The sequence below is a fragment of the Paenibacillus intestini genome, assembly GCF_030803945.1.
In the GTDB taxonomy this organism is placed as follows: Bacteria; Bacillota; Bacilli; order Paenibacillales; family Paenibacillaceae; genus Paenibacillus; species Paenibacillus polysaccharolyticus.
The window spans coordinates 1-55,770 of sequence record NZ_JAURUN010000018.1 but is presented as its reverse complement, the minus strand read 5'-3'; the positions used below and the strand labels follow the sequence as shown (position 1 = coordinate 55,770).

General features: G+C 45.7%; 72 protein-coding genes, 1 rRNA gene and 1 other annotated feature (1 of these 74 only partly in view). Of the genes, 70 read left to right on the top strand and 3 right to left on the bottom strand.

Annotated features, from left to right (window positions below):
* The 3 genes in view from radA to pssA are tightly spaced (at most 41 nt apart) and all read left to right on the top strand, a layout consistent with a single transcriptional unit that may run on beyond the window.
* Window positions 1-189, top strand: the 3' end of a protein-coding gene (gene radA, locus J2T16_RS27540) for a DNA repair protein RadA (RefSeq protein WP_090924698.1). 1,179 nt of this gene lie to the left of the window's left edge; only the last 189 of its 1,368 coding nucleotides appear in the window; its start codon lies off the left edge, out of view; it ends in the stop codon at window positions 187-189.
* A 13-nt stretch (window positions 190-202) separates the two neighbouring features.
* Entirely contained in the window at window positions 203-1,279 is a 1,077-nt protein-coding gene (gene disA / locus J2T16_RS27535; protein ID WP_251512077.1) for a DNA integrity scanning diadenylate cyclase DisA, read from the top strand.
* A gap of 41 nt (window positions 1,280-1,320) precedes the next feature.
* Window positions 1,321-2,052: a CDP-diacylglycerol--serine O-phosphatidyltransferase gene (gene pssA, locus J2T16_RS27530; protein WP_090924696.1), complete on the top strand. Its 732-nt coding sequence runs from the start codon at window positions 1,321-1,323 to the stop codon at window positions 2,050-2,052.
* 146 nt (window positions 2,053-2,198) lie between these two features.
* Here pssA and J2T16_RS27525 read toward each other — a convergent pair whose 3' ends face one another.
* Entirely contained in the window at window positions 2,199-2,594 is a 396-nt protein-coding gene (locus J2T16_RS27525; RefSeq protein WP_090924695.1) for a nucleoside triphosphate pyrophosphohydrolase family protein, read from the bottom strand.
* Window positions 2,595-2,767: 173 nt separating this feature from the next.
* On the opposite strand from J2T16_RS27525, the gene J2T16_RS27520 reads away from it, so the two are divergent.
* From J2T16_RS27520 to salA, 63 genes are all read left to right on the top strand, one after another.
* Window positions 2,768-3,853: a PIN/TRAM domain-containing protein gene (locus J2T16_RS27520; RefSeq protein ID WP_090924694.1), complete on the top strand. Its 1,086-nt coding sequence runs from the start codon at window positions 2,768-2,770 to the stop codon at window positions 3,851-3,853.
* A 102-nt stretch (window positions 3,854-3,955) separates the two neighbouring features.
* On the top strand, window positions 3,956-4,648 hold the full coding sequence (gene ispD, locus J2T16_RS27515; protein WP_253491033.1) for a 2-C-methyl-D-erythritol 4-phosphate cytidylyltransferase: 693 nt from the start codon (window positions 3,956-3,958) through the stop codon (window positions 4,646-4,648).
* Window positions 4,645-5,121 (top strand): 2-C-methyl-D-erythritol 2,4-cyclodiphosphate synthase, encoded by a 477-nt coding sequence (gene ispF, locus J2T16_RS27510; RefSeq protein WP_154892117.1) that lies wholly within the window; start codon window positions 4,645-4,647, stop codon window positions 5,119-5,121. The genes ispD and ispF overlap by 4 nt, the downstream gene beginning before the upstream one ends.
* A gap of 33 nt (window positions 5,122-5,154) precedes the next feature.
* The gene (gltX, locus tag J2T16_RS27505) at window positions 5,155-6,609 is read left to right on the top strand and encodes a glutamate--tRNA ligase (RefSeq protein WP_499019993.1); all 1,455 of its coding nucleotides are present in this window, start codon (window positions 5,155-5,157) and stop codon (window positions 6,607-6,609) included.
* A 521-nt stretch (window positions 6,610-7,130) separates the two neighbouring features.
* Window positions 7,131-7,784, top strand: coding sequence for a serine O-acetyltransferase (gene cysE / locus J2T16_RS27500; RefSeq protein WP_090924690.1), 654 nt, complete (start codon window positions 7,131-7,133; stop codon window positions 7,782-7,784).
* Between the two features lie 65 nt (window positions 7,785-7,849).
* Window positions 7,850-9,250 carry a cysteine--tRNA ligase gene (gene cysS, locus J2T16_RS27495; protein WP_499019991.1) on the top strand — a complete coding sequence of 467 codons (1,401 nt, stop codon included), beginning with the start codon at window positions 7,850-7,852 and terminating at the stop codon, window positions 9,248-9,250.
* A complete protein-coding gene (locus J2T16_RS27490) occupies window positions 9,235-9,768 on the top strand; it encodes a Mini-ribonuclease 3 (protein ID WP_499019988.1) in 534 nt (177 codons plus the stop codon). The genes cysS and J2T16_RS27490 overlap by 16 nt, the downstream gene beginning before the upstream one ends.
* Before the next feature lie 49 nt (window positions 9,769-9,817).
* Window positions 9,818-10,564: a 23S rRNA (guanosine(2251)-2'-O)-methyltransferase RlmB gene (gene rlmB / locus J2T16_RS27485; protein ID WP_090924688.1), complete on the top strand. Its 747-nt coding sequence runs from the start codon at window positions 9,818-9,820 to the stop codon at window positions 10,562-10,564.
* Window positions 10,565-10,569: 5 nt separating this feature from the next.
* Complete coding sequence (locus tag J2T16_RS27480) at window positions 10,570-11,091, top strand: NYN domain-containing protein (RefSeq protein WP_090924687.1); 522 nt, start codon at window positions 10,570-10,572, stop codon at window positions 11,089-11,091.
* A 172-nt stretch (window positions 11,092-11,263) separates the two neighbouring features.
* Window positions 11,264-11,908 (top strand): RNA polymerase sporulation sigma factor SigH, encoded by a 645-nt coding sequence (gene sigH / locus J2T16_RS27475; protein WP_024633601.1) that lies wholly within the window; start codon window positions 11,264-11,266, stop codon window positions 11,906-11,908.
* A 310-nt stretch (window positions 11,909-12,218) separates the two neighbouring features.
* Window positions 12,219-12,368, top strand: a complete 150-nt coding sequence (gene rpmG / locus J2T16_RS27470; protein WP_072735843.1) for a 50S ribosomal protein L33 — start codon at window positions 12,219-12,221, stop codon at window positions 12,366-12,368.
* A gap of 21 nt (window positions 12,369-12,389) precedes the next feature.
* A complete protein-coding gene (gene secE, locus J2T16_RS27465) occupies window positions 12,390-12,581 on the top strand; it encodes a preprotein translocase subunit SecE (RefSeq protein ID WP_024633600.1) in 192 nt (63 codons plus the stop codon).
* Between the two features lie 22 nt (window positions 12,582-12,603).
* Window positions 12,604-13,137, top strand: a complete 534-nt coding sequence (gene nusG, locus J2T16_RS27460; protein WP_024633599.1) for a transcription termination/antitermination protein NusG — start codon at window positions 12,604-12,606, stop codon at window positions 13,135-13,137.
* Between the two features lie 68 nt (window positions 13,138-13,205).
* The gene (rplK, locus tag J2T16_RS27455) at window positions 13,206-13,631 is read left to right on the top strand and encodes a 50S ribosomal protein L11 (protein WP_017692062.1); all 426 of its coding nucleotides are present in this window, start codon (window positions 13,206-13,208) and stop codon (window positions 13,629-13,631) included.
* Window positions 13,632-13,725: 94 nt separating this feature from the next.
* Window positions 13,726-14,418, top strand: coding sequence for a 50S ribosomal protein L1 (gene rplA, locus J2T16_RS27450; protein ID WP_090924686.1), 693 nt, complete (start codon window positions 13,726-13,728; stop codon window positions 14,416-14,418).
* Window positions 14,419-14,486: 68 nt separating this feature from the next.
* Window positions 14,487-14,633 (top strand) — a sequence feature (ribosomal protein L10 leader region).
* A gap of 23 nt (window positions 14,634-14,656) precedes the next feature.
* A complete protein-coding gene (gene rplJ, locus J2T16_RS27445) occupies window positions 14,657-15,160 on the top strand; it encodes a 50S ribosomal protein L10 (protein WP_123067246.1) in 504 nt (167 codons plus the stop codon).
* A 71-nt stretch (window positions 15,161-15,231) separates the two neighbouring features.
* Window positions 15,232-15,594 carry a 50S ribosomal protein L7/L12 gene (gene rplL, locus J2T16_RS27440; RefSeq protein WP_090924684.1) on the top strand — a complete coding sequence of 121 codons (363 nt, stop codon included), beginning with the start codon at window positions 15,232-15,234 and terminating at the stop codon, window positions 15,592-15,594.
* A gap of 98 nt (window positions 15,595-15,692) precedes the next feature.
* Window positions 15,693-16,295: a class I SAM-dependent methyltransferase gene (locus tag J2T16_RS27435; RefSeq protein WP_154892122.1), complete on the top strand. Its 603-nt coding sequence runs from the start codon at window positions 15,693-15,695 to the stop codon at window positions 16,293-16,295.
* Window positions 16,296-16,708: 413 nt separating this feature from the next.
* Window positions 16,709-20,254, top strand: a complete 3,546-nt coding sequence (gene rpoB, locus J2T16_RS27430) for a DNA-directed RNA polymerase subunit beta (RefSeq protein WP_090924682.1) — start codon at window positions 16,709-16,711, stop codon at window positions 20,252-20,254.
* 112 nt (window positions 20,255-20,366) lie between these two features.
* Window positions 20,367-23,981, top strand: coding sequence for a DNA-directed RNA polymerase subunit beta' (gene rpoC / locus J2T16_RS27425; protein ID WP_154892114.1), 3,615 nt, complete (start codon window positions 20,367-20,369; stop codon window positions 23,979-23,981).
* A 201-nt stretch (window positions 23,982-24,182) separates the two neighbouring features.
* Window positions 24,183-24,431, top strand: coding sequence for a ribosomal L7Ae/L30e/S12e/Gadd45 family protein (locus J2T16_RS27420; protein WP_090924680.1), 249 nt, complete (start codon window positions 24,183-24,185; stop codon window positions 24,429-24,431).
* A 150-nt stretch (window positions 24,432-24,581) separates the two neighbouring features.
* Window positions 24,582-25,004 (top strand): 30S ribosomal protein S12, encoded by a 423-nt coding sequence (rpsL, locus tag J2T16_RS27415; RefSeq protein ID WP_017692070.1) that lies wholly within the window; start codon window positions 24,582-24,584, stop codon window positions 25,002-25,004.
* Between the two features lie 87 nt (window positions 25,005-25,091).
* Window positions 25,092-25,562 (top strand): 30S ribosomal protein S7, encoded by a 471-nt coding sequence (gene rpsG / locus J2T16_RS27410; protein ID WP_056697679.1) that lies wholly within the window; start codon window positions 25,092-25,094, stop codon window positions 25,560-25,562.
* 48 nt (window positions 25,563-25,610) lie between these two features.
* The gene (gene fusA, locus J2T16_RS27405; RefSeq protein WP_336121818.1) at window positions 25,611-27,689 is read left to right on the top strand and encodes an elongation factor G; all 2,079 of its coding nucleotides are present in this window, start codon (window positions 25,611-25,613) and stop codon (window positions 27,687-27,689) included.
* 93 nt (window positions 27,690-27,782) lie between these two features.
* A complete protein-coding gene (gene tuf / locus J2T16_RS27400) occupies window positions 27,783-28,973 on the top strand; it encodes an elongation factor Tu (RefSeq protein WP_123067252.1) in 1,191 nt (396 codons plus the stop codon).
* Between the two features lie 431 nt (window positions 28,974-29,404).
* Window positions 29,405-29,713: a 30S ribosomal protein S10 gene (rpsJ, locus tag J2T16_RS27395; RefSeq protein ID WP_017692074.1), complete on the top strand. Its 309-nt coding sequence runs from the start codon at window positions 29,405-29,407 to the stop codon at window positions 29,711-29,713.
* 47 nt (window positions 29,714-29,760) lie between these two features.
* Window positions 29,761-30,384, top strand: a complete 624-nt coding sequence (gene rplC, locus J2T16_RS27390) for a 50S ribosomal protein L3 (RefSeq protein WP_090924677.1) — start codon at window positions 29,761-29,763, stop codon at window positions 30,382-30,384.
* A 25-nt stretch (window positions 30,385-30,409) separates the two neighbouring features.
* A complete protein-coding gene (gene rplD / locus J2T16_RS27385; RefSeq protein ID WP_090924676.1) occupies window positions 30,410-31,033 on the top strand; it encodes a 50S ribosomal protein L4 in 624 nt (207 codons plus the stop codon).
* The gene (rplW, locus tag J2T16_RS27380) at window positions 31,033-31,323 is read left to right on the top strand and encodes a 50S ribosomal protein L23 (RefSeq protein WP_090924675.1); all 291 of its coding nucleotides are present in this window, start codon (window positions 31,033-31,035) and stop codon (window positions 31,321-31,323) included. Before rplD ends, rplW begins: the two co-directional genes overlap by 1 nt.
* A gap of 31 nt (window positions 31,324-31,354) precedes the next feature.
* Entirely contained in the window at window positions 31,355-32,185 is an 831-nt protein-coding gene (gene rplB, locus J2T16_RS27375; RefSeq protein WP_076292169.1) for a 50S ribosomal protein L2, read from the top strand.
* 71 nt (window positions 32,186-32,256) lie between these two features.
* Window positions 32,257-32,535: a 30S ribosomal protein S19 gene (rpsS, locus tag J2T16_RS27370; protein ID WP_056697694.1), complete on the top strand. Its 279-nt coding sequence runs from the start codon at window positions 32,257-32,259 to the stop codon at window positions 32,533-32,535.
* 35 nt (window positions 32,536-32,570) lie between these two features.
* Window positions 32,571-32,903 (top strand): 50S ribosomal protein L22, encoded by a 333-nt coding sequence (gene rplV / locus J2T16_RS27365; RefSeq protein ID WP_090924674.1) that lies wholly within the window; start codon window positions 32,571-32,573, stop codon window positions 32,901-32,903.
* 15 nt (window positions 32,904-32,918) lie between these two features.
* Entirely contained in the window at window positions 32,919-33,584 is a 666-nt protein-coding gene (rpsC, locus tag J2T16_RS27360; RefSeq protein WP_090924673.1) for a 30S ribosomal protein S3, read from the top strand.
* Between the two features lie 2 nt (window positions 33,585-33,586).
* Window positions 33,587-34,021 (top strand): 50S ribosomal protein L16, encoded by a 435-nt coding sequence (gene rplP, locus J2T16_RS27355; protein ID WP_076292170.1) that lies wholly within the window; start codon window positions 33,587-33,589, stop codon window positions 34,019-34,021.
* On the top strand, window positions 34,011-34,208 hold the full coding sequence (gene rpmC / locus J2T16_RS27350; protein ID WP_017692083.1) for a 50S ribosomal protein L29: 198 nt from the start codon (window positions 34,011-34,013) through the stop codon (window positions 34,206-34,208). Before rplP ends, rpmC begins: the two co-directional genes overlap by 11 nt.
* A 48-nt stretch (window positions 34,209-34,256) precedes the next feature.
* Window positions 34,257-34,523: a 30S ribosomal protein S17 gene (gene rpsQ / locus J2T16_RS27345; protein ID WP_056697701.1), complete on the top strand. Its 267-nt coding sequence runs from the start codon at window positions 34,257-34,259 to the stop codon at window positions 34,521-34,523.
* A 36-nt stretch (window positions 34,524-34,559) separates the two neighbouring features.
* On the top strand, window positions 34,560-34,928 hold the full coding sequence (rplN, locus tag J2T16_RS27340; RefSeq protein ID WP_024633579.1) for a 50S ribosomal protein L14: 369 nt from the start codon (window positions 34,560-34,562) through the stop codon (window positions 34,926-34,928).
* Between the two features lie 41 nt (window positions 34,929-34,969).
* Window positions 34,970-35,323, top strand: a complete 354-nt coding sequence (rplX, locus tag J2T16_RS27335; protein WP_090924672.1) for a 50S ribosomal protein L24 — start codon at window positions 34,970-34,972, stop codon at window positions 35,321-35,323.
* 32 nt (window positions 35,324-35,355) lie between these two features.
* Window positions 35,356-35,898: a 50S ribosomal protein L5 gene (gene rplE, locus J2T16_RS27330; protein ID WP_090924671.1), complete on the top strand. Its 543-nt coding sequence runs from the start codon at window positions 35,356-35,358 to the stop codon at window positions 35,896-35,898.
* A gap of 74 nt (window positions 35,899-35,972) precedes the next feature.
* Window positions 35,973-36,158, top strand: coding sequence for a type Z 30S ribosomal protein S14 (locus J2T16_RS27325; RefSeq protein ID WP_013312154.1), 186 nt, complete (start codon window positions 35,973-35,975; stop codon window positions 36,156-36,158).
* A gap of 32 nt (window positions 36,159-36,190) precedes the next feature.
* Window positions 36,191-36,589: a 30S ribosomal protein S8 gene (rpsH, locus tag J2T16_RS27320; RefSeq protein WP_090924670.1), complete on the top strand. Its 399-nt coding sequence runs from the start codon at window positions 36,191-36,193 to the stop codon at window positions 36,587-36,589.
* A gap of 30 nt (window positions 36,590-36,619) precedes the next feature.
* Complete coding sequence (gene rplF / locus J2T16_RS27315; protein ID WP_090924669.1) at window positions 36,620-37,162, top strand: 50S ribosomal protein L6; 543 nt, start codon at window positions 36,620-36,622, stop codon at window positions 37,160-37,162.
* Window positions 37,163-37,279: 117 nt separating this feature from the next.
* The gene (rplR, locus tag J2T16_RS27310; RefSeq protein ID WP_017692090.1) at window positions 37,280-37,648 is read left to right on the top strand and encodes a 50S ribosomal protein L18; all 369 of its coding nucleotides are present in this window, start codon (window positions 37,280-37,282) and stop codon (window positions 37,646-37,648) included.
* Between the two features lie 27 nt (window positions 37,649-37,675).
* On the top strand, window positions 37,676-38,173 hold the full coding sequence (gene rpsE, locus J2T16_RS27305) for a 30S ribosomal protein S5 (protein ID WP_024633574.1): 498 nt from the start codon (window positions 37,676-37,678) through the stop codon (window positions 38,171-38,173).
* Window positions 38,174-38,185: 12 nt separating this feature from the next.
* The gene (rpmD, locus tag J2T16_RS27300) at window positions 38,186-38,371 is read left to right on the top strand and encodes a 50S ribosomal protein L30 (RefSeq protein WP_090924668.1); all 186 of its coding nucleotides are present in this window, start codon (window positions 38,186-38,188) and stop codon (window positions 38,369-38,371) included.
* 45 nt (window positions 38,372-38,416) lie between these two features.
* Window positions 38,417-38,857: a 50S ribosomal protein L15 gene (gene rplO / locus J2T16_RS27295; protein WP_090924667.1), complete on the top strand. Its 441-nt coding sequence runs from the start codon at window positions 38,417-38,419 to the stop codon at window positions 38,855-38,857.
* A complete protein-coding gene (gene secY, locus J2T16_RS27290) occupies window positions 38,857-40,155 on the top strand; it encodes a preprotein translocase subunit SecY (protein WP_090924666.1) in 1,299 nt (432 codons plus the stop codon). The genes rplO and secY overlap by 1 nt, the downstream gene beginning before the upstream one ends.
* A gap of 90 nt (window positions 40,156-40,245) precedes the next feature.
* Window positions 40,246-40,890, top strand: coding sequence for an adenylate kinase (locus J2T16_RS27285; RefSeq protein ID WP_090924665.1), 645 nt, complete (start codon window positions 40,246-40,248; stop codon window positions 40,888-40,890).
* Between the two features lie 3 nt (window positions 40,891-40,893).
* Window positions 40,894-41,646 carry a type I methionyl aminopeptidase gene (gene map, locus J2T16_RS27280; RefSeq protein WP_336121819.1) on the top strand — a complete coding sequence of 251 codons (753 nt, stop codon included), beginning with the start codon at window positions 40,894-40,896 and terminating at the stop codon, window positions 41,644-41,646.
* Between the two features lie 10 nt (window positions 41,647-41,656).
* The gene (locus tag J2T16_RS27275; protein WP_154960499.1) at window positions 41,657-41,965 is read left to right on the top strand and encodes a KOW domain-containing RNA-binding protein; all 309 of its coding nucleotides are present in this window, start codon (window positions 41,657-41,659) and stop codon (window positions 41,963-41,965) included.
* Between the two features lie 3 nt (window positions 41,966-41,968).
* On the top strand, window positions 41,969-42,184 hold the full coding sequence (infA, locus tag J2T16_RS27270; protein WP_017692098.1) for a translation initiation factor IF-1: 216 nt from the start codon (window positions 41,969-41,971) through the stop codon (window positions 42,182-42,184).
* Between the two features lie 152 nt (window positions 42,185-42,336).
* Window positions 42,337-42,450 carry a 50S ribosomal protein L36 gene (rpmJ, locus tag J2T16_RS27265; RefSeq protein ID WP_003333770.1) on the top strand — a complete coding sequence of 38 codons (114 nt, stop codon included), beginning with the start codon at window positions 42,337-42,339 and terminating at the stop codon, window positions 42,448-42,450.
* A 20-nt stretch (window positions 42,451-42,470) separates the two neighbouring features.
* Window positions 42,471-42,839 (top strand): 30S ribosomal protein S13, encoded by a 369-nt coding sequence (rpsM, locus tag J2T16_RS27260; protein ID WP_056697730.1) that lies wholly within the window; start codon window positions 42,471-42,473, stop codon window positions 42,837-42,839.
* A 19-nt stretch (window positions 42,840-42,858) separates the two neighbouring features.
* Window positions 42,859-43,254: a 30S ribosomal protein S11 gene (gene rpsK / locus J2T16_RS27255; RefSeq protein ID WP_068537278.1), complete on the top strand. Its 396-nt coding sequence runs from the start codon at window positions 42,859-42,861 to the stop codon at window positions 43,252-43,254.
* A 136-nt stretch (window positions 43,255-43,390) separates the two neighbouring features.
* Window positions 43,391-44,335, top strand: a complete 945-nt coding sequence (locus tag J2T16_RS27250; RefSeq protein WP_024633566.1) for a DNA-directed RNA polymerase subunit alpha — start codon at window positions 43,391-43,393, stop codon at window positions 44,333-44,335.
* A gap of 34 nt (window positions 44,336-44,369) precedes the next feature.
* Window positions 44,370-44,735 carry a 50S ribosomal protein L17 gene (gene rplQ / locus J2T16_RS27245; protein WP_017692102.1) on the top strand — a complete coding sequence of 122 codons (366 nt, stop codon included), beginning with the start codon at window positions 44,370-44,372 and terminating at the stop codon, window positions 44,733-44,735.
* Between the two features lie 160 nt (window positions 44,736-44,895).
* Window positions 44,896-45,669 (top strand): tRNA pseudouridine(38-40) synthase TruA, encoded by a 774-nt coding sequence (gene truA, locus J2T16_RS27240; protein ID WP_090924662.1) that lies wholly within the window; start codon window positions 44,896-44,898, stop codon window positions 45,667-45,669.
* Window positions 45,670-45,874: 205 nt separating this feature from the next.
* Window positions 45,875-46,312, top strand: a complete 438-nt coding sequence (gene rplM / locus J2T16_RS27235) for a 50S ribosomal protein L13 (RefSeq protein WP_024633564.1) — start codon at window positions 45,875-45,877, stop codon at window positions 46,310-46,312.
* Between the two features lie 19 nt (window positions 46,313-46,331).
* Entirely contained in the window at window positions 46,332-46,724 is a 393-nt protein-coding gene (gene rpsI, locus J2T16_RS27230) for a 30S ribosomal protein S9 (protein ID WP_090924661.1), read from the top strand.
* A gap of 790 nt (window positions 46,725-47,514) precedes the next feature.
* Window positions 47,515-48,207, top strand: coding sequence for a phosphoadenylyl-sulfate reductase (locus J2T16_RS27225; protein WP_499019945.1), 693 nt, complete (start codon window positions 47,515-47,517; stop codon window positions 48,205-48,207).
* A gap of 115 nt (window positions 48,208-48,322) precedes the next feature.
* Entirely contained in the window at window positions 48,323-49,492 is a 1,170-nt protein-coding gene (gene sat / locus J2T16_RS27220) for a sulfate adenylyltransferase (RefSeq protein ID WP_499019942.1), read from the top strand.
* 68 nt (window positions 49,493-49,560) lie between these two features.
* Window positions 49,561-50,316, top strand: a complete 756-nt coding sequence (cwlD, locus tag J2T16_RS27215) for an N-acetylmuramoyl-L-alanine amidase CwlD (RefSeq protein WP_499019939.1) — start codon at window positions 49,561-49,563, stop codon at window positions 50,314-50,316.
* Window positions 50,317-50,394: 78 nt separating this feature from the next.
* Window positions 50,395-51,498: an iron-sulfur carrier protein/transcriptional regulator SalA gene (gene salA / locus J2T16_RS27210; RefSeq protein WP_221786591.1), complete on the top strand. Its 1,104-nt coding sequence runs from the start codon at window positions 50,395-50,397 to the stop codon at window positions 51,496-51,498.
* Window positions 51,499-51,641: 143 nt separating this feature from the next.
* Here salA and gerD read toward each other — a convergent pair whose 3' ends face one another.
* Window positions 51,642-52,394, bottom strand: a complete 753-nt coding sequence (gene gerD / locus J2T16_RS27205; RefSeq protein WP_154892110.1) for a spore germination lipoprotein GerD — start codon at window positions 52,392-52,394, stop codon at window positions 51,642-51,644.
* 125 nt (window positions 52,395-52,519) lie between these two features.
* On the opposite strand from gerD, the gene J2T16_RS27200 reads away from it, so the two are divergent.
* Window positions 52,520-53,134: a KinB-signaling pathway activation protein gene (locus tag J2T16_RS27200; protein ID WP_090924655.1), complete on the top strand. Its 615-nt coding sequence runs from the start codon at window positions 52,520-52,522 to the stop codon at window positions 53,132-53,134.
* Between the two features lie 113 nt (window positions 53,135-53,247).
* Here J2T16_RS27200 and pdaB read toward each other — a convergent pair whose 3' ends face one another.
* Entirely contained in the window at window positions 53,248-54,024 is a 777-nt protein-coding gene (gene pdaB, locus J2T16_RS27195) for a polysaccharide deacetylase family sporulation protein PdaB (RefSeq protein WP_221786593.1), read from the bottom strand.
* A gap of 122 nt (window positions 54,025-54,146) precedes the next feature.
* Between pdaB and J2T16_RS27190 the strand changes: the two genes are divergently transcribed.
* From J2T16_RS27190 to J2T16_RS27180, 3 genes are all read left to right on the top strand, one after another.
* Window positions 54,147-54,764 (top strand): stage II sporulation protein M, encoded by a 618-nt coding sequence (locus J2T16_RS27190; protein WP_221786595.1) that lies wholly within the window; start codon window positions 54,147-54,149, stop codon window positions 54,762-54,764.
* A 171-nt stretch (window positions 54,765-54,935) separates the two neighbouring features.
* Entirely contained in the window at window positions 54,936-55,166 is a 231-nt protein-coding gene (locus J2T16_RS27185; RefSeq protein ID WP_499019931.1) for a hypothetical protein, read from the top strand.
* Window positions 55,167-55,686: 520 nt separating this feature from the next.
* A 16S ribosomal RNA gene (locus J2T16_RS27180) occupies window positions 55,687-55,770 on the top strand; the annotation flags it as partial.

The window sequence follows — 55,770 nt, the reverse complement described above, 5'->3', positions numbered from 1 at the left end:
GAGATTGGCCTGACCGGTGAAGTTCGTGCCGTATCCAGGGCAGAACAACGTGTGAAAGAAGCTGCGAAGCTGGGCTTCAAACGAGTTATTTTACCAGAAAAAAGCTTAAAGGGCTGGAAACATCCTCGCGGGATACAACTGATCGGTGTGAATACCGTGGCAGATGCACTAGCGGTTGCTTTAGATTAGGGGGCATAACAAGATGAAGGATTCAAGCCAACTGGACAATATGAATGATTTGTTAAGGCTGATCGCACCAGGTACACCTTTCCGCGAAGGTCTGGAAAATGTGCTACGCGCCAAGACGGGCGCACTGCTTGTTGTAGGATACAGCCCTGAAGTAATGGAAGTGGTGGATGGGGGATTTTCGATTAACTGTGATTTCTCCCCGAACTACCTGTATGAGCTTGCCAAAATGGACGGAGCCATTATTCTGAGTGAGGATTTGAAGCGGATTTTGTATGCCAACACACAGCTGATTCCGGACTCATCCATCTCTTCCTCAGAGACGGGCATTCGTCACCGGACAGCAGAGCGAGTGGCAAAACAAACGGGTAAGTTAGTTGTTTCCATCTCACAGCGCCGGAATATTATTACCCTGTACCAGGGAACACTTCGATATTCGCTTAAGGAAATCGGGGTGATTTTGACCAAAGCCAATCAGGCGATTCAAACGCTCGAAAAGTATAAAGCGGTGCTCAAGCAATCCCTTACGAATCTGAGTGCTTCCGAATTCGAGGAACTCGTTACGATTCCCGAGGTGGTTAATGTTATTCAGCGCACGGAAATGGTACTGCGGATCAAAACCGAGATTGAACGTTATATCGATGAGCTAGGTAATGAAGGAAGGCTCATTTCGATGCAAATGGAAGAGCTCGTGGGTACTACAGAGGAAGAAGCATGGTTGCTGTATAAAGACTATGCTCGTGATGACAGCGATGACAAGATTCGCGAAATTATCGTGGGATTAAAAAGATTGTCGGACGATGAGTTGCTTGATGCACATCATATTGTACGGTTGCTTGGCTATCCTTCATCTGCGGCAACTTCTGAAGATTCGGTTGCCCCGCGCGGATATCGGGTATTAAATAAGATCCCTCGTCTGCCTAATGTAATTATTCATAACTTGGTAGATCAATTTGAGCAATTACCTCATGTCATCATGGCAACGATTGAAGAACTCGATGAAGTGGACGGCATTGGCGAGGTTCGTGCCCGTACCATCAAGGAAGGTCTCAAACGTCTGCAAGAGCAGATGTTTATTGACAGACAGATGTAGAGATCGCTTATAACGGCTTTTTATGGATGAGGTGAAACAACATGTTAACCAGATTCATTCCAAATCTTTTTACCTTAGGTAATCTGTTTCTGGGTATGCTGGCCATTTTGCTGGCAATCAACGGAAAGTATAGCTCGGCCGCGATTATGGTTATCGTTGCGATGCTGCTCGACGGTCTGGATGGACGGGTGGCCAGAGCACTGAATGCACAAAGTGAATTCGGCAAGGAGCTTGATTCCCTATCGGATATGGTTTCATTTGGTGCGGCGCCTGCGTTGATTATTTTCATGGTGTCTTTTCAGGATTCCATGCCGATCTTTGCCTGGATTGCAACGGCGGCTTTTCCGATCTGTGGTGCGATTCGTTTGGCGAGATTTAACGTGCGCCCGGGCATTCCGGGGTATTTCACAGGCTTGCCCATTCCCGCTGCAGGCGGTGTATTGGCTACGCTGTCCCTGTTTCACAAGGATATCGGACCCATTAGCATGATGATTGCTACGTTGCTGTTGTCTTATCTGATGGTCAGCTCACTGAAATATCCCAATTTCAAAAAAGTCGGACTACCCCGCAAGGCGATCTGGATCGCTCCGTGGGTTGTGTTACTTGCGGTTGCACTGGCTGTTTTATTCCCGGATCAACTCTCCAAGCTGATTTTTATTCCGCTGGTGTTATATGCCCTATATGGCATGAGATACAGTGTAAGAACGGCAGCTTCTCGCAATCGTGCTAAGAAACGCAAGGACAAGAAATCATCGCGATCTTCTGACAACTAGAATGGTAGGGTACGTAAGTACCAACCACTCGGCAAACTCTAAGGTCCCTATGAGTTCAAAAAAAGCACGTACATTTCCTAACAAGGAGTGTACGTGCTTTTTGCTTGTATTCTTTGATATATGACGAAGTAGCGGGGACGGATTAGCTAAGACAGATTAAACATCCCAAGCGTCGAACATTTCTGTGATTCGTGATTCACGACCTCTTCCATGTTGATGTCCAGCAGATTGCAGAGTGCAGACATATAGAACAGGTTCCGCCCCAATTCGGAGCTGATCACCTCTTTGCAATTCTCACACAATTCACCTTCCACATGCGTTTCCAGCAGGCCCTTGGCTTGAGAAATATCACTCTCGGGGGCATATTTCTGTTTGGTGGCGTGCAGCTCAATACAGCCGCATTCGGTAATGGCTTTGGACACAGCGCGGTTAACAGAGGCTCCGGCTTGTCCCGTTTTGGACAGTACATCAATCAGGCTGCGATGGCGCAGCAACAGTTCGGAAACTTGATCCTGAAAAGCCTGTAAACTTAGCGTACTCATTTTGCCACTCACCTCGGGATATGAATTGAATTCATTATATGCCAATAAAAGTCTCACTTTCAACTGATGAGCACAACATTTCCAAAAACTTCATGCTGACGCGATTAGGTTTTCGATAATTGGATCATACTGGATATGAAAATGAAGAATGACTTGAGGAGGTGCAGGAACTCATGTGGAGAAAAGGCATTTTAACTTTTACTGGATTGTGCGGCGCATGGTTCGGGTACACGGCTTATCATCTGGCAGGCAAGTCCATTCCTTGGATGGCTGAATGGATTCAATCAGCGGGACTGCTGGGTGCGGGTGTATCAACACTGCTGGGAGCAGTACTTTTTATGTCCGTATGCACGATCGGTGGCACAATGATGGCCAACAGATTAAACAGTGGTATCGATTCTTTAGCCAGGATACCCATGAACGAGCTCGCTGCTGGCGCGGCAGGCATCGTGGCTGGACTGCTCGTAGCCTTACTGATGTATCCTTGCCTGGCTTGGCTCGGAACCGCAGGAGAGGTGCTGCAAGTGGCTCTCACGGTGATCGCTGCATATTCGGGTTATAGCCTGGCTATGGCAAAGAAAGACGATCTGGCGGCATTCTGGAAGTCAGGACGATGGGGGCACCCAGAGCCTGAAGAAGAGCGAAGAATGGAAGAACATAAAATTTTGGACACCAGCGTCATTATTGACGGCAGGATCGCGGATATCTGCAAAACCGGGTTCATCGAGGGCACGATTGTTATCCCGGAATTTGTACTGGAAGAGCTGCAACATATTGCAGACTCATCGGATCTGCTTAAACGCAACCGCGGGCGCCGTGGGCTGGACATTTTGAACAAAATCCAGAAGGAGCTTGATGTACAGGTATTGATCTACGAAGGCGATTTCGAGGAAATTTCCGAGGTGGACAGCAAACTGGTGAAGCTTGCCAAAGTATTACAAGGGAAAGTCGTAACCAACGACTTCAACCTGAATAAAGTCTGTGAACTCCAAGGAGTATCCGTACTGAACATCAATGATCTCGCGAATGCGGTGAAACCGGTTGTGCTGCCAGGTGAAGAAATTATGGTGCAGATTATCAAAGACGGCAAGGAGCATGGCCAAGGCGTAGCCTATTTGGATGATGGAACGATGATCGTGGTGGAAGGTGGACGTGAGTATATCGGCATGATGATGGAAGTTCTGGTGACCAGCGTGCTGCAGACGTCTGCGGGACGAATGATTTTTGCCAAGCCGAAACTGTTGGAAAAAGCCCAATAAAAGCGGTATGATGGGTAGTGTATCGTTGTACGATGATGGATATCGAAAGAGATATGAATTGTCGCCCGGCGATAAACTGACAGACAAGGCAGGGATTGCGGCATGGATAAAGGGTGGGGCGTTGTCATTGTGGCGGCAGGCCGGGGAACCCGAATGGGAACGACCGAGAGCAAACAGTTTTTGCTGCTGCAGGACAAGCCCGTTTTCATACATACGCTTGAAGTATTTGCGGCTCTGGACGAGATTCGTGAGATGATTCTGGTTACAGGTGTTGCAGATGTTGAACGATGCCTGGAATGGGTAAAAGAATACCAACTGGAAACGCGTGTCCGCGTGATCCCCGGAGGGAAAGAGAGACAACATTCGGTTCATGAAGGCCTTCGGGCGCTCAGCACCGATGGGGTTCTCGTTCACGACGGGGTGCGTCCATTTGTGACCCGTGAGCAGATTAGAGAATGTATGGCTGCCGCCGAATCAGGCGAAGGTGCTGTGCTGGCTGTGCCTGTGAAGGATACGATCAAACAAGTAAATGCGGAAGGTATCGTTACAGCGACGCCGGATCGCAGCAGTCTGTGGAGCATTCAAACCCCGCAGGCTTTTCGTCTTTCTTCCCTGCTGGAGGCTTACGAATCCGCCGAACGTGACGGGTTTCTGGGGACGGATGATGCCATGCTGGCTGAGCGCCAGGGAATGTCAGTTAAGGTTGTGGAAGGCAGTTATACCAACATCAAACTAACAACACCGGAAGATTTACAGTATGCCGCGTTTTGGCTTGAGGGAGAGAAGAAGCGATGATACGTGTAGGACAAGGGTTTGACGTGCACCAATTGGTGGAAGGTAGACCGTGTATTATTGGCGGGGTAACCATTCCTTATGAAAAGGGGCTACTGGGTCACTCGGACGCAGATGTGCTGTTGCACGCAATCAGCGATGCTATTCTTGGCGCGCTGGCACTTGGGGATATCGGCAAGCATTTCCCGGACACTGATCCGGAATTCAAGGATGCAGACAGCTTGAAACTACTAGAGCATGTATGGCAACTCGTGAAGGATCGCGGCTATAAGCTTGGGAATATTGATTCAACGATTATTGCCCAGAAGCCAAAGATGGCACCGTATATCCCGCAGATGGCGGAAGTCATTGCTAAAGCGCTGGAAGCGGATGTGGCACAAGTGAATGTGAAGGCAACAACAACCGAGCAATTAGGTTTCCCTGGACGAGGAGAGGGAATTGCCGCTCAATCCGTTGTATGCCTGGTACGTGTGTGATATCATCAATCAATTAGAGACGGAGGGAATCATATGAGCACAGAAATTCGGGTGCGCTACGCACCAAGCCCAACGGGACACCTGCATATCGGGAACGCTCGTACGGCGCTGTTTAACTACTTGTATGCCAAACATAATAACGGGAAATTTATCATTCGTATCGAAGATACGGACGTGAAGCGAAACATTGCGGGCGGAGAAGAAAGCCAGCTGAAATACTTGAAATGGCTCGGCATCGAGTGGGATGAGAGTATTGATGTAGGCGGAGAATACGGGCCGTACCGTCAGACGGAACGTCTGGATCTGTATCGCAAATATACGCAGGAACTGCTGGACAAAGGTCTGGCTTATCGTTGCTACTGCACGGAAGAAGAACTCGAACAGGAGCGCGAGGAGCAGTCGGCTCGTGGAGAGACCCCGCGTTACTCCGGCAAACACCGTGACCTGACACCAGAGCAGATCGAGGCATTTGAAGCGGAAGGCCGCGTGGCGAGCATTCGTTTCCGAGTACCGGCAGATCGCACATACACATTCAACGACATGGTTAAAGGCACAATCTCGTTCAACAGCAAGGAATCAGGCGACTTTGTCATTGTGAAAAAAGATGGCATTCCCACGTACAACTATGCCGTTGCCGTGGACGATCACTTGATGAAGATCTCCCACGTCCTACGCGGGGAAGATCATATCTCCAATACACCACGACAGCTGATGATCTATGAAGCGCTTGGCTGGGAGCCGCCGCAATTCGGTCATATGACGCTGATCGTGAACGAAAACCACAAAAAACTGAGTAAACGCGATGAATCCGTAATTCAGTTTATTGAGCAATATGATCAGCTTGGCTATCTGCCAGAAGCGATGTTTAACTTCATCTCCCTGCTTGGCTGGTCGCCAGAAGGAGAGGAAGAAATCTTCTCACAAGAGCAGTTGATCTCCATCTTTGATACGAAGCGTCTATCCAAGAGCCCGGCCGTATTCGATACACAAAAGCTGGCGCACTTGAATAACCATTACATCAAAAATGCGGACCCTGCACGAATTGCCGAGATGGCTATTCCGCATCTGCAAAAAGCAGGACGTCTACCTGCGGAGCTGTCATCTGAACAAAAAGAGTGGGCATATACGCTCGTACATCTCTATCAGGAGCAGATGAATGCGGCATCCGATATCGTGGAACTGTCCGAAGTGTTCTTCCGTTCCGAAGTTGAACTGGAAAGTGAAGGCGCTGCGGTACTTGCTGAAGAGCAGGTTCCAACTGTGCTGAAGGCATTTGCAGATAAAGTACAGGCAAGTGATGAATTCACGCCAAGCAAAATGGCTGCTTTGATCAAGGAAGTGCAGAAGGAAACAGGCTTCAAGGGTAAACAGCTCTTTATGCCAATCCGCGTTGCTTTGACTGGACAGACCCATGGACGTGATCTCAATCAGACTATCGTGTTGCTGGGTCGTGACACTGTCATCGAGCGTTTGCTGGCACGAGTGTAAGTATTCATTGTTCAACTGATGCCATTCAATTCTGCTGGTTGTCAGTGCGAAGGCTTTTCGCTATAATAGCAACACAAGGTTGAATTGTCATAATACGTTCATATAGAACAGCAAAGACCGGGAGAAGTAAGCTGATCCGGACAGATCCAGAGAGGATGGCCCCGCGCGTGAACAGAGATTACATCTGCTCAGCGAGTGGTGGCTGCGAGTCATCCACTGTCCAGCAGTCTGAAATGCACCCGTGAGCTGCACCGTCGAATCCGGCCCCGCTTCTATTCATTGGATAGAGGAAAACGTCAGGATAGATGGCGACGACTGGTTCCCGTTACCGAGCCGCCAGAGGGCCCATTCCATTTATTCAAGAAGAGGAATGAGCCAAGCAGAGTGGGACCGCGACTAACGCCTCTGCAGCTTCGTGCTGCAGGGGCGTTTTTTGTCTAGCGAGTGCGCAAGTATACTACCAAGGAACACGCCGTCCGGCGAACCCGGAGGACGAGAACCGGAACAAGAGGGGAACGAGCATGTTCAAAAAGATCAGATCCGATATCCAGACGGTCTTTGAAAATGATCCGGCCGCCCGGAGTTGGTTTGAAGTCGTATTTACGTATTCAGGGCTGCATGCCATATGGGCCCATCGATTTGCTCACAATCTGTACAAACGAAGATGGTACTCGCTCGCCCGGTTCGTATCACAGGTTAGCCGGTTTATGACAGGGATAGAGATTCATCCTGGAGCTACGATTGGAGAACGTTTGTTCATTGACCACGGTATGGGCGTTGTAATTGGAGAAACCTGTGAGATTGGTGACGATGTCGTGATCTATCAGGGAGTAACTCTTGGGGGAACGGGGAAAGAAAAAGGAAAGAGACATCCCACGATTGGTAATAATGTGGTTATCTCATCTGGCGCAAAGGTGTTGGGATCATTTCGTGTTGGGGATCAAAGCAACATCGGAGCAAACTCCGTTGTGCTGAAAGAAGTTCCTGCCAATAGCACGGTGGTGGGCATTCCAGGTAGAATCGTCAAACAGGATGGACGTAGAGTGGATCGTCTTAATCAACAATTGCCCGATCCAGTTATTGACTCTCTGCGCAGCATGCAGCGCGAGATTGAACGGCTGCAGGAAGAAGTGCGAACTTTGCAAAATACACGAGAATCGGAGAAATGCACATAACTCCATCGATCAACATAAACCATGGAATCAAGTAAAAGTAGTTTAGAATGAAAGGAAAAGTGACTATGACACTTCAGATTTATAATACGATGAGTCGCACCAAAGAGGAGTTTGTTCCACAAGAGCCTGGCAAAGTGAAAATGTATGTATGCGGGCCAACCGTCTATGACTACATTCATATCGGCAATGCACGTCCGGTGATCTTTTTCGACACGGTTCGTGGATATCTGGAGCAGATCGGACATGAAGTGAATTATGTCGTGAACTTCACCGATGTCGATGACAAACTCATTCGCAAAGCAGAGCAGCTGGGTACCGACGTTCCGCATGTGGCTGAAACATTTATTGCCGCGTATTATGCCGATCTGGAGGGACTTGGTATTCCTAAAGCGAGCAGTAATCCACGGGTAACGGAGAATATGCCGCTTATTATCGATTTTATCCGTGAACTGGTTGAAAAAGGTTTCGCATATGAAAATGGCGGTGACGTATATTATCGAACAGGAAAGTTCGAAAAATACGGTCAATTGTCGAAACAAAACCTGCAGGAGTTGCAGTTCGGTATTCGGATCGGTGTAGATGAACGGAAGGAACACCCGGAAGACTTTGTGCTCTGGAAAGCAGCCAAACCAGGTGAGATCTTCTGGTCTAGCCCATGGGGAGATGGTCGTCCTGGATGGCATATCGAGTGCTCTGCTATGGCAAGAGAATACCTTGGTGACACGCTAGATATTCACGGCGGTGGACAGGATTTGCAGTTCCCTCACCATGAATGCGAATGCGCACAGTCCGAGGCAATCACAGGCGCACCTTTGGCGAATTACTGGATGCATAACGGTTTTATTCGTATTGATAACGAAAAAATGTCGAAATCTCTCGGTAACGGTGTTCTGGTAAAAGACCTGCGTAATCAGTACAAACGTGAAGCGATTCGTTACTTTATGTTGTCCACCCACTATCGTAACCCGCTCAATTTTACAGAAGATACGATGGAACAGGCGCAAAACAGTGTGGATCGAATTGCGAATGCAGTAGGTAACCTGAGACATCGCCTGGGAGCTGTGTCTGTTAATCAGGAGGTTACACCTGAATTTTCAGTAAAACTAGACCGGATTCGACAACAATATCATGAAAAAATGCAGGATGATTTTAATACACCGGATGCAATCACGGCGTTGTTTGAGTGGGCTGCGGAAGCGAACCAGTTGTTGCAACAAGATGTGGTCAATGCCGCTGAAATTCATGCACTACTTGAACTGTTCGGAGAACTCAATGCTGTGCTTCGAATCTACACGGATGTTGAACCAGAGCTTCTGGATGAGGACATTGAACGCTTGATTCAGGATCGAGTGGAAGCACGTAAGTCTAAAAACTGGGCTCGTGCGGATGAAATTCGTGATGAACTATCTGCTCAAGGGATTCTGCTGGAAGATACCGCACAGGGAATGAGATGGCGGCGCAAATGAGTGGAGAAAAAGAGAATGTTTTGTCTGGTTCTGTCGAGCGGAATGAACAGGCCAAGCAAGTGGTGACTAATAATCAGGTTAATGAACTTGAGGGGGGATGGTTTCCTTATCCACCCTCCAGGCCTGCACGATTGATTCCGCCAATCGCACTGGCTTACATCGGTGATGCGGTATATGAGGTTGCCGTGAGACAGTATCTGTTATCCAAAGCGAACATGCGTCCTAACCATCTGCACCGCAGTGCAACCAAACTGGTATCTGCCAAAGCACAAAGCCGCATACTGACAAGTATTGAGGCTGAACTGACAGAAGAAGAGCAAGATGTTGTGCGGCAAGGTCGGAATGCCAAATCGGGCAGTGTTCCCAAAAATGCAGATGTGCTGGAGTATAGACATGCAACGGCGTTTGAATGTCTGATCGGTTATCTGTATAGCAGTAGTCAGAATGATCGCATGATTCAACTGATCGGGCTGGGTATTGAGCTGGCGGAGCAAGCATCTGCATCCGCGTCAAAATAGCTTCAGGGTTGAAATATATAACAAGCAATACAGAGAGGAACGAATGAGGATGGAAGAAGAATGGATTGCCGGTAAACACTCCGTAACGGAGGCGTTACGATCAGGCCGGACCATTAATAAAATATGGATTGCTGATACGGCTCAGAAACATTTGACGCAACCAATTATTGCGGAAGCCAAAAAACAGGGGATTGTCATTCAGCATGTGGACAAGCGCAAGTTGGACCAGACGGTTCCTGGTATTCAACATCAAGGTGTAGTTGCGCAGGCAGCGCCTTATGCCTATGCTGAGGTTGAAGATATTTTGGAAGCGGCCAAATCTAAAAATGAACATCCGTTTTTAATTTTGCTGGATGAGATTGAAGACCCTCATAATCTGGGTTCTATCTTGCGTACAGCGGACTGCACAGGAGCTCACGGCGTTATTGTTCCTAAACGGCGCTCAGCGGCTGTAACTGCAACAGTGTCTAAGACATCAGCAGGTGCAGCAGAGTATGTTCCAGTCGCTCGTGTAAGCAATCTGGCACAAACGATTGATCGGTTGAAAGAAGAAGGCGTATGGGTTGTTGGTACAGATGTTACTGCGCGTGAAGGCGTGTTTGGCAATGGAGTATTCACAGGACCGGTTGCACTTGTCATCGGGAATGAAAATAAAGGTATGGGACGTCTTATTCGTGAGAAATGCGATGTTCTGGTCAAATTGCCTATGCAAGGTCAGATTAATTCCCTGAATGCCTCTGTGGCAGCTGGTGTTGTTATGTATGAGGTGCTTCGTGCTCGCCAAGAGCAGGAATAGATGATATGGCTGATTCCCGTGATGTGCTTCTTGTAGACGGGTATAACATGATTGGCGGCTGGCCTGAATTATCCAAAATAGCCGAAAACGAATTGGAAGAGGCGCGGAACAGGCTCCTCTTTCGGCTTGCGGACTATCAGGCTTTCTCCGGCCGTCGAGTCATTGTTGTGTTTGACGCCTACCTTGTGCCAGGACTCGGTAAATCCTTTACACAGAGCAAAGTTGAAGTTCATTTTACAAAGGAAAAAGAGACGGCAGACGAATGTATCGAGAGACTCGTTCGGGAACTAAGCATGCGAAGACGCCAAATCTATGTAGCAACCAGCGATATGGTAGAGCAACATGTCATCTTTGGACAGGGAGCGTTGCGCGTATCTGCCAGAGAGCTGCTGATTGAAGTGGAACAAAATGAAAAGGAATTGCAACAACGGCTTGCAGAGGATCAGGCAAGGTCAACACGGAATACAATTGGGGGCAAATTAAGCCCGGATGTTTTACAGCAATTTGAACGCTGGAGACGAGGCTGACAGCGGATTTCTTACAAATTTTTCAATATTGAAACTATTGACAATTATGTTATAGCTGTTCTTTTTTAGGGATGCCGTGGTTGACGGTGGGAGGTACCATCATATATACTGATCGTATATTTCATAGAGTAGAGTAACGGGGTACCTTGCGTTGCAGCCGGAGGGATTGTCTGTGAGTGTCGACCTCAAAGATATCATGTTATCCAAGTATGATTACCAAAGTGACGAAGACATTGTCGAAGCGGTCCGTGAAGGCGAAAGCGAAGCGCTGGAGTTTTTGATCAACAAGTATCGCAACTTTGTACGCGCCAAGGCAAGATCTTATTTTTTGATCGGAGCTGACCGGGAAGATATTATTCAAGAAGGAATGATTGGCCTTTACAAATCCATTCGTGATTTCAAAGGGGACAAGCTTGCTTCGTTCAAGGCATTTGCCGAACTGTGCATTACAAGACAGATCATTACGGCGATCAAGACAGCCACACGTCAGAAGCATATTCCGCTTAATTCTTATGTATCTCTGGACAAGCCCATTTATGATGAAGAGTCTGATCGTACGTTACTCGATGTGATTTGTGGAACTCAGGTCAGTGATCCGGAAGAGTTGATTATTAACCAGGAAGAGTTTGTAGGCCTGGAAGATAAAATGTCCGAGATTTTGAGTGACCTGGAACGTAAAGTACTGATGTTGTACCTAGACGGGAGATCTTATCAAGAGATTGCAGTGGATTTGGATCGTCATGTAAAGTCTATCGATAATGCATTGCAGCGTGTAAAACGCAAACTTGAAAAGTACCTGGAAGTTCGAGATAATTGAACAAAGGTTGTTGTCGTTGATGAAAAAGGCTCGGTGTTTGAGTCTTTTTTTATTGTCTGTAGTTTATATTGTCAAGGTTTGATAAATACTAGTAATCGCTCGGTTCATACTGGAGCAGTGAAAAAATCAGAGATGAGAGATACGTTACGTTTCCTGCGGAATTAATACCCATCGACGAAAGGTTATTCTTTCGTTGACATGCTTATACCCTTGTGATAAAGTGTTTTAGGTAGGCCTATTTTACGGCTTTTTTTTCAGGATCAATTTAGAGACTCTGCTTCAATGTGGAAGTCTTCGGGAGGTGTACATCATGCGGGTAATTATTACTTTGGCTTGTACGAACTGCAAACAAAGAAATTACACTACGACAAAAAACAAGCGTAATCACCCCGACCGCATGGAGATGAAGAAATTTTGCAAGTTTTGTAACGAGCAGACTTCTCATCGCGAAACCAGATAGTTTTTTGGAGGTGTAGTCGGCGTGAAACGTAGTTTCAAATCTCTGATTTCCTTTTTCTCTGAAAGCTGGGCTGAACTTAAAAAGGTTCGCTGGCCTAATCGTAAAGAGCTGACGAACTACACGTTAATTGTACTTGGTACTGTTGTGGTTATGACGCTGTTTTTTTGGGTCGTAGATATCGGCATCTCCGCTGTGATCGAAGCGATTATTTAAGAAGGGTCCCAGGTGGCTTGATATGGAAAAAAGATGGTACGTCGTTCATACCTATTCAGGGTATGAAAATAAGGTCAAAGCCAATTTGGAAAAACGCGTAGAGTCCATGGGCATGGAAGACAAGATTTTCCGCGTTCTTGTTCCGATGGAAGAAGAAGTGGTAAACAAAGACGGTAAGAAAAAGACCGTTATGCGTAAAGTTTACCCCGGTTATGTCTTGGTCGAAATGGTTCAGACGGATGATTCTTGGTATGTTGTTCGCAATACACCAGGTGTTACCGGCTTTGTCGGTTCGACAGGTTCCGGTTCCAAACCAACAGCCTTGTTGCCAGAAGAAGTGGAACAAATTCTGAAGCACATGGGTATGGTTGAACCTAAGCCTAAAATTGAATTCGATATTAAGGAATCCGTACGTATTAAAGTCGGTCCTTTTGCGAATTTTGTGGGCTCCGTGGAAGAGATTTTGGTAGACAAGAGCAAGCTCAAGGTACATGTTAACATGTTTGGACGGGAAACACCGCTTGAGTTGGAATACACCCAAGTGGAGAAGATATAGTTTCTTCAAGTTTCTTGTGGGAGGGCTGTGAGGCCCGTTAACCACTATTTTGCAAGGAGGTGTCTATCATGGCAAAAAAGGTAATCAAAATGGTAAAACTGCAGATTCCAGCAGGTAAAGCAAATCCAGCACCACCAGTAGGTCCGGCATTGGGTCAAGCAGGTGTCAACATCATGGCATTCTGTAAAGAATTCAACGCTCGTACAGCTGACCAAGCAGGATTGATCATTCCAGTTGAGATTTCTGTATTCGAGGACCGTTCCTTTACATTCATCACTAAAACTCCACCTGCAGCAGTTCTGTTGAAAGTGGCAGCTAAAGTTGAAAAAGGATCCGGCGAGCCGAACAAGAAAAAAGTTGCTACCGTTAAACGTGACGCGGTACGTCAAATCGCGGAAACAAAAATGCCTGACCTGAATGCTGCTGACGTTGAGTCCGCAATGCGTATGGTTGAAGGTACTGCCCGCAGCATGGGTATCACCATCGAAGACTAATTTTCACACGAAACATGGCTTCGTAAAGCCGGCCGATTCGCGGCCGGTCAATGTGGGAGGTATATCCGCTAAAACCACAAAGGAGGAATATAACATGGCTAAACACGGTAAAAAATACCTGGAAGCTGCTAAGCTGATCGACAGCGAAGCAACTTACGAGCCTTCAGAAGCTGTAGAGCTTGTGAAAAAGGCAGCTACTGCAAAATTCGATGAAACTATCGAAGCAGCAGTTCGTTTGGGCGTAGACCCTCGTAAGCAAGACCAGGCAGTACGTGGTGTTGTTGTCTTGCCACACGGTACAGGTAAAACACAACGCGTATTGGTATTTGCAAAAGGTGACAAAGCGAAAGAAGCGGAAGCGGCTGGCGCGGACTATGTTGGTGATGCAGACATGATCAACAAAATCCAACAAGGCTGGTTCGAATTCGACGTCTGCGTAGCGACACCGGATATGATGAGTGAAGTAGGTAAATTGGGCCGTCTGCTCGGCGGTAAAGGTCTGATGCCTAACCCTAAAGCCGGAACGGTAACTTTCGATGTAACTAAGGCTGTTCAAGAAATCAAAGCCGGTAAAATCGAATATCGTCTGGATCGTGCAGGTCAAATTCATGCACCGATCGGTAAAGCTTCTTTCTCTTCCGAGCAATTGAATGAGAACCTCAAAGCTCTCATGGATGCTCTGAACCGTGCTAAACCGGCGGCAGCTAAAGGTGTTTATCTGAAGAACGTAAGTCTTTCTTCTACGATGGGCCCTGGTGCACGCGTGAACGCAGCAGCTTTTAGATAAAATATTCTTGACAGGTTCGCCCTGTTCTGATATTCTATAAAAGTTGTGAGTCCGAGTGACTGACCGTTGACATTTGAATATGCTTGCCGTAGACAGTAGGTGCCATATGGCTTAATTTCCTACCGAGGTGTGATTATACAACTTGAACGATGCAAATCGGATGCGAGTATATATCAAGCCTTCGTGATTCTACGGAGGCTTTTCTTAATGGGATAAATTTGATCAGGAGGTGTACAGATTGGCAAACGCAAAAGTGATTCAAGCAAAACAAGAGTCCGTTGATGTTGTAACAGCAAAATTGCGCGAAAGCGTGACAACAGTTGTTGTTGACTACCGCGGATTGAACGTTGCCCAAGCTACTGAACTGCGCAAGCAGCTTCGTGAAGCCGGAATCGAATTCCAAGTGCTGAAAAACACATTGCTTCGCCGTGCAACTGCAGCAGCAGAATTGACAGAACTCGATAGCGTTCTGACAGGTCCTACTGCGATTGCATTCAGCGGAGAAGATGCTGTAGCTCCAGCCAAAATTCTGAACGACTTCGCGAAAAAGAACGATGCACTGAAATTGAAAGGTGCTGTCGTAGAAGGTCGCGTAATTGGAGAAGAAGAAGTTAAAGCGTTGGCAGAACTGCCATCACGCGAAGGTCTCCTCTCCATGCTCCTCAGCGTGCTTCAAGCGCCAGTGCGCAACTTCGCGCTTGCGGTTAAAGCTGTTGCAGACAAAGAAGAACAAGGCGCGTAAGCTACTTGATCTGAATACTGCCTAGCAGTAATGAAATACAAAAAAATAAAATTATATATGGAGGTTCAATCATGAGTAAAGAGCAAATCTTGGAAGCAATCAAAGGCATGACTGTACTGGAACTGAACGATCTTGTTAAAGCAATCGAAGAAGAATTCGGCGTAACTGCTGCAGCTCCAGTAGCTGCTGTAGGTGGCGGCGCGGCTGCGGCTGAAGCTGAGCAATCCGAGTTCGACGTAATCTTGGCAAGCGCTGGCGCTTCCAAAATCAACGTTATCAAAGCGGTTCGTGAAATCACTGGTCTTGGCTTGAAAGAAGCTAAAGAAGTAGTTGACAACGCTCCAAAAGCATTGAAAGAAAAAGTTTCTAAAGAAGAAGCAGAAACAATCAAAGCTAAGCTTGAAGAAGCTGGCGCTACAATCGAAGTTAAATAATTTAGCTTATCCAAGCTGAATGAACAAAACAACAAACCCCTTGACTTATATCAAGGGGTTTGTTGCTGTAAATGTAACTATGGAAAGTGAGTGAGGGCATGTCCAATCATTATTATTCGGACAAACCACAAGTGGCACATGATCGCAAGGCTGCGGAAGCGGTACTTCGCGGAATAAGTCTGCGACTTGTGACGGATGCTGGTGTTTTTTCCAAGAATGGAATCGATTATGGCAGCAGAGTGTTAATAGATGCGATGGAACTGCCGTCAGGCGCTCATGTTCTCGATGTGGGATGTGGTTACGGGCCAATCGGGCTTACAGCAGCAAAACTTGTACCGGATGGGCATGTCACCATGATCGATATCAATGAAAGAGCGGTTGAGCTTTCCAAAGAAAATGCCAAAGGGAATGGCATTGCCAATGTTACTGTATTGCAGAGTAATCTACTGACTGAAGTAAAGAAGCGGGATTTCGACGTAATCTTGACTAATCCTCCGATTCGAGCTGGCAAAGAAACGGTTCACACGATTTTCGAGCAGGCGTATGACCATTTGAAGGTAGGCGGAGCGTTATGGATTGTCATTCAAAAGAAACAAGGAGCACCTTCTGCGAAAGCGAAGTTGGAATCGTTGTTTACACGAGTGGAAGAAGTGACGAAGGATAAAGGCTACCGAATCTTCAAAGCGGTGAAAGAAGAGTAGAGGAACTGTGAGAGGTTCATTCGAATTTGTAAAGTAAGCAGGGGATCATTTTTTTTGCAATAGGACTATTGACTTGAAATTCAAGGCGTGGTATAGTTGTAAAATGTCAGTATTAAGATGCCCTACTTGGCTTTAGCTAACTAAAAATGTCAACCTTTTTTTACGCCGAACCGGGCTTATTATGCCTATGTTTGGCGTATAATATGTACATTTTGGGCAAACTGGGGATAAGAATGATTTGGAAAGACATCCGCCGATCAAAGTTGCTCTTTTATCGAACGACATTTCGAATAAGGGCTTTTCTTTATTTGCGGGTGCATTGCTTTGCTCTGTATGTGTACCATTATAAGGTTACAAACAGAGGTTCGCAACGAAATTTTTAAAGTGAGTAGACATTGAGGGGTGAGTTTAAGTTGGCAGGACATCTTGTTCAATATGGTCGACGCACTCGGCGCAGTTATGCACGAATTAACGAGATACTCGAAGTTCCGAACCTGATTGAAATCCAACAGAAATCGTATGATTGGTTTTTGGAGGAAGGGTTGCGCGAAATGTTCCAAGATATCTCGCCGATCCAGGATTTTACAGGTAACTTGATTTTGGAATTTATCGATTACAGTCTCGGAGAACCGAAGTATACAGTAGACGACGCGAAAGAACGCGACGTTACTTATGCAGCACCACTTCGGGTGAAAGTCCGGCTCATTAATAAGGAAACCGGAGAAGTCAAAGAGCAGGAAGTATTCATGGGAGATTTCCCGCTGATGACCAGCACCGGCACATTTATTATTAATGGTGCTGAACGGGTTATTGTCAGCCAGTTGGTTCGCTCTCCTAGCGTTTACTTCAGTACCAAAGTAGATAAGAACGCGAAAAAAACGTATACCGCTACAGTAATTCCTAATCGCGGCGCTTGGCTGGAGCTGGAGATGGACGCGAAGGATGTTGTTTATGTCCGGATCGACCGTACGCGTAAAATTCCGGTTACGGTTCTCCTGCGTTCCCTTGGTTTTGGCACAGACGCTGAGATTCTGGATTTGCTTGGTAATGACGAATATATCCGTAATACTCTGGACAAAGACAACACGGATTCCACCGAGAAAGCTCTCATTGAGATCTATGAGCGCCTTCGTCCAGGCGAGCCACCAACGCTGGATAACGCGAAAAGCTTGCTCGTTGCTCGTTTCTTTGATCCAAAACGTTACGACCTTGCAAACGTAGGTCGTTACAAAATCAACAAAAAACTTCACATCAAAAACCGTTTGTTTAATCAGCGTTTGGCTGAATCTTTGATCGACGCTGAAACAGGCGAAATTATTGCAGAAGCAGGTCAGATGGTTGACCGTCGTTTGCTCGACGAAATCATGCCTCACCTGGAGAAAAGCGTTGGATTCCGCACATATCATGTGGGGAACGGTGTTTTGGATGCCAATGATATCCCGATGCAAACGATTGATGTGTTTTCACCAATTGAAGATGGTAAAGTGGTTAAGCTAATTGCCAATGGCGACATTGACAAGTCCGTGAAAAACATCACGCCAGCGGATATCATTTCATCCATCAGTTACTTCCTGAATTTGTTGCATGGCATTGGAAGCACGGATGATATCGATCACCTGGGTAACCGTCGTCTGCGTTCTGTGGGTGAACTTTTGCAAAACCAGTTCCGTATCGGTTTGTCCCGTATGGAGCGTGTGGTTCGTGAAAGAATGTCCATCCAGGATGCGAATGTCATTACACCACAGGCATTGATCAACATCCGTCCGGTCATCGCATCGATTAAAGAGTTCTTCGGTAGCTCCCAATTGTCACAGTTTATGGATCAAACGAACCCACTGGGCGAGTTGACGCATAAACGTCGTCTGTCCGCACTCGGACCGGGCGGTTTGACTCGTGAACGTGCCGGCATGGAAGTCCGTGACGTCCATCCATCCCACTATGGACGGATGTGTCCGATCGAGACACCAGAGGGACCAAACATTGGTTTGATCAACTCCTTGTCGACGTTTGCGCGTGTGAACGAATATGGCTTCATTGAAGCTCCATATCGTTGGGTTGATCCGAAGACTGGTGTTGTCACTGAGCAGATTGATTATCTGACAGCAGACGAAGAGGACAACTATGTTATCGCTCAGGCGAATGCGAAGCTGAACGAAGATAGCACTTTTGCAGAAGATGCGATCATTGTACGTTACAACAAACAGTCGGATAACATCCTTACGATGCCGAGTGAACGAGTGGACTACATGGACGTATCTCCTAAGCAGGTTGTATCGGTAGCTACAGCGCTCATTCCGTTCCTTGAGAACGATGACTCCAACCGTGCCCTGATGGGATCAAACATGCAACGGCAGGCGGTTCCACTCTTGATTCCTAAAGCTCCGCTTGTAGGAACGGGTATGGAACACAAAGCTGCGAAAGACTCCGGTGTATGTATTGTTGCCGATTACGACGGAATTATTGAACGTTCCTCTGCGAACGAGATCTGGCTTCGTCGTGTAGAAGAGGTTGACGGTCAAGAAGTCAAAGGCGATATCGTTAAATATAAATTACACAAATTTATGCGTTCGAACCAAGGAACATGCATCAACCAACGTCCGATCGTAAAAAGAGGCGCTGCTGTTAAAGCTGGCGACATCCTTGCTGATGGTCCTTCGACGGAAATGGGTGAACTTGCTCTTGGACGCAACGTAGTCGTTGCCTTCATGACATGGGAAGGTTACAACTATGAGGATGCGATCCTACTCAGCGAAAAACTCGTTAAGGAAGATGTATATACATCCATCCATATCGAGGAATATGAGTCGGAAGCTCGTGATACGAAGCTCGGACCTGAAGAGATCACACGTGATATCCCTAACGTTGGGGAAGAAGCGCTGCGTAATCTGGATGAGCGCGGTATTATCCGCATTGGTGCTGAAATTGCTGCTGGCGACATTCTCGTTGGTAAAGTTACACCAAAAGGGGTAACAGAGCTGACTGCAGAAGAACGTCTCTTGCATGCAATCTTTGGTGAAAAAGCACGTGAAGTGCGTGATACATCTCTGCGTGTACCTCACGGTACCGATGGTATCGTGGTTGACGTGAAAGTATTTACCCGTGAAAACGGAGATGAACTGCCACCAGGTGTGAACCAACTCGTTCGTGTTTATATTGCTCAAAAACGGAAAATTTCCGAGGGTGATAAAATGGCCGGACGTCATGGTAACAAAGGGGTCGTGGCCCGCATCTTGCCGGAAGAGGATATGCCTTTCCTGCCAGACGGTACACCGGTTCAAATCGTTCTTAACCCGCTGGGCGTACCTTCGCGTATGAACATCGGTCAAGTGCTTGAAGTTCACTTGGGTATGGCGGCAATGCAACTTGGTATCCACGTAGCAACACCTGTATTCGACGGGGCGAAAGAGTATGACGTCTTCGATACAATGGAAGAAGCAGGTATGCAACGTAATGGTAAAACCGTGCTGTATGATGGTCGTACTGGTGAAGAGTTTGAACGTGAAGTTACCGTTGGTGTCATGCACATGATCAAACTGGCGCACATGGTTGACGATAAAATCCATGCCCGTTCCACAGGTCCTTACTCACTCGTTACGCAACAGCCGCTGGGTGGTAAAGCCCAATTTGGTGGACAGCGCTTCGGGGAGATGGAAGTTTGGGCGCTTGAGGCTTATGGTGCCGCTTATACTCTACAAGAAATCTTGACGGTTAAATCCGATGACGTTGTTGGTCGGGTGAAAACGTATGAGTCCATTGTCAAAGGCGAGAATGTACCGGAACCAGGTGTTCCTGAGTCGTTCAAAGTATTGATCAAAGAGCTGCAAAGCTTGGGTATGGACGTTAAGATTTTGAGTGAAGATGAGCAAGAGATTGAAATGAAAGAAATGGACGATGAAGATGACGCTGCGAGCGATAAGCTCAGCCTCAACCTTGAGGGTACAGAGGTCGGAGCGGAATAATCGCTTCGGGCGCATGATGACCGGCGTTTTTCATCAGGCTCACGTCATGCTCCGGCTACAGCCGGGGCAGGCGTAACCTAGAATACAGGAATTGGTTAAGGAGGGTTGCTCCTTGTTGGACGTCAACAATTTCGAATACATGAAGATCGGGCTTGCTTCCCCAGAGAAAATTCGTTCTTGGTCCCGCGGAGAAGTGAAAAAACCGGAAACGATCAACTATCGTACGTTGAAACCGGAAAAAGAAGGGCTGTTCTGCGAAAAGATTTTTGGCCCTACAAAAGACTGGGAATGTCATTGCGGTAAATACAAACGCGTTCGTTATAAAGGCGTTGTCTGTGATCGCTGTGGCGTTGAAGTAACACGTGCGAAAGTCCGTCGTGAACGGATGGGCCATATTGAGCTTGCTGCTCCGGTATCGCATATCTGGTACTTCAAAGGTATTCCGAGCCGCATGGGTCTCGCACTGGATATGTCTCCAAGATCTCTCGAAGAGATCATTTATTTTGCATCATATGTAGTAACTGATCCAGGAGAAACTCCGCTGGAGAAAAAACAGCTGTTGTCCGAGAAGGAATATCGCAGCTACCGTGAAAAATACGGATACGGATTCCAAGCCGGCATGGGTGCAGAAGCAGTTAAAAAATTGCTTCAAGACCTTGATGTAGAGAAAGAGCTTGAATTCCTGAAGGAAGAGCTTCGCACTGCACAAGGACAACGTCGTAACCGTGCAATCAAACGTTTGGAAGTGATTGAAGCATTCCGTAACTCTGGTAACAATCCAGAGTGGATGATCATGGATGTACTTCCTGTCATTCCGCCGGAACTTCGTCCGATGGTACAACTGGATGGTGGACGTTTTGCTACGTCTGACTTGAATGACTTGTATCGCCGTGTAATTAACCGGAACAACCGTCTGAAACGTCTGCTTGACCTGGGCGCGCCAGATATCATCGTGCAAAATGAAAAGCGGATGCTGCAAGAAGCAGTTGACGCCTTGATCGATAACGGTCGTCGTGGGCGTCCTGTTACAGGTCCGGGTAACCGTCCTTTGAAATCCCTCAGCCACATGCTGAAAGGTAAACAAGGTCGTTTCCGTCAGAACTTGCTCGGTAAACGTGTTGACTACTCCGGCCGTTCCGTTATCGTTGTCGGACCTTACCTGAAAATGTATCAGTGCGGTCTGCCTAAAGATATGGCACTGGAGCTATTCAAGCCTTTTGTGATGAAAGAGCTTGTGAATAAAGGGCTTGCCCACAACATCAAGAGCGCAAAACGTAAAGTTGAGCGTGTAAGTCCTGAAGTATGGGATGTTCTTGAAGAAGTCATTAAGGAGCATCCGGTTCTATTGAACCGTGCCCCTACGCTTCACCGCCTCGGTATTCAGGCGTTTGAACCGATTTTGGTTGAAGGTAAAGCAATTCGTCTTCATCCACTCGTATGTACGGCATACAATGCCGACTTTGACGGTGACCAAATGGCCGTGCACGTTCCATTGTCTGCTGAAGCTCAAGCGGAAGCGCGTATCTTGATGCTTGCATCAGGTAACATTTTGAACCCGAAAGACGGTAAACCGGTTGTAACTCCTTCCCAGGATATGGTTCTTGGTTCGTACTATCTGACGATGGACAACAAAGAAGAGAAGGGTACAGGTATGGTTCTGCGTACAGTCAATGAGGCTGTATCTGCATACCAACGGGGTACTGCCGGACTGCATGCACGTGTAGCTATTCCAGTTAAGGCGCTTGGTAAAACAAGCTTCACGGAAGAGCAACAAAAAGGTATGTTGCTGACTACGATCGGTAAAATTATCTTTAATGAAATTTTCCCGGCAACCTTCCCTTATATCAATGATGCGACTCGTGCGAACCTGTATCAAGGTACAGCCGATCATTCATTTGTTTATGAGAAAGGTACTGACTTGAGAGAGGCAATTATGAATGCTCCTCAAGCTGGCGGTGTCGGCAAAGAATACCTTGGTTCCATCATCGCTCGTTGTTTTGAAATTTATCATACAACCGAAACTGCGGTTATTTTGGATAAAATTAAACAACTTGGATTCACGTATTCGACGCGTGCGGGTATTACCGTAGCCGTGTCCGATGTTGTCGTTCCACCTGAGAAATTCGAAATTCTCAGACAGTCCGAAGATAAAGCTCAGATCGTTACGAACCAGTATCGTCGTGGTTTGATTACGAATGAAGAGCGCTATGACCGTATCATTGATATCTGGTCAAAATCCAAAGATGACATCACGGATATTTTGATGAAATCCATGGATCGTTATAACTCAATCATGATGATGGTTGACTCAAAAGCACGGGGTAACAAATCGCAAATCACTCAATTGGGTGGTATGCGTGGTCTGATGGCCAACCCGTCTGGTCGTATTATCGAACTCCCAATCAAATCGAACTTCCGTGAAGGTCTGACAGTACTCGAGTACTTTATTTCCACTCACGGTGCGCGTAAAGGTCTCGCGGATACAGCCCTGCGTACAGCCGACTCAGGTTACCTGACTCGTCGTCTCGTAGATGTAGCCCAAGACGTAATTGTGCGTGAAGACGATTGTGGTACAGATAAAGGCTTTACGGTTAGTCGTATCCAGGATGGTAAAGAGGTCATCGAAGATCTCTACGACCGTATTGAAGGCAGATACTGCTTCGAAACTGTTCGTCATCCGGAAACAAAAGAAATTATCGCTGGCCGCAATGAGTTGATCGACTCTGACAAAGCAGAAGCGATTATCAAAGCTGGCGTAACCAAATTGCAAATCCGTTCCGTTCTCAGCTGCCGTGCAAGTCATGGTGTCTGCAAGAAGTGTTACGGTCGCAACCTTGCGACAGGTAAACACGTGGAGATTGGTGAAGCGGTTGGTATCATTGCCGCACAATCCATTGGTGAGCCAGGAACACAGCTTACAATGCGTACGTTCCATACCGGTGGTGTAGCCGGAGACGACATCACGCAAGGTTTGCCTCGTATCCAGGAGTTGTTTGAGGCCCGTAATCCTAAAGGTCAAGCAACAATCAGTGAGATTGACGGTGTAGTTAAAGAGATTCGCGAAGCGAAAGACCGTCGTGAAATCGAAATTCAAGGTGAAGCAGAATCCAAAGTATACTCTGTTACTTACGGTTCCCGTGTTCGCGTAAGCGAAGGTATGGAAATTGAAGCGGGTGACGAGTTGACAGACGGTTCTATCGACCCGAAAGAAATGCTACGCATCAAAGGCGTACGTGGCGTACAGAACTACATTTTGCAGGAAGTACAGCGCGTATACCGTAACCAAGGCGTAGAAATCAATGACAAACACGTTGAAGTTATGATCCGTCAAATGTTACGTAAAATCCGTATCGTTGATGCGGGAGATACAACATTGTTGCCGGGATCATTTGTAGATACGCATGAGTACGAAAGAGCGAACAAAATTGCGATTCTGAGTGATAAAGAGCCAGCGGTTGCAAAACCAATCTTGCTCGGTATTACAAAAGCATCCCTTGAAACAGACTCCTTCCTCTCTGCGGCATCGTTCCAAGAGACAACACGTGTACTGACGGATGCAGCGATCAAAGGTAAAGTGGATCAGTTGCTCGGTCTGAAGGAAAATGTTATCATCGGTAAGCTGATCCCTGCTGGTACGGGTATGAACCGTTACCGCAGTATCAAATTTGCTGAGCCTGAAGATGGCCAATCTTCTGTAGAAGAACTGGAGCCAGTTTCGGTAGACTAATATAGATTTCCTCGTTCTGAGGAATTAAAGAATGTGTATGTCAGGAAGCGACGTTTGTAATATCCAAGCGGACGAATCCTGATGTACACAAACTTTATAAAAACTTTTTGGAATAGCATTGACAATGCTTGCGCTAGATGCTAATATATCAAAGGTGCGTGGGCAGCTGATTGTAATTGGTCCTATTCGGAGGAATGTATGATGTCTAATGAAAAAGGCTTGCAAGATGCTCATGTCAAGATTGGTACCAAACAGACCATGCGGACAGTGCAGACAGGAATGGCTTCAGAAGTCTATGTCGCAGAAGATAGTGATCCGCAGCTCACTTCCAAAATCATTGCTTTGTGTGAACAACACAATGTGAAGTACACGAAAGTGGACACAATGAAAAATCTCGGCAAAGCGTGCGGGATTGGAGTGGGAGCAGCGATGGCTGCTGTCGTAAAATGATACAGTAAGGAACGTTTTTGTCCGAGAACATTTAAGGATTCTCCAAGGCAAAAACTTTTCATTTGTCTTTTTATGAACCGCCTGGGTCTGTGGGCTTAGATAAAGGTTTGTAAAGAAACATGAATAATTGAGGAAGGGGGTGGCAATCACATGCCAACTATTAACCAACTGGTTCGTAAAGGACGTCAAGCAAAAGTTGAGAAGTCAAAATCACCAGCTTTGCAAAAAGGGTTCAACGCTTTGAAACGTGAATCCACTAACATCAGTGCCCCACAAAAACGTGGTGTCTGCACTCGTGTAGGTACAATGACTCCACGTAAACCGAACTCTGCACTTCGTAAATATGCCCGTGTTCGTTTGACGAACCGTCTCGAGGTAACTGCTTATATCCCGGGAATCGGACATAACCTTCAAGAGCACAGTGTGGTATTGATCCGCGGAGGTAAAGTAAAAGACCTTGCAGGGGTTCGTTATCACATCGTTCGTGGAGCTCTCGATACTGCAGGCGTGAACAACCGTATGCAAGCTCGTTCTAAATACGGTGCTAAACGTCCAAAAGCTAAAAAAGCCTAAATTACGATAAGCAGATTGCCTGAAAGCCTTCTGGCTTAGGTCTGGAAGGTACAGGGACTGCTGAACAAGAAAGAAAGGGGGATATCCATGCCACGCAAAGGTCCAGTTACGAAAAGAGACGTGTTGCCAGATCCGGTATACAACTCCAAGTTGGTTACTCGTTTGATCAACCGCATCATGCTCGACGGAAAACGCGGTGTTGCTCAAAGCATTCTGTATAATGCGTTCAAGTTGATCCAAGAACGCACGGGTAATGACCCGATGGAAGTATTTGAGACAGCAATCAAAAATATCATGCCAGTCCTGGAAGTTAAAGCTCGCCGTGTCGGCGGTGCCAACTACCAAGTACCAATCGAGGTAAAACCAGAGAGACGTACTGCTTTGGGTTTACGTTGGCTCGTGAACTACTCCCGCAACCGCGGTGAGAAAACAATGGAAGAGCGTTTGGCGGCTGAGATCATCGACGCTTCCAACAACACAGGCGCTTCCGTTAAGAAACGTGAAGATACGCACAAAATGGCTGAAGCGAACAAAGCGTTTGCTCACTACCGTTGGTAGGATTCAGTTCACAAAAATAAACTTCAATTTTGAAGGGAGACCCATTTCATGGCTAGAGAGTTCTCCTTGAAAAATACACGTAATATCGGGATCATGGCTCATATTGATGCGGGTAAAACCACGACAACTGAGCGGATCCTGTTTTACACAGGACGTACGCACAAAATCGGTGAAGTTCACGAAGGCGCTGCGACAATGGACTGGATGGAACAGGAACAGGAGCGCGGAATTACGATTACCTCCGCTGCGACTACCGCTGCTTGGAAAAGTCACCGCGTAAATATCATTGATACCCCGGGACACGTTGACTTCACTGTTGAAGTTGAACGTTCCCTTCGTGTATTGGACGGAGCAGTAGGTGTATTCAGTGCGAAAGAAGGCGTCGAGCCTCAGTCTGAAACTGTATGGAGACAGGCTGATAAGTACGGCGTACCTCGTATCGCATATGTAAACAAAATGGATATCATCGGTGCTGACTTCTTGAACGTTGTATCTGACATGCGTGATCGCCTTCAAGCGAACGCTGTTGCGATTCAACTTCCAATCGGTGCTGAAAATGATTTCAAAGGTATCATTGATATCGTTGCTCAACGGGCTCATATGTACAAAGATGACCTGGGACAAGATATTGAAGAAACCGATATTCCTGCGGAATTCGTTGAGCAGGTTGAAGAACTTCGCAACGAATTGATTGAGCGTGTTGCAGAACTTGACGAAGAATTGACAATGAAATACCTGGAAGGCGAAGAAATCACTATTGATGAGATCAAATCCGCTCTCCGTAAAGGTGTCGTAGATGTTAAGATCTTCCCAGTTATCTGTGGATCCTCATACCGTAACAAAGGTGTTCAACTGATGTTGGATGCTGTTATCGATTACTTGCCAGCTCCTACAGATGTACCATCAATCACTGGTCATCTTGAAGATGGAACGGAAGCAGTTCGTAAGTCTTCTGATGAAGAGCCGTTCTCCGCTTTGGCATTTAAAATCATGACTGACCCTTACGTTGGTAAATTGACATTCTTCCGCGTATACTCCGGCGTGCTTCAATCCGGTTCTTATGTATTGAATGCCACTAAAAACAAACGTGAGCGTATCGGTCGTATCCTTCAAATGCACGCAAACAGCCGTCAAGAAATCACTGAAGTTTACTCCGGTGATATCGCAGCAGCTGTTGGTTTGAAAGATACAGGTACAGGTGATACACTATGTGATGAGAAACACCCGGTTATCCTGGAATCCATGAACTTCCCTGATCCGGTAATCGAAATCGCTGTTGAACCTAAAACCAAAGCTGACCAAGATAAAATGGGTGTGGCTCTCGGTAAGTTGACGGAAGAGGATCCAACTCTTCGCGCTCATACTGACGAAGAAACAGGCCAAACAATCTTGGCAGGTATGGGTGAGCTTCACCTTGATATCATCATCGACCGTATGCGTCGTGAGTTCAAGGTTGAAACTACTGTGGGTAAACCACAAGTAGCTTACCGCGAAACATTCCGTGCTCCAGCGCGCGTTGAAGGTAAATTCGTACGTCAATCCGGTGGTCGTGGTCAATACGGTCACGTATGGGTTGAATTCGAACCTCTCGAGCCGGGTACAGGCAGCCAGTTCGAAAGTAAGGTTGTCGGTGGATCGGTTCCGAGAGAATACATTCAACCTGCATTGTCAGGGATTGAAGAGCAAATGAAAAACGGCGTAATTGCAGGCTTCCCGCTTGTAGACGTTAAGGCTACAATTGTAGACGGATCTTACCATGATGTCGATTCCAACGAGATGGCATTTAAAATTGCCGGATCTATGGCACTGAAAGCAGCAAAAGACAAATGTAAACCGGTACTACTTGAGCCTATCATGAAAGTAGAAGTAACTGTTCCGGAAGAGTACATGGGTGACGTAATGGGTATGTTGAATTCCCGTCGTGGCCGCATTGAAGGTATGGATTCCCGTAGTGGAGCTCAAATCATTCGTGCTAAGGTACCTCTCTCTGAGATGTTTGGTTACTCTACAACTCTTCGTTCCGGTACTCAAGGACGCGGCGTGTTCTCCATGGAGCTTTCTCACTATGAAGAAGTTCCTAAGAGCATTGCTGAAGAGATCGTTGCCAAAACAAAAGGCACCGAGTAGTTTTCTCACACTGAATGTTTGTGCTTGAACCTGATTTGAAGCACTGCATTCAGTGAAACATAAAATTATAATTTTTAAGGAGGCCACGTTCAAATGGCAAAGGCTAAATACGAACGTAATAAACCGCACGTTAACATTGGTACTATTGGTCACGTCGATCATGGTAAAACAACTCTGACTGCTGCAATCACAACTGTATTGTCCAAAACTTACGGTGGTGCAGCAATTGCTTTCGATCAAATTGATAAAGCTCCAGAAGAGCGCGAGCGCGGTATCACAATCTCGACATCACACGTTGAGTACGAAACTGACACTCGTCACTACGCACACGTAGACTGCCCAGGTCACGCCGACTATGTTAAAAACATGATCACTGGCGCGGCACAAATGGACGGAGCTATCTTGGTAGTATCCGCAGCTGACGGCCCAATGCCACAAACTCGTGAGCACATCTTGCTCTCCCGTCAAGTAGGCGTACCTTACATTGTTGTTTTCTTGAACAAATGTGACATGGTTGAAGACGAAGAGTTGTTGGAATTGGTTGAGATGGAAGTTCGCGACCTTCTTAACGAATATGAGTTCCCAGGTGATGACACTCCAATCACTCGTGGTTCCGCTCGTGAAGCTCTGCAAAACCCTGATGGTGAGTGGGCTCAAAAAATCGTTGAGATGTTCAAAGAAATCGACACTTACATCCCACTGCCTGAGCGTCAAACTGACAAGCCTTTCTTGATGCCTGTCGAGGACGTATTCTCCATCACTGGTCGTGGTACCGTTGCTACAGGTCGTGTAGAGCGTGGTACTGTTAAAGTCGGCGAAGAGATCGAAATCGTTGGTATTACTGAAGAAACTAAAAAATCCGTAGTTACAGGCGTTGAGATGTTCCGTAAATTGTTGGATTCCGCACAAGCGGGCGACAACATCGGTGCATTGCTGCGTGGTGTTGATCGTACTCAAATCGAGCGTGGTCAAGTACTTGCTAAACCAGCATCTGTTAAACCACACACAGAATTCACTGCACAAATCTACGTTTTGACTAAAGAAGAGGGTGGCCGTCACAAGCCTTTCTTCACTGGATACCGTCCACAGTTCTACTTCCGTACAACTGACGTAACTGGTATCATCAACTTGCCAGAAGGTACTGAAATGGTAATGCCTGGTGACAACATCACGGTTACTGTTCAACTGATCTCTCCAATCGCGATCGAAGAAGGAACTAAGTTCTCTATTCGTGAAGGTGGACGTACAGTTGGTGCAGGTTCCGTAGCATCAATTCAAAAATAATTTGGCACTCGCCAAATGAGCATAAGCAACAGTGTACTGGAACGAGTAACATTGTATTGTAACGAAGCTTCGGAAGAGTTCTTTATCCGACATCGGATAAAGAACTCTTTTATTATGTCAACGTTTCGGAACCTGCGTCATCTTAATGAACAAATTCATCTTATAGATTGATAGGTTAGGCAGCTTGGGTATTAGGAAAAACATTGTACTAAACGGAGTCAATTCTTTTGAAAAGACTAGTTTAAATGTTTTTTTTAAATATGCTTGCAATACGCCCATCTTTTCTATATAATAATGAATGTTGTTCTTGTGACGTTGCGATGATGTGAGAGGTTACTGGCACACCCGGCCCCTTTGCCATGGGAGAGTGGCTAGAAAATTTTCACGGAGTATGTCCGATAAAAAATTGGGCGATAGAAGGAGGGACTAAAATGGCAAAGCAAAAAATTCGTATTCGTTTGAAAGCTTACGACCACAGAATTCTTGATCAATCCGCGGAGAAAATCGTTGAAACAGCAAAACGTTCGGGTGCAGGTGTATCCGGTCCGATTCCGCTTCCTACTGAAAAACAAATCATTACTATTCTTCGTGCGGTGCACAAGTACAAGGATTCTCGGGAGCAATTCGAACAACGCACTCATAAGCGTTTGATCGATATCGTTAACCCGACTCCACAAACTGTGGATGCCTTGATGCGCTTGGATCTGCCGTCCGGTGTAGATATCGAAATTAAATTGTAATATATAGCAACAAACAAGACCACGTATAAAGGAAAAGAGGTGTCAACATGAAAGGTATCTTAGGAAAAAAACTTGGAATGACTCAAGTGTTTACCGCTGAAGGTAACGTAGTTCCAGTAACGGTTATCGAAGCAGGTCCTTGTGTTGTTTTGCAAAAGAAAGATATTGAAAACGATGGCTACGAAGCAGTTCAAATCGGTTTTGCCGATAAGAAAGAGAAAAATGCTAACAAGCCAGAAGCAGGACACGCTAAAAAAGCGAATACTGCACCTAAGCGCTACGTTCGTGAGCTTCGCGGCATTAACATCGCGGAATATGAAGTTGGCCAAGAATTGAAAGCTGACATTTTCGCTGAAGGCGAGTTCGTTGACGTAACAGGTATTTCTAAAGGTAAAGGTTTTGCCGGCGTTATCAAACGTTGGGGCCAAAGCACTGGACCTATGTCACACGGTTCGCGTTATCACCGTGGCCCAGGTTCGATGGGTTCGATCCAAGCTAACCGCGTTCCTAAAGGCAAACGCCTGCCAGGGCATATGGGACATGATACTGTTACAATTCAACGTCTTGAAGTTGTTAAAGTAGACGCTGAGCGTAATGTAATCCTCGTAAAAGGTTCTATTCCTGGACCGAAGAACAGCCTTGTAAGAGTCAAAGAAACGGTGAAAAAATAACCACTGAAGAAAGGAGGAACACAAAATGCCAAAAGTATCAGTTTACAATGTAGATGGTAGCCAAGTAGGTGAAGTTGAACTGAATGATGCGGTATTCGGTATTGAGCCGAATCAACACGTTCTGTACGATGCAGTTCTTATGCAACGCGCTTCTCTTCGTCAAGGTACCCACAAAGTAAAAGGACGTTCTGAAGTACGTGGCGGTGGACGTAAACCTTGGAAACAAAAAGGTACAGGTCGCGCTCGTCAAGGTTCGATTCGTTCTCCACAATGGAAAGGCGGCGGTATCGTATTTGGTCCGACACCACGGAGCTATGCGTACAAACTGCCTAAGAAAGTTCGCCGTCTGGCGATCAAGTCTGCTCTTTCATCCAAAGTTCAAGACAATGACATTATCGTTTTGGATGCTCTCGCGTTGAGCTCACCAAAAACAAAAGAGTTTGCAGCTATTTTGAACAATCTCAAAGTAGGTCGCAAAGCTTTGATTGTAGCTCCTAGCTATGATGATAATGTAGCTCTTTCTGCACGGAATATTCCGGGCGTGAAATTCGTAGCTGCTGATGGTATTAATGTTCTTGACGTGCTTTCGCACGACAAACTGATCATTACGAAAGAAGCAGTTCAGAAGGTAGAGGAGGTGCTCGCGTAATGAAAGATCCTCGTGATATTGTAAAACGTCCGATTATTACGGAACGTACTGCCGACATGATGAACGACTTGAAATATGTATTTGAAGTCGATATCCGTGCAAACAAAACCGAGATCAAAAAAGCGGTAGAAGCTATTTTCGGCGTAAAAGTGAAAAACGTGAACACACTTCGTGTTCCAGCTAAACCGAAACGGTACGGACGTTATTCCGGATATACAAGCGAATGGAAAAAAGCGTTTGTAACACTGACGCAAGACAGCAAATCGCTTGAGTTCTTTGAAACTGTATAATTGAAATCTTTGAAGTAAGGAGGGAAAACTAGTGCCAATCAAAAAGTATAAACCAACATCCCCGGCAAGACGGAACATGTCCGTTTCTACATTTGAGGAAATTACCACAGATAAGCCGGAGAAATCGTTGTTGGCCCCATTGAGCAAACAAGCAGGCCGCAACAACCAAGGTAAAATTACAGTTCGTCACCACGGTGGTGGACACAAACGTAAATACCGTATCATCGACTTCAAACGTACTAAAGATGGAATACCGGGCCGCGTTGCTACAATCGAGTATGACCCGAACCGTACTTCCAACATTGCATTGATTCACTATGCTGATGGTGAGAAACGTTACATCATCGCTCCTAAAGGTCTGAAAGTTGGAGATCAAGTATTCTCTGGTCCTGACGCAGATATCAAAATTGGTAACGCACTGCCACTTGAAAACATTCCAGTAGGTACCGTTATCCACAACATCGAGTTGAAACCAGGTAAAGGCGGACAATTGGTTCGTGCTGCTGGTACAGAAGCTCAATTGCTTGGTAAAGAAGAAAAATACGTTTCCGTTCGTCTCTCTTCCGGAGAAGTTCGTCGTATTTTGAAAGTTTGCCGCGCAACAATCGGATCCGTTGGTAACCAAGACCACGAGCTTATCAAAATCGGTAAAGCCGGTCGTAGCCGTTGGTTGGGTCAACGTCCTGAGGTTCGTGGTGTGGTAATGAACCCTAACGATCACCCTCACGGTGGTGGTGAAGGTCGTGCTCCAATCGGACGTAAATCGCCAATGTCACCATGGGGTAAACCTACTCTTGGTTACAAAACGCGTAAGAAAAATAAAGCTTCTGATAAATACATCATCCGTCGCCGCACGAAGTAATACACACTGTGCATAACTTCGTGAGGCATCTACGGATGCATAAAAGCTATGTTTGAAGGGAGGATCTCCACATGAGTCGCAGTTTGAAAAAAGGGCCATTCATTGATGGCTACATGCTCAAGAAGGTAGAAGAGATGGAAGCATCAGGCAAGAAGAACGTTATCAAAACCTGGTCCCGTCGCTCTACAATTTTCCCACAATTCATCGGACACACATTTGGCGTTTACGACGGTCGTAAACACGTGCCAGTGTATGTAACTGAGGACATGGTTGGACACAAACTGGGTGAGTTCGCTCCAACCCGTACGTACAAAGGCCATACTGATGATGACAAGAAAACAAGAAGATAAATGAACATCTCTAATGTTTGAGAGGAGGTTACACAATGGAAGCAAAAGCACATGCTAAGTTTATCCGGATTGCTCCTCGTAAAGTTCAACTCGTTGTTGACTTGATTCGCGGCAAGCAAGTAGGTGAGGCGGTTGCCATTCTCCGTCACACTCCGAAATCCGCTTCTCCAGTTGTTGAGAAGTTGCTTAACTCCGCTATTGCGAATGCGGAACATAATTATTCTTTGGATGTTAATAACTTGGTGATCTCGCAAGCTTACGTAAACCAAGGACCAACGATGAAACGTTTCCGCCCTCGTGCAATGGGACGTGCAAGTCGTATTAACAAACGTACTAGCCACATTACTTTGGTGGTATCTGAAAAGTAGAAGGAGGGAAAACGTGTGGGCCAAAAGGTAAATCCAGTCGGACTTCGTGTCGGAGTTATCCGTGACTGGGAATCTAAGTGGTATGCAGGCAAAGACTTCGGCGATCTTTTGATGGAAGACGTGAAAATTCGTGAATTCCTGAAAAATAAATTGAAAGACTCCGCTATGTCTCGTGTTGAGATCGAGAGAGCGGCTAACCGTGTAAACGTAACGATTCACACAGCGAAACCAGGTATGGTAATCGGTAAAGGTGGATCTGAAGTTGAGAATCTTCGTAACCAAATTACGAAGATTGCTGGCGGTAAAAAAGTACACATCAACATCTCTGAAATTAAGAACCAAGACCTGGACGCGATCCTGGTAGCAGAAAGCATTGCACAACAATTGGAACGTCGTGTTTCTTTCCGTCGTGCTCTGAAACAAGCTATTCAAAGAACTATGCGCTCTGGTGCTAAAGGTATTAAAACTCAAGTAGGCGGACGTCTTGGCGGTGCTGAGATTGCACGTTCTGAAGGCTACAGCGAAGGAACTGTTCCACTGCACACACTGCGTGCTGACATTGACTATGGTACTGCAGAGGCTCATACTACTTACGGACGTATCGGCGTAAAAGTATGGATCTATCGTGGAGAGGTTCTTCCTACGGCTAAGAAACAAGCTGCTAAGGAAGGAGGCAACTAATCATGTTGGTACCAAAACGTGTAAAACACCGTAAGCAACAACGTGGACATATGAAAGGCCAAGCAAAAGGCGGAACTACGCTGAACTTTGGCGAATATGGTCTGCAAGCTACGGAACCGGCTTGGATTACGAACCGTCAAATCGAAGCGGCTCGTATTGCGATGACTCGTTACATCAAACGTGGTGGTAAAGTCTGGATTAAAATTTTCCCTGACAAACCAATCACTCAAAAGCCTCTCGAGGTTCGGATGGGTAGCGGTAAAGGTAACGTAGAAAAATGGGTTGCAGTAGTGAAACCAGGTAAGATCATGTTTGAACTTGCTGGTGTACCGGAGGATATTGCACGCGAAGCGATGCGTCTTGCCGCTCACAAACTGCCAATCAAAACGAAGTTCGTGAAACGTGAAGAATTGGGTGGTGAAGCAAATGAAAGCTAGTGAATTTCGCAACCTAACCTCTGCTGAAATCGAGCAAAAGATTGCCGGATTTAAAGAAGAACTCTTTAACCTCCGCTTTCAACTTGCTACCGGTCAGCTGGATAACCCGACTCGTATCCGTGATGTGCGTAAAGAAATAGCTCGTGCTAAAACGATCATCCGTGAAAGAGAATTGGGAATCGGTTAATTAGAGGTCGGATATACATTCCGTCCGTAATCAGGAAGGAGGCCAACAATGAGCGAAGAACGTAATGCACGTAAAGTTCAAACTGGTAAAGTTGTCAGTGATAAAATGGACAAAACGATTGTTGTTGCTGTAGAAACCTACAAAAACCACAAATTGTATCATAAACGCATTAAGGTTACTAAAAAGTTCAAAGCGCATGACGAAGAAAACACTGCGAAAATCGGTGACACGGTGAAAATCATGGAGACTCGTCCGCTTTCGAAAGATAAACGCTGGAGACTTACTGAAGTCGTTGAAAAAGCGGTTATCATCTAATTGCATGATCAGCATAGCTGGAAGGAGGAATACTAAATGATTCAACCATTTACACGTTTGACTGTAGCCGACAACTCCGGTGCGAAGGAACTGATGTGTATCCGCGTACTCGGCGGTACGGGACGTCGTACAGCTCAAATCGGTGATCTGATCGTTTGTTCTGTAAAACAAGCAACACCAGGCGGCGTTGTCAAAAAAGGTGATGTAGTTAGAGCGGTTGTCGTTCGTACGAAGCGTTCTGTACGTCGTAAAGACGGTTCCTACATCGGTTTTGATGAAAATGCAGCTGTTGTTGTAAAAGACGACAGAAGCCCACGTGGAACACGTATTTTCGGACCTGTTGCTCGTGAACTTCGCGAGAAAGATTTCATGAAAATCGTTTCCTTGGCCCCAGAGGTTATCTAATAGATTAAGCTCGTGATGTTTAGAAACAGGAGGTGTACGAAATGCCAAGAGTGAAAAAAGTTCTGGAATCCCATAACAACAAACTTCACGTTAAAAAGGAAGATACGGTTATGGTGATCAGCGGTAAAGACAAAGGTAAAAAAGGCCGTGTCATCGCTGCTTATCCTCGTGAAAACCGCGTCCTTGTGGAAGGTGTTAACATGGTGAAAAAACACCAGAAGCCTAACCAGCAAAACCCGCAAGGCGGCATTATCGAGAAGGAAGCTCCGATTCACGTTTCCAACGTGATGCACATCGATCCAAAGAGCGGAAAAGTAACCCGTATCGGTTACAAAGTTTTGGATAACGGTAAAAAAGTGCGCGTTGCAAAACGTTCCGGAGAAATTATCGACTAATTGAACCGAATGAGAAAGGAGGGCTATGATTCATGGCATCAAGAATGAAAGAACGTTACCTGCAAGAAATCGCTCCTGCTTTGATGCAGAAGTTTAACTATACAACGGTAATGCAAGTGCCGAAAATCGAGAAAATCGTTATCAACATGGGTGTGGGCGACGCTGTCCAAAACTCCAAAGTGTTGGATTCCGCAGTAAACGATTTGCAACTGATCGCAGGTCAAAAACCTGTAATCACTCGTGCGAAAAAATCAATCGCAGGATTCAAACTGCGTGAGAACATGCCTATCGGTGTGAAAGTAACATTGCGCGGCGAGCGTATGTACTACTTCCTCGATAAATTGTTCAACGTAACACTTCCACGTGTACGTGACTTCCGCGGTGTATCGAGCAAAGCGTTCGATGGTCGTGGTAACTACACTCTGGGTCTGAAAGAGCAATTGATCTTCCCAGAGATCGAGTATGATAAAGTAGACAAAGTCCGCGGTATGGATATTGTCATCGTAACAACGGCGAAAACAGACGAAGAGTCCCGTGAATTGCTTACGCAAATGGGAATGCCTTTCGTTAAATAATGTTGGCATAAACGTTCCGGGTGTCTGGAAAGACTCCCTTTTCTCCGAAATTATTTAGGAGGTGTCAGGCTAAAGTGGCAAAAACTTCGATGAAAGTTAAACAACAACGTACACCAAAGTTTAAAGTACGTGCTTATACACGCTGCGAGCGTTGTGGTCGTCCACATTCGGTACTGCAAAAGTTCAAAATTTGCAGAATTTGCTTCCGTGAATTAGCTTATAAAGGCCAGATCCCTGGCGTGAAAAAAGCAAGCTGGTAAAAAGTCCTGAACGGGAAGGAGGTTAACTCACAATGACTATGTCTGATCCAATTGCAGATATGCTTACTCGTATTCGTAACGCGAACACAGTTCGTCACGAAACGGTAGAAATGCCTGCTTCGACAATGAAAAAACAAATCGCCGATATCCTGAAGCGTGAAGGTTTCATCCGTGACGCTGAATATATCGAAGATAACAAACAAGGGATTATCCGTGTTTTCTTGAAATACGGTCAAAATAACGAGCGCGTTATCACTGGTCTGAAAAGAATCAGTAAACCAGGTCTTCGTGTTTACACGAAAAGCAATGAAGTACCTCGCGTACTTGGCGGCCTTGGAATCGCGATTATCTCGACATCCAAAGGTGTTATGACGGACAAAGAAGCTCGTCAATCGAAATCCGGCGGAGAAGTCGTCTGCTACGTTTGGTAATATAACGTCACAAGATAGGAGGTGCAACATATGTCTCGTATTGGTCGCAAACCAATTACAGTACCAAGTGGTGTAGACATCACTTTGGACAATACCGTTATCACGGTAAAAGGACCTAAAGGAACTTTGACTCGTGAACTTCACAAAGACATGAAGGTTACAGTTGAAAACAACGAAATTACAGTTGTGCGTCCTTCCGATAACAAAACTCACCGTTCTTTACACGGCACAACACGTAGCGTTGTCAGCAACATGGTGAGTGGCGTAACTGAAGGATTCGCTAAATCTCTGGAGTTGGTTGGGGTCGGATATCGTGCAAGCAAATCCGGAGATAAAATCGTTCTGAACGTTGGTTACTCTCACCCGGTTGAAATCACACCGGAAGCGGGAATCGAATTCGAAGTACCTTCGAATACGAAAATCATTGTTCGCGGTATCGATAAAGAGCGCGTAGGTGCTTACGCTGCTAAAATTCGTTCCGTTCGTGAACCTGAGCCGTACAAAGGTAAAGGTATTAAATATGAAGGCGAGCGTATCATCCGTAAGGAAGGTAAAGCCGGTAAGAAGAAATAAGATTTCTCTTACCGCCTTTTCGCGGCTTTCGGCTTGCTTGCTTCGTGTGTTTCTAATATACCCCGTGGCTTCTGCTTTGAAGCCAGCGAGGTAACCTGAAAGGAGTGAATCCCTGAGATGATTACGAAACCAGATAAAAACAAGGCTCGTCTGAAAAGACACCTTCGTGTTCGTAAGAAAATCCAAGGAACGGCTGCACGTCCTCGTTTGAACGTTTTCCGTTCTGGTAAACATATGTACGCTCAAATCATCGATGATGTAGCTGGTGTAACAATCGCTTCCGCGTCTACTGTAGACAAAGAATTGAGCACTGACATCAAAAATGGTGCATCTGTTGAATCTGCTCGTAAAGTTGGCGAACTCGTTGCTAAACGTGCAAAAGATAAAGGTGTTTCCAATATCGTATTTGACCGTAGCGGATATCTGTATCATGGTCGTATCGCAGCATTGGCTGAAGCGGCTCGTGAAGCAGGACTTGAGTTTTAAGATATTTTTCAAAAGGAGGTTAACGACTTGCGTGTAGATCCGAATACTTTGGAACTGTCTGAAAGAGTAGTAAACATTAATCGCGTAGCTAAAGTAGTAAAAGGCGGACGCCGTTTCAGCTTTAGCGCACTGGTTGTAGTCGGCGACGGCAACGGCTGGGTTGGAGCGGGTATCGGTAAAGCGGGCGAAGTACCTGATGCAATTCGCAAAGGTATTGAAGATGCTAAGAAAAACCTTGTACACGTTCCACTCGTAGGAACTTCGATTCCTCACTTGGTAACAGGTAAGTTCGGCGCAGGACGCGTTCTGTTGAAACCAGCATCTGAAGGTACTGGTGTTATCGCTGGTGGTCCTGTACGTGCGGTTCTCGAACTTGCTGGTGTAGGTGACATTTTGACAAAATCTCTGGGTTCTTCGAATTCCATGAACATGGTCAATGCGACTTTGGAAGGTTTGTCCCGTTTGAAGCGTGCTGAAGACGTGGCTAAACTGCGCGGAAAATCCGTCGAAGAGCTTCTGGGTTAGGAGGGAATTCTCATGGCTAAATTAGAAATTACCCTCGTCCGTAGCTTGATCGGACGTCCGGAGACGCAAAGAACAACTGTGAAAACATTGGGATTGCGCAAAATCAACAGCAAAGTGATCCAAAACGATAATCCTGCCATCCGTGGTATGATTAACAAAGTAAGTCACTTGGTAGCTGTAAAAGAAGTAGAAGCTTAATATACGGGTATACACCCACAAATCTTTAAGGAGGTGCAACGAACGATGAAGTTACATGAGCTTTCACCATCTCCTGGATCGCGTAAAGAACGCAAACGTGTTGGTCGCGGTCCAAGTAGTGGTACAGGTAAAACATCAGGTCGCGGTCATAAAGGACAAAACGCTCGTTCGGGCGGTGGTGTTCGTCCAGGCTTCGAAGGTGGACAAAATCCATTGTATCGTCGCTTGCCAAAACGCGGTTTCGTAAACCCAACTCGCAAAGAATATGCAGTTGTTAATATCGAAGACCTGAATAGTTTGCCTGCGGGTACTGAAGTAACTCCAGAATTCTTGATGACGAACGGCGTTGTTAAAAACGCTAAATCCGGAATCAAAGTCCTGGGTAACGGTGAAGTCACTGTGAAGCTGACTGTTAAAGCTAACAAGTTTTCTCAATCTGCGGTGGAGAAAATTGAAGCTGCCGGCGGTACAACCGAGGTGATTTAATGTTCAAGACCCTAAAGAATATCTGGCGGGTTGAGGATCTGCGCAAAAGGGTATTATTTACCCTTTTTGTACTGATCATTTACCGCATCGGCTCCTTTGTCCCCGTTCCGGGCGTTAACAAAGATGTGTTCGAAGCGACAAATTCTGCGGGTAAAGAAGTTTTTGGACTTCTCAATACGTTCTCGGGTGGAGCACTGTTCCAGTTCTCTATATTTGCTCTCGGGATCGTTCCTTACATCACTGCGTCTATCATAGTACAGTTGCTTTCCATGGACGTTATTCCTAAATTAGCGGAATGGGCAAAGCAAGGTGAACAAGGTAAGAAGAAATCTGCACAACTGACTCGTTATTTAACGATCGGGCTGGCATTGATTCAAGCGTTTGGTACGTCGATCGGATTCAACCGCTTGTACAATACAGACATGATTCCTAACGCTACGTTTGCAGATTATATCTTGATCGCAATTGTACTTACGGCCGGTACTTCATTCCTGATGTGGCTTGGTGAGCAGATCACCGAGAAAGGCATCGGAAACGGAATTTCGATTTTGATCTTTGCGGGTATCCTGTCAACAGTGCCTAACATTATCAAACAAACAATCGAGTCCGACTTCATCCAACCTGATCAATTGTTCATGAACATTCTTAAAGGTGTGATCATCGCGATTGTCATCGTGCTGATTATCATCGGGGTCATTTACATTCAACAGGCGATTCGGAAAATTCCTGTACAGTACGCAAAACGTGTCGTAGGAAACAAAATGTACGGTGGACAGAATACACATATCCCGCTGAAGATTAATGCAGCTGGTGTTATCCCTGTCATCTTCGCATCATCGCTGTTGATGTTCCCAACGATTATCGCCAACTTCTGGGCTAATCATGGTTGGGCACAGTGGATCGGTCAGAACTTGACTACACACAAACCTCTTGGTATGGTGCTGTATGTCGTGATGATCTTCGGATTCACATTCTTCTATACGTTCGTACAGATGAATCCACAGCAGATGGCTGATAATATGAAAAAGAACGGCGGTTACATTCCGGGTATTCGCCCAGGTAAAGCAACCGAGAAATATCTGACCCGTGTCATGACTCGTTTGACAATGGCCGGAGCCATCTTCTTGGCAGTCATTTCCGTTCTGCCTGTATTCTTAGGGGCACTTTCTGGTTTGCCTCAATCAGCGCAAATTGGAGGAACTTCCCTCCTGATCGTTATCGGTGTTGCGCTGGATACGATGAAGCAAATCGAAAGCCAATTGATCAAACGCCACTACAAAGGTTTTATCAATAAATAGGCAATAGGTTCCGGTTGAGTAAAGATTTACTTGCCGGCACCTATTGTGCTGTTTGTTGATGTAGGGTAGTCTTGGAGGGAGTGACATAACGTGAACATCCTATTCATGGGCCCTCCGGGGGCAGGAAAAGGTACGCAAGCAGACGTCATTGTGAAAGAGTTCGGTATTCCCCATATTTCAACAGGCGATGCATTTCGTCTTGCGATTAAACAGGGAACTCCCATTGGCCTGAAAGCCAAGGAATATATGGATCAAGGATTACTTGTACCAGATGATGTTACCATTGGCATCGTTGAAGAACGATTGCAACAGTCGGACTGCAGAGAAGGTTTCCTCTTGGATGGTTTTCCAAGAACCCTGTCTCAGGCAGAAGCGCTGGATGGCATCCTGGAACGACTGAACTCAGGTCTTGATCATGTGATCAACCTGAAAGTGGATCGCAACAAATTGCTGGCTCGTTTGACGGGTCGTCGTATTTGTAAAAACTGTGGTTCGACTTATCATGTCGTATTTAATCCACCAAAGCAGGATGGTATCTGTGATAAATGCGGCGGCGAGTTGTACCAACGCTCTGATGATAACGAAGAGAGCGTAGGCACTCGTTTGGACGAATATATCAACAAAACAGCACCACTCCTCACGTTCTACGAAACTAAAGGCCTTCTTCGTCAAATCGACGGAGAACAGGATATCGATCAAGTTTCTCAAGAAATCGTGTCCTTGTTGAGAGGTTAATTGATGATCATTGGTAAGTCCGAAACGGAACTGGGTTTGATGAGGGAAGCTGGGAGAATTGTTGCGGAAACGCATCGTCTCTTGGAAGAACACATTGTTCCCGGTATTACGACTGGTGAACTTGACCATATGGCTGATCAATTTATTCGCAGTCAAGGAGCTGTGCCGTCTTTCAAAGGTTATAACGGTTTCCCTGCCAGTGTGTGCGCTTCAGTGAATGAAGAGTTGGTACATGGATTTCCCGGCAAACGCAAGTTGAACGAGGGCGATATCGTTACGTTTGACATTGGCGCGCAGTACCAGGGGTATCATGGAGATTCTGCCTGGACCTATCCAGTTGGCCGTATTTCCGAAGAAGCTCGTCGTCTTCTGGACGTTACCGAGGCTTCATTATACGCAGGACTAGCGCTGGTAAAACCAGACGTTCGCTTGTTTACAATATCTCATGCAATTCAGAAATATATCGAAGATGAAGGGTTTTCCGTCGTTCGTGAATATGTCGGTCACGGCATTGGAGCGAATCTGCACGAGGAACCATCGATTCCGAACTATGGTCTTCCTGATCGTGGACCAAGGTTAAAGGCTGGTATGGTGCTAGCTATTGAGCCAATGGTTAACGCAGGCAGACGGTATGTCAAAACGTTGGAAGATAACTGGACTGTCGTTACAGTTGATGGATCGTTATGTGCCCACTTTGAACACACCGTAGCAGTTACACCTGAAGGTATGGAAATTTTCACAAAACTGAATGCGTAGGTGATTAGGCATGAACAATCCGTCGAATCCGCAGCTCGGTCAAATTGTGAAGATCCGTAAAGGCCGCAATGCGGACCAAGCCGCAGTAATTGTTGCTATAGAGGACAATAGGTTCGTATATATCGCGGATGGAGACAAACGAAAGTTTGACCAACCCAAGAAGAAGAATATTCTTCATCTTGAACTTCAACCGATGATTAGCAGTGAGGTTGTAAACAGTTTAAACGAGAGTGGTCGGGTGACAAACGGAAAGCTCCGCTATGCGGTTCATTCGTTTCTGGAATCCACCAACATTCAAGCTGAAGAGAAAGGAGACTGACTAATGGCCAAGGAAGATGTCATTGAAGTGGAAGGCACGGTTCTTGAACCGCTGCCGAATGCAACGTTCAAGGTTGAGCTTGAGAATGGTCATCAAATTCTCGCTCACGTTTCCGGGAAATTACGGATGCACTTCATCCGTATCCTGACTGGAGACAAAGTAGTTGTTCAGTTATCGCCTTATGATCTAACAAAAGGTCGTATAACTTACCGTAAATAGTAGTAGACAGTTGCAATGAACTGTGAAGCTTATGAAGCGGGTTTTGCCCGGCAAAACTTGCGAAAGCTTCGAAGCCGGTTCTACAATAGTAGAACAAGGTCAATGCTTACGAAGAGGGTTTTGCTAAGCAGAACTTTGAGGAGGTAATTCACATGAAGGTAAGACCTTCGGTCAAGCCGATTTGCGAAAAATGCAAAGTCATTCGCCGCAAAGGGAATGTAATGGTTATCTGTGAAAATCCAAAACACAAACAAAAACAAGGTTAATGAAGGGGGTGTAGCGTAAAATGGCACGTATAGCTGGTGTGGATTTGCCACGTGATAAGCGCGTTGAGATCGCCTTGACTTATATTTTCGGAATCGGTAAAACGACTTCCCAGAAAATTCTGAGCTCTACAGGCATCAATCAGAACACTCGTGTTCGTGATTTGACGGAAGATGAAGTCAGCAAATTGCGTGAAAGTATCGACAAAGAGGTCAAAGTTGAAGGTGACCTGCGTCGTGAAATCTCTTTGAATATTAAACGTTTGACGGAGATCGGTTGTTACCGTGGAGTTCGTCATCGTCGTGGTCTGCCTGTTCGTGGACAACGTACGAAAACGAATGCTCGTACTCGTAAAGGTCCTCGTCGTACTGTAGCGAACAAGAAGAAATAATAAGGGGGGATAAGAGAAAATGGCTAAACCGAAAAAAGTCGTACGTACTAAACGTCGTGACCGTAAAAATATTGAATCTGGCGTGGCACATATCCGTTCCACTTTCAATAACACTATCGTTACTATTACGGATCCTCACGGAAACGCGATTTCGTGGGCAAGCTCCGGCGGCCTCGGATTCAGAGGTTCCCGTAAATCGACTCCGTTTGCTGCACAAATGGCTGCTGAGACTGCTGCCAAAGCTGCAATGGAACATGGGATGAAATCCGTTGAGGTTATGGTTAAAGGACCAGGCGCAGGCCGTGAAGCAGCGATCCGCTCTTTGCAAGCTGCTGGTCTTGAAGTTAACCTGATCAAAGACGTAACTCCAGTCCCGCATAACGGATGCCGTCCTCCAAAACGTCGTCGTGTCTAATGAGATTTGCCCCTGCGTGTGGTATACTTCCGGCACAATCTGCTAATAATGGTTGTTTAGGCATACTACTACATGTTTTCGCAAGAGAAGGTAAATGTTTCATAGAGGACCGACGTTTTGAAGGAGGGGTATTGCAGTGATAGAAATCGAAAAGCCGAAAATTGAGACGGTAGACGTCAACGATGATGGCACCTATGGGAAATTCGTAGTAGAACCGCTGGAGCGCGGATACGGTACGACGCTTGGAAACTCGCTTCGCCGAATCCTGCTCTCATCACTGCCGGGTGCGGCAGTGTCTTCGGTTCAAATCGATGGCGTTCTGCATGAATTTGCTACAGTTCCTGGCGTAATGGAAGATGTTACAGAGATTATCCTTAACCTGAAAGCTTTGTCGCTCAAAATTCATTCTGACGAGGAGAAAGTGCTCGAGATTGATGCTGAAGGCGAAGGAGCAATCACGGCTGGAGACATTCGTGCTGATTCCGATGTAGAAATCCTTAACCCGGATCTTCACATTGCTACGCTTGGACCAGGTTCGAGACTTCACATGCGTATTTTTGCCAATCGCGGTCGCGGCTACGTCCAGGCAGATCGGAATAAACGCGATGACCAGCCGATCGGCGTCATCCCTGTCGATTCCATCTTCACCCCGATCAGCCGCGTAAACTACGCTGTGGAAAATACGCGTGTAGGCCAAGTAACCAACTATGACAAGCTCACGTTGGAAGTTTGGACTGACGGAAGTATTCGTCCTGAAGAGGCTGTAAGCCTTGGCGCTAAAATTTTGACCGAGCATCTCATGCTCTTCGTGGGTCTTACAGACGAAGCGAAGGATGCAGAGATCATGGTTGAAAAAGAAGAAGACAAAAAAGAAAAAGTACTCGAAATGACGATCGAAGAGCTGGATCTCTCTGTTCGTTCCTACAACTGCCTCAAACGTGCTGGTATTAATACCGTACAAGAGCTGACTACGAAAACGGAAGAAGACATGATGAAAGTCCGTAACCTCGGACGCAAGTCTTTGGAAGAAGTTCAAGAGAAGCTTGAGGAACTGGGTTTGGGACTACGTACAGAAGAATAGACAGCTGAGTGCTTGAAGTGAAGGAGGGAAAACAATGGCATACCAAAAGTTGGGCCGTAATTCCAGCGCACGTAAAGCTTTGTTCCGTGACCTGGTAACCGACCTGTTCTTATACGAGCGCATTCAGACAACTGAAGCGAAAGCAAAAGAGGTTCGCTCTATTGCTGAAAAACTGATCACTAAAGCGAAAAAGGGAGATCTTCATGCCCGTCGCCAAGTGGCAGCATATGTTCGCCGCGAAACTATCGATGGTGAGCAAGATGCAATCCAAAAACTGTTTAGCGAATTGTCCGGTCGTTACGCTGAGCGTCCAGGCGGATACACACGTATCCTGAAACTGGGACCTCGTCGTGGTGACGCAGCGCCTATGGTTTACTTGGAACTGGTAGACCGCGCGTAATACAGATGTGAGATGAGGAAAGGGGACAGAGTCCAAGATTCTGGATCAACCCTTTTTTTCTCTTCATTTCGGAATTCGTGCTGTAAATGAAGCTCCGTAAGGGGCTTCTTTTGCTGTTCGGGATAGGGTTATGTATAGTATGGAACAAAGGTGTGGTAATATGCGCAACTTATGTATGACGGTAACTTATGATGGAACGGCCTACTACGGCTTTCAAGTACAGCCAGGAGGTAATACCATTCAGGACCACCTTGAGGATGCTATTCGTGCGTTGACTGGTGAGACGGTGAAAATCACGGGGTCAGGCCGAACGGATGCAGGCGTTCATGCCCGCAGACAAATCTTCAATTTTCCTACAGCGTCCCAGATTCCGGTGGAACGTTGGTGTATTGCACTCAACTCCAGATTGCCATCTGACATTGTTGTTATTGATGCAATGGAGGTACCGCTAGATTTTCATTCTCGTTATGCAGCGAAAAAGAAAACCTATCGATATACGGTCAATGCAAACCAATTCCCGGATGTCTTTAACAGAAGACTGCAGCATCATCATCATGCCAAGCTGGACATCACTGCGATGGAAGAGGGCCTGCGTCATTTCATAGGCACATATGACTTTACTTCCTTTGCTTCACGCAAGTCTCAGAAAGAGAATCATGTGCGTTCGGTATACGAAGCATGGATAGAAGTGGACCGTTCAATGTGCAGGGACCATCCTCGCGATCAGGGTGTCATTCACATTTATGTGAGTGGTAACGGCTTTTTGCAACATATGGTGCGTATCATTGTAGGGACACTGCTGGAGGTCGGAGAGGGTAAACGGAAAGCCTCTGATGTGCCGGATATGATTGCTGCATGCAACCGTTCTGCTGCGGGACCAACTGCAGTTAGTTGTGGTTTAATGCTCTGGGATCTTGAATACAAAAAAGATTAAATTTGGTGAGTAAAAAGCTTAAATAATACTTGCGAATTAGTCTCCTATCATGTAATATAAAAGTTGTGTTTTCTTAATGGCTTTCCCACAGCCCCAATTAAGATGTTCACATCGCAACAACTATCCATCAACACCTAAAGTTATCACTTAACGAACGAAGATAAATGAAAAATGATGATTTTGAACATTTAAGGAGGAACTTTTCATGCGTACTACGTACATGGCGAAGCCTAACGAAGTTGAGCGCCAATGGCACATCATTGATGCTGAAGGCAAAACCCTCGGACGTTTGGCGAGCGAAGCAGCTGCTTTGATCCGCGGCAAACATAAGCCACAATTCACTCCACATGTGGACACTGGCGATTTCGTTGTTATCATCAATGCAGAGAAAATTGTATTGACTGGTAAAAAAATGCAAGGTAAAAAATACTACCGTCACTCGATGCACCCAGGTGGTTTGAAAGTAACTACTGCAGAAGAGATGGTTAAAAACAAACCTGAACGTATGTTGGAATTGGCTGTTCGCGGTATGCTTCCTAAAACTCGCATGGGCGAGAAAATGAAGCTGAGACTTAAAGCGTACAGAGGCACTGAGCATCCACACGCAGCACAAAAACCAGAAGTTTACGAACTTCGCGGTTAATTAAAAGGAGGACAGTTTCATGGCACAAGTACAATACTATGGGACAGGTCGTCGTAAACATTCGGTAGCACGTGTTCGCCTTGTACCGGGTGAAGGACGCATTGTCATCAATAAACGTGATATTAATGAATACTTTGGTTTGGAAACACTCAAACTGATCGTAAAACAACCACTGACTTTGACAGAAACGCTCACTAACTATGACGTTTTGGTTATCGCTCATGGTGGCGGAATCTCCGGTCAAGCCGGTGCGATCCGTCACGGTATCTCCCGCGCTCTGCTCAAAGCAGATCCAGAATACCGTGCATCCCTGAAAAAAGCAGGATTCCTGACTCGTGACCCACGTATGAAAGAACGTAAAAAATACGGTCTTAAAGCGGCTCGTCGCGCACCTCAGTTCTCCAAACGTTAAGATTTTTCAAAGTCCTTGGCTTCGGCCAGGGACTTTTTTGTGTTTTATCTACTAATAGGCTATGCCTAATTTGAATATTCTAACGTTAACGTAATAGCAACATGATTCCCATTGAGAGAAAAACGAGGTTACAAGAGATTAGCTGTAACATTAGTTTTGTATATCCTTGAATTTTGATCTGATTCATATCTAAATTAACCTTCTTAATCCAAATGAATTCAGACTGATTAATCAATGTCCATCCGCCATGCCCCTTCTTGGCATGATCCACGTTATAAACCTAACTATGGTTAGCTCAAATCTTAACCGTATATAGCCATACTACTACTCCCAATCAATATCATTTTTTCTCATGTCTCAGATATCAGTCTTTTTTATGAATACGATAAAGGGTCCTTACTTTTGTTATTTGACGGAGTTGCAGACTCGGGCTCTCAATATTCCCCAAATGAGGATGGTCTTCTGACAGGATACGCTCTCTAATGATGAAAAATATTTCTTCCTTCATCCCAAAAATCCAACAATAGCAACGTTTTTTTCTCTTTAGGGTCTCAAGCACTTGAAAGTTATGTTTATAAGATTTTTGTATAGTTTTACCTACATTTCATCTAGAAGCCTAATAAGCACTAAAAGGTGAGCGTTGTTATGTTGTTTTTTTGTGAGTAGAATTGATGTAATTTACCAGATGGCAGGCATTGACATCGCGAGTGAAAGATTTATACTATACATAATTCATATTAGATTAGTCGGCTTTTGTGGTTTTGAGATCATGAATGGGGGAAATTGAACAATGAACTTGTTAGAAAAGGAAGAACTGGCTCGTACAAAAGCAGAGGAACTGGAGCACGCAAGCCCGGAAGATATTATTCGCTATGCGGTTGAAACATTTCCTAATATCACATTTGCATGCAGCTTCGGTGCAGAAGATGTTGTACTTGTAGATATGTTGCAAAAAATTAGCCCATCTACTGATGTTTTTTATCTGGATACAGATTTTCATTTTCAGGAAACATATGATACGCGTGATCGGATGCAAGAAAAGTACAACCTTGAGTTTGTAAAAGTATCGCCAAAAATCACACCAGAAGAACAAGCTGCTAAGCATGGGGAAGAATTATGGAAATCCGATCCTAATGCTTGTTGTAACATTCGTAAGGTGGAACCTCTGACACGTATTCTTTCGCAGTATGATGCATGGATTACGGGGATTCGCAGAGATCAGGCACCAACGCGTGCAAACTCCAAGAAGGTTGAATATGATACTAAGTTTGGACTCATGAAATTTAACCCGATTGCACATTGGACGAGTGAGGATGTGTGGGAATACATTCGTGCTAATAACGTGACATATAACCCGCTGCATGATCAAAATTACCCGAGCATCGGGTGCGAGCATTGCACACGTCAAGTTATGCCTGGGGAAGATCCTCGTGCAGGGCGCTGGTCCGGCAATGATAAAACGGAGTGCGGATTGCACAAATAAGCTGATTAATAGAGTAGTGGCATGATAGGGCAAATTTCTTTTTCATTTACACCATTTTAGAATGATAATGCAGTTTTCATCAAAATATCGGATGTTTTAATAAGGAGCTGACAAGATGACTTCGATTCTGCCTCATGGAGGTACGCTGGTGCAGCGTATCGTACAAGGAGAAGAACGTGAGCAATTATTGCAGGAAAGCAAAAACCTGAACTCATTGCAGATTAACACCTGGACGATCTCAGATTTGGATTTGATTGGTGTAGGTGCGTTTTCACCGCTTCAAGGCTTTATGAATGAGGAAGATTATCTGTCTGTCGTATCCCGAATGCGTTTGGCAGATGGCACAGTATGGAGCATACCGATTACACTGGCTGTAAATGATCAACAGGCTGATTCACTTCGTAAAGGTGAAACTGTAGCTCTTGTTGGTGAAGCGGATGGAGTAACGTACGGTCTGCTCGAGGTTCAAAGCATCTATAAGGTGGATCAGGCAGAGGAAGCTGGTCGAGTTTTCAAAACCGATGATCCTGAGCACCCTGGTGTGAAAAAGCTGCTGGAGCGTCCTTCAACATATGTAGGAGGTCCAATTCGAGTGTTGAACCGTCCGAAACCGGCCAAGTTTGAAGATTTCTATTATGACCCGGCTCAGACACGTAAGATTTTCCAGGATAAAGGATGGAGAACCGTTGTTGGTTTTCAGACACGTAATCCTGTCCACCGGGCACATGAGTATATCCAGAAAAGTGCAATGGAAATCGTTGATGCACTTTTCTTGAATCCACTTGTAGGTGAGACTAAGTCTGATGATGTTCCAGCGAATGTGCGCATGAAGAGTTATCTGGTACTGCTGGAGAACTATTATCCGGCGGATCGTGCGTTTCTGGGTGTATTCCCGGCTGCAATGCGGTATGCGGGACCTCGTGAAGCCATTTTTCATGCCATGGTACGTAAAAATTATGGGTGCACCCACTTTATCGTAGGGCGTGATCATGCGGGTGTAGGTGATTATTACGGAACCTATGAAGCACAAGAGATCTTCTCTAATTTTATGGCTGAGGAATTGGGCATTACACCACTGTTCTTTGAGCACAGTTTCTTCTGTACCAAATGCGGAAATATGGCTTCCAGCAAAACCTGCCCTCATGACAAGGAACATCATATGACTTTGTCGGGAACCAAGGTACGTGGATTGTTGCGTAATGGTGAATGTCCACCGCCAGAATTTACACGTCCTGAGGTTGCTGAGGTGTTGATTGAGGGTATGGCAGAGCAAGTCCATTCCTAAGGGTATATTTGTCCATCTTGTCCCATATAGATGATTAGAGTCATTTATAGGGACGAGGTGGTTTTTTTATGCGCAAAAACATGGGGAAACATCTGGTAGTCTGGGTTCGGTTAAAAACATTGAAGAGGGTTATGCTGAGCCTATGTTTGTTGGCTATGTTTGTAGCGGTTGTTTCGTATGAGATGCCCTCGGCCAAAACGTCAGGATATTGGAGTTTGCCTCTGGCTGGCAAGGTGATCGCTATTGATGCAGGTCATGGCGGACCAGATGGGGGAGCCGTGAGTAGGCAGGGAGTTATTGAGAAGGATATCAATCTGTCCATTGCGCTGTATGTTAGAGACTATCTGCAACAGGCAGGAGCTCTTGTTGTGATGACTCGTGAAATCGATAAGGATTTGGCCGACGAGGGAACGAGAGGGTACTCCAGACGTAAGACAGAGGATCTCAAACAGAGAGTAAGACAGATTGAAGATAAACAAGCTGATTTATTTATCAGCATTCACATGAACAGTGTGCCATCTAATCGGTGGAGCGGTGCACAAGTCTTTTACACGCCTAATCATCCTGATAACGAAGGTCTTGCAAATCTGCTACAAGCCGAAATGATTCGGAATCTGGAAAATACAGATCGTATAGCGAAAACGGTGAGTACCGTTTATCTGCTTCAGGCTCTGAAAATCCCGTCAGCACTTGTTGAGGTCGGCTTCTTGTCTCATCCGGAAGAGGCCCGTCTGCTCGCTGAAGAAACGTACCAACGCAAAGTAGCCGCATCTATTTATAACGGTATTCTCCGATATGCTTCAGGTGAACGTCCGAAAAGTTAGTCATAAGAAGAGAGGTAGTGCTATAATTGGAACAGCATACCTAACACATGCCAATAGATAAAACCGAGGTGCTGTCTGATGTTATCAAAAGAACAGATACTTGAACTTTTACAGCCATTACAGGAACCGCAGCTAGGACAAAGCTTAGTGGAACTGGGATGGATTCGTGACATTATGGTGAAAGAACACCATGTGGCCTTAAGCATGGTGACACTGGAGAATCGGCCAGAAGATGCAACCGCTTTAACGGATGCTGCACGTAACCTGCTTTCCCAGCATGGAGTGAAGGATGTGCATATCCGCACACGGGTAGCGTCAGAGCATGACCGTCAGAGCCTTAACCTGGGACAAGTGCAGCAAGAGCAAGATCAGGATGAAGTGCTTGTAAAAGGTCATGCGGCTGGTCTCGATGGACATGAGCTGTTAAGCCCTGAGTCTGGAGTTCGTTTTATTGCCATAGCTAGTGGTAAAGGCGGCGTGGGGAAATCAACGGTCACCGTTAACCTGGCTGTAGCCCTGGCTCGTCAAGGGAAGAAAGTCGGTCTCATTGATGCTGATATTTATGGTTTCAGTGTGCCGGATATGATGGGGATTGAGGAATACCCTGTCGTTGAGGACGGTGTGATTCAACCAGTCGAACGTTTTGGCGTCAAAGTGATGTCTATGGGTTTCTTCATTCGGGAAAATAACCCCGTGATCTGGCGTGGCCCAATGCTTGGCCGGATGTTACGTCAGTTCTTCACCGATGTTCAGTGGGGCGAACTGGATTACATGTTGCTGGATCTGCCACCGGGCACCGGAGATGTTGCGCTTGATGTGCATCAGATGTTGCCACAGAGCAAAGAGATCATTGTAACGACTCCACATGCCACTGCAGCCTTTGTAGCGGCGCGTGCCGGAGCGATGGCCATTCAAACGGAACATGAGCTGTTAGGTGTGGTTGAGAACATGGCGTACTACGAATGTGGTAAATGTGGGGAGAAAGAGTATGTCTTTGGTCGTGGAGGGGGCGGACGTCTTGCCGAAAGCTTGCACACGGTACTGCTTGCCCAGATTCCATTAGGTGCTCCAGATAACCATCCTTCTGAGCCGGATTTCTCACCGTCTGTGTATAAGGGAGAAACAACAATAGGGGCTATATATGACGAGGTTGCCAAGTCGATCGAGTCCAAGTTTGAATGAGATTTTTTATGTGATTAAAATTTAATGTGCTTATAAATAAAGCCTGCGTCCTTTGGATGCAGGCTTTTCACATGATCTCTACTTTGGAAATTGAAGCTTATCAACGTTTCTCTTCTTGCAGAACCTGGATCATCGTTGCAGTTCTATGAACTTCCACCGCCACCACCAGAGTCTCCACCTCCAGAATCACCATTGCCACCATCTCCCCCGTCCTGACCACCGGACTCCTGCCCCTTTTGCCCGCCACCGCTTTCCGTTTTAGGCTGGAGTTCTTCTTGTACCACTTTTTTCAGCAAAGTAAGAACTTCCATACGAAACAAAGGATTTTGCATCACTTCCTGCATAACGGTCATCGTTTGTTTTCGGTATTCCGGGGTTTTGGTCATATCCATGAACATCTTGGATACTTCAGGAGATTTCATGATATCCCCAATCGACTTCTGATACGTCGGATCTTTGATCAGTTGCATATGCAGTTGTTTGCTTTGTCCGTTGATCGCTTTGGCGAATTCACCAGCAAACTGCGGATCGGTCATGATTTTCTCGAATTCCTTCTGGTATTCAGGAGCGGTTATGGTATCTTTGACGGCAATACGTATTTGTTCCGAAGATTGCATTGGCATTAACATTTTCATTCCCACCGTTCCCGATCCACCACCAGAGCTCCCGCCTTCTTCTGACCCACCGCCTCCACCGCCGCCAGAGGAGCTTTGACCCGTTAGAGCCTCTTCAACAGCCTTTTTGCCTTCATCACTTTTCAAAATATCTACGACCATCGTTTTCATCTCTTTATAACTGCCCTGAGGAGGCGAAGAACTCTGATCTGAACCGCAGCCGGCGAGCATGACGGATAGCCCCAATACAACGTAGCATAGCTGCCATATAGGCCGTTTCATGTGTACAATCCCTCCTTGATTAGATACTGGATGTAGTATGTGATGGGAAAGGGGGAAATATGTTGAGCAATGATGGTTTTTTGCTGTGAAGGTTGGTAAAATAAACACTCGGGGGTGGAAAACATTTGAATTTGCGTAGATGGTTTTTCCTATTTTGGACAGCCTTGCTTATTGGCGCCGCGGGAGCATTAGGTACAGGATTGATTATGATGTTGGTAAACGGAGAAAAAATGAATGGTATTGCTGATTTTATGCTGTATCTACTAATTCTGTTTGGCTCCGGAGTGATGATTAGCGTATATTCACAAATGGGTTTCTTTGCATATCTCATCTTGAATTATATGGGCAAGGGTGTATTCCCAAGACGCGGATGGCAGATTGTGCAGGTTGTGCTGACTGTGCTAGCTTTGCTGGACATCATGTTCTTGCGTTTATTTGTCGGAGGAGGACGAGAGCGTATCTCGGACATTGTGCTGGGACTGATCATTTTGGCGGCTGCAATTGTTACCGCTTACGTGAAAGTGAAACAGACACATATCTCTGCGCTAGTACCAACGCTCTTTTTCATGATCGCTGTGACTGCAGTGGAAACGATTGGTGTACTGCGTATTGACGTTAATGCAGCCACCATCTTTATTGTGATCCCTTTGCTGTTATGTAATGCATATCAGATGCTGATCCTGCACAAGCTGGTCGATAGCTCAAAAGAAGCGGCTGTGAATCCTGCTCCGAGTCGTTGAACGAATGTTGGGCATAAAAGAGTTGAAGGGTCATACACATGAATAAGGTTTTCATAACGATGAAAAATACAAAAAGAGCTAACTGTGTTAGCTCTTTTTCAACTGTTTGCGTATTATTGGCCGCTGGCTTGATCGCGTACTTCCTTACCCTCTACACTTGAATGGTTGAGGAGTTCAGATACGGTGACGAATTCATAGCCCTGATTTTTTAATTTATCGATGATGGCCGGAAGTGCTTCATGGGTTTGTTTCGATGAGTCGCTGGCATGCAACAGGACAATGTCACCAGGATGTGCTTTGCTGACGACACGATCAACGATTGTCTGTACTCCGGGGTTTTTCCAATCCAGAGAATCTGTATCCCATTGTACAACTTGATAGTTTAGACTATTCGCAACCTGAAGCACGCGTTTATCAAAATCTCCGTTTGGCAATCGTAGCAAATTGGGTTCTTTTCCCGTTAAATCGGTTAAAATGCTGTGAGCTGTCGAAATCTCCTTGCGGATCTGCTCTTCGGTCAGGCTAGTATAGTTCTCGTGCCGATGTCCATGACTACCGATCTCATAGCCTGCATCTTTGATGGCAGTCACAATCTCTGGATGGGTTTTGCTCCAGGGTGAGGAGAGAAAGAATGTGGCCTTCTGCACTTTATTCTCCTGAAGAACTTTAAGAATCGGTTCGGTTCGTTTATCACCCCAGCTAATGTCAAAGGTAAGTGCAATGACCTTCTTGTCAGTCGGTACACTGTAGACGGCGGAAGGTGCTTCTTCCGAGAACACTGACACGTTGCCACTTTCCAAATAAATAATACCAATCGCAAAAATGGCAGCAACGAGCACAATCAGATTACGTTTGATCTTTTTGCCGTTGAATACATAGAACGAGTTCATTTCGCTAAGCGCCCCTCTCCCAATAAAGAAATGCTTGTTTACTTCTCAATGTATGCTCGTACCGTCCAGTTATTCGTTTTACATCTTTGTTTGTCCATCATTTCGGTTTACAGGAGGTTGTTATGTTAAAATTCAGTACATTTATAAGAGATATGGGTAAGATTAGAGGAGCATTAATCTGGTCATTTTTGTTGTTCGCTGTGGGTATAGGAGCAGGGTGGGTGAGTACTGGCCCCTTAGAAGAGTTACTGTTAGGGCAGATTGAAGGGCTTCGCCAAATCAGTCAGCAGTTGGAGCAAGGAGGAAATGTGCAGTGGAATTTCTTCTTGCTTATCTTTTTCAATAATGCCATTAAAAGTGTATTGGTTATCTATGCAGGTATTTTCTTCGGAATCTTGCCAATTATCTTTCTGCTAATCAACGGGATGGTGCTTGGCTTTGTTGTTCACACCACGATGAATTATGGGGCAAGCTTTTTTGATATTGTCGTGAAGGGGCTTCTTCCACATGGCATTATCGAAATCCCGGTAATTATTATTGCCTGTGCATTTGGATTGAGGTTCGGCGGTTTGGTTGTGCGGAGTCTGGCGCAATTGGGAGGCGACAAACGGGCAATGATCGGATCTCGGTGGAAAGAGTTTATGAATATGACGTTAACGGCAAGCTTTTGGGTAGTCATCTTGCTTCTCGTTGCAGCGGTTATTGAGAGCACGCTCACATATGCACTTGTGAGAGGTTAAAATTATTTGTGCAAATTTTGTGATACCCAGCATTCATAAATTCCCAGTAATTTGACCATAACAATAAAACGGGTTTCAGCAGTGCAGACAAAAAAGAGATATGTTCAACAAAAGAAGATGCTGAAAGACGAGTGTGACTATAGAGGCTATGCACAAAAAGGAGAACTCTTAATGCTGGGTATGCTATTTAACGAGAAAGAATGCAAGGAACTGGACTATGTATTACGCAAAGAGTTGGATGAAATGCTGTTCGATCTAAGTGACCATCGTCTTGACCAAGAGATTAAATATGCTATAGCGAGTCGGTATAAAACAGTATTCCGTATGTATGCAAGGTTCGCCCCGCCTAAAGAGTTATCCAAGTATGCAAGAGGCGGTAAGTTAAAAAACACTAAGCTATAAAATAAAGCTGAACATATAATTTAAAACGTTATGATGAGAGGTGTGGCTCTCTAGATAGAGAAGCACCTCTAATTGCATTCGCTATTTGCTAAAGGGAATGATCAACCTATTTGTCGAAATAGGGTTGACCTTTTCGAAACTATATGGTAAATTAATTTTCGTTCCATTTTTAAGGAACCGTTTGATTGGACAAGCATATTTATAAGACATGAACTAAAACAGTAAAAAAAATGCTTGCAAAGAAAACGTGAATGTGTTACATTATAAAAGTCGCCGCTGAAACGACGACAACATGAAAAACAAAGTATTAAATTATGTTTGATCTTTGAAAACTGAACAACGAGTGAGTAAACATTCTGCTTGCAGAATGACGTGAAGGTTTTTGGTGCATGCCATCTGGCTGTATGGAAACTGGAACACAAATGAGATTTTTAATCTCGTCAGATTCAAAATGAGCTTATCGCTCTTTTCAATACCCCGATGAGTTCCACCGCGTTTAACCACGCTGTGAAATTCATCTTTATTGGAGAGTTTGATCCTGGCTCAGGACGAACGCTGGCGGCATGCCTAATACATGCAAGTCGAGCGGACTTGAAGAGAAGCT

Coding starts and splice junctions, on each gene's coding strand:
- rpmD (WP_090924668.1), top strand. CDS start 38,186: ATGGCTAAATTAGAAATTACCCTCGTCCGTAGCTTGATCGGACGTCCG.
- salA (WP_221786591.1), top strand. CDS start 50,395: ATGTTATCAAAAGAACAGATACTTGAACTTTTACAGCCATTACAGGAA.
- infA (WP_017692098.1), top strand. CDS start 41,969: ATGGCCAAGGAAGATGTCATTGAAGTGGAAGGCACGGTTCTTGAACCG.
- rplD (WP_090924676.1), top strand. CDS start 30,410: ATGCCAAAAGTATCAGTTTACAATGTAGATGGTAGCCAAGTAGGTGAA.
- rpmG (WP_072735843.1), top strand. CDS start 12,219: ATGCGGGTAATTATTACTTTGGCTTGTACGAACTGCAAACAAAGAAAT.
- pdaB (WP_221786593.1), bottom strand. CDS start 54,024: ATGAACTCGTTCTATGTATTCAACGGCAAAAAGATCAAACGTAATCTG.
- disA (WP_251512077.1), top strand. CDS start 203: ATGAAGGATTCAAGCCAACTGGACAATATGAATGATTTGTTAAGGCTG.
- rplX (WP_090924672.1), top strand. CDS start 34,970: ATGCCAAGAGTGAAAAAAGTTCTGGAATCCCATAACAACAAACTTCAC.
- rplC (WP_090924677.1), top strand. CDS start 29,761: ATGAAAGGTATCTTAGGAAAAAAACTTGGAATGACTCAAGTGTTTACC.
- gerD (WP_154892110.1), bottom strand. CDS start 52,394: ATGAAACGGCCTATATGGCAGCTATGCTACGTTGTATTGGGGCTATCC.
- J2T16_RS27480 (WP_090924687.1), top strand. CDS start 10,570: ATGGCTGATTCCCGTGATGTGCTTCTTGTAGACGGGTATAACATGATT.
- tuf (WP_123067252.1), top strand. CDS start 27,783: ATGGCAAAGGCTAAATACGAACGTAATAAACCGCACGTTAACATTGGT.
- secY (WP_090924666.1), top strand. CDS start 38,857: ATGTTCAAGACCCTAAAGAATATCTGGCGGGTTGAGGATCTGCGCAAA.
- J2T16_RS27435 (WP_154892122.1), top strand. CDS start 15,693: ATGTCCAATCATTATTATTCGGACAAACCACAAGTGGCACATGATCGC.
- rpsL (WP_017692070.1), top strand. CDS start 24,582: ATGCCAACTATTAACCAACTGGTTCGTAAAGGACGTCAAGCAAAAGTT.
- rplQ (WP_017692102.1), top strand. CDS start 44,370: ATGGCATACCAAAAGTTGGGCCGTAATTCCAGCGCACGTAAAGCTTTG.
- map (WP_336121819.1), top strand. CDS start 40,894: ATGATCATTGGTAAGTCCGAAACGGAACTGGGTTTGATGAGGGAAGCT.
- J2T16_RS27190 (WP_221786595.1), top strand. CDS start 54,147: ATGTTAAAATTCAGTACATTTATAAGAGATATGGGTAAGATTAGAGGA.
- fusA (WP_336121818.1), top strand. CDS start 25,611: ATGGCTAGAGAGTTCTCCTTGAAAAATACACGTAATATCGGGATCATG.
- J2T16_RS27525 (WP_090924695.1), bottom strand. CDS start 2,594: ATGAGTACGCTAAGTTTACAGGCTTTTCAGGATCAAGTTTCCGAACTG.
- ispD (WP_253491033.1), top strand. CDS start 3,956: ATGGATAAAGGGTGGGGCGTTGTCATTGTGGCGGCAGGCCGGGGAACC.
- J2T16_RS27520 (WP_090924694.1), top strand. CDS start 2,768: ATGTGGAGAAAAGGCATTTTAACTTTTACTGGATTGTGCGGCGCATGG.
- rplM (WP_024633564.1), top strand. CDS start 45,875: ATGCGTACTACGTACATGGCGAAGCCTAACGAAGTTGAGCGCCAATGG.
- J2T16_RS27420 (WP_090924680.1), top strand. CDS start 24,183: ATGTCTAATGAAAAAGGCTTGCAAGATGCTCATGTCAAGATTGGTACC.
- rpsI (WP_090924661.1), top strand. CDS start 46,332: ATGGCACAAGTACAATACTATGGGACAGGTCGTCGTAAACATTCGGTA.
- cysE (WP_090924690.1), top strand. CDS start 7,131: ATGTTCAAAAAGATCAGATCCGATATCCAGACGGTCTTTGAAAATGAT.
- ispF (WP_154892117.1), top strand. CDS start 4,645: ATGATACGTGTAGGACAAGGGTTTGACGTGCACCAATTGGTGGAAGGT.
- rpsH (WP_090924670.1), top strand. CDS start 36,191: ATGACTATGTCTGATCCAATTGCAGATATGCTTACTCGTATTCGTAAC.
- cysS (WP_499019991.1), top strand. CDS start 7,850: ATGACACTTCAGATTTATAATACGATGAGTCGCACCAAAGAGGAGTTT.
- truA (WP_090924662.1), top strand. CDS start 44,896: ATGCGCAACTTATGTATGACGGTAACTTATGATGGAACGGCCTACTAC.
- nusG (WP_024633599.1), top strand. CDS start 12,604: ATGGAAAAAAGATGGTACGTCGTTCATACCTATTCAGGGTATGAAAAT.
- rplW (WP_090924675.1), top strand. CDS start 31,033: ATGAAAGATCCTCGTGATATTGTAAAACGTCCGATTATTACGGAACGT.
- rplF (WP_090924669.1), top strand. CDS start 36,620: ATGTCTCGTATTGGTCGCAAACCAATTACAGTACCAAGTGGTGTAGAC.
- J2T16_RS27275 (WP_154960499.1), top strand. CDS start 41,657: ATGAACAATCCGTCGAATCCGCAGCTCGGTCAAATTGTGAAGATCCGT.
- rplN (WP_024633579.1), top strand. CDS start 34,560: ATGATTCAACCATTTACACGTTTGACTGTAGCCGACAACTCCGGTGCG.
- gltX (WP_499019993.1), top strand. CDS start 5,155: ATGAGCACAGAAATTCGGGTGCGCTACGCACCAAGCCCAACGGGACAC.
- rpsK (WP_068537278.1), top strand. CDS start 42,859: ATGGCTAAACCGAAAAAAGTCGTACGTACTAAACGTCGTGACCGTAAA.
- rpsM (WP_056697730.1), top strand. CDS start 42,471: ATGGCACGTATAGCTGGTGTGGATTTGCCACGTGATAAGCGCGTTGAG.
- rplE (WP_090924671.1), top strand. CDS start 35,356: ATGGCATCAAGAATGAAAGAACGTTACCTGCAAGAAATCGCTCCTGCT.
- J2T16_RS27225 (WP_499019945.1), top strand. CDS start 47,515: ATGAACTTGTTAGAAAAGGAAGAACTGGCTCGTACAAAAGCAGAGGAA.
- J2T16_RS27185 (WP_499019931.1), top strand. CDS start 54,936: ATGCTGGGTATGCTATTTAACGAGAAAGAATGCAAGGAACTGGACTAT.
- rplO (WP_090924667.1), top strand. CDS start 38,417: ATGAAGTTACATGAGCTTTCACCATCTCCTGGATCGCGTAAAGAACGC.
- cwlD (WP_499019939.1), top strand. CDS start 49,561: ATGCGCAAAAACATGGGGAAACATCTGGTAGTCTGGGTTCGGTTAAAA.
- pssA (WP_090924696.1), top strand. CDS start 1,321: ATGTTAACCAGATTCATTCCAAATCTTTTTACCTTAGGTAATCTGTTT.
- rlmB (WP_090924688.1), top strand. CDS start 9,818: ATGGAAGAAGAATGGATTGCCGGTAAACACTCCGTAACGGAGGCGTTA.
- sat (WP_499019942.1), top strand. CDS start 48,323: ATGACTTCGATTCTGCCTCATGGAGGTACGCTGGTGCAGCGTATCGTA.
- rplP (WP_076292170.1), top strand. CDS start 33,587: ATGTTGGTACCAAAACGTGTAAAACACCGTAAGCAACAACGTGGACAT.
- rplK (WP_017692062.1), top strand. CDS start 13,206: ATGGCAAAAAAGGTAATCAAAATGGTAAAACTGCAGATTCCAGCAGGT.
- rpmJ (WP_003333770.1), top strand. CDS start 42,337: ATGAAGGTAAGACCTTCGGTCAAGCCGATTTGCGAAAAATGCAAAGTC.
- rplV (WP_090924674.1), top strand. CDS start 32,571: ATGGAAGCAAAAGCACATGCTAAGTTTATCCGGATTGCTCCTCGTAAA.
- rplA (WP_090924686.1), top strand. CDS start 13,726: ATGGCTAAACACGGTAAAAAATACCTGGAAGCTGCTAAGCTGATCGAC.
- J2T16_RS27490 (WP_499019988.1), top strand. CDS start 9,235: ATGGCGGCGCAAATGAGTGGAGAAAAAGAGAATGTTTTGTCTGGTTCT.
- rpsQ (WP_056697701.1), top strand. CDS start 34,257: ATGAGCGAAGAACGTAATGCACGTAAAGTTCAAACTGGTAAAGTTGTC.
- rpsG (WP_056697679.1), top strand. CDS start 25,092: ATGCCACGCAAAGGTCCAGTTACGAAAAGAGACGTGTTGCCAGATCCG.
- rpmC (WP_017692083.1), top strand. CDS start 34,011: ATGAAAGCTAGTGAATTTCGCAACCTAACCTCTGCTGAAATCGAGCAA.
- rpsJ (WP_017692074.1), top strand. CDS start 29,405: ATGGCAAAGCAAAAAATTCGTATTCGTTTGAAAGCTTACGACCACAGA.
- rpsS (WP_056697694.1), top strand. CDS start 32,257: ATGAGTCGCAGTTTGAAAAAAGGGCCATTCATTGATGGCTACATGCTC.
- rplL (WP_090924684.1), top strand. CDS start 15,232: ATGAGTAAAGAGCAAATCTTGGAAGCAATCAAAGGCATGACTGTACTG.
- rplR (WP_017692090.1), top strand. CDS start 37,280: ATGATTACGAAACCAGATAAAAACAAGGCTCGTCTGAAAAGACACCTT.